The organism is Paenibacillus sp. PL2-23 (assembly GCF_040834005.1).
Classification (GTDB): Bacteria; Bacillota; Bacilli; order Paenibacillales; family Paenibacillaceae; genus Pristimantibacillus.
The window spans coordinates 960,514-1,018,184 of sequence record NZ_CP162129.1; the positions used below are offsets into that span (position 1 = coordinate 960,514).

The window sequence follows — 57,671 nt, forward strand, 5'->3', positions numbered from 1 at the left end:
TGTATATGAGCCTGCGTCACGCAGCGGCGGAGCGAGAGCTCGCCTTGTCCTACGACCTGCAGCGAAGACTGCTGCCAGCGGGCGCTCAACGGCTGGGGCATTACGACATCGCAGCCGAGTGCCGCCAGACGCGGGAGGTCGGCGGCGACCTGTACGATATCGTCCCGCTCCGGAACGGCGAGTTCGCCGTCATTGTTGGCGATGTTGCCGGCAAGGGGATGCAGGCTGCCCTGCTTATGTCGGGCATTATGGCATTGTTCCGGAGGGAGGTCCGGCGGGGCGGATCGGCCGCAGAGGTGCTCGGCAGGCTTAACGGCCTTGCTTATCAGGCGCTGCGGGGCAAATCGTTTGTGTCGATGGGACTCGCGATTGTCAGGCAGGAGCATGACGCCATTCAATACGCGAGCGCTGGCCATATGCCGCCATATTTGCTTCAAGACGGAATGATACAGGAGCTTGAGGTCGCGTCGCTTCCGCTGGGCGCGGTGGAATCCGCCATGTATCGCAATAGCGAGCTGATCCTTCCTCCCGGCTCCAGGCTTGTCCTGTTCACGGACGGCTTGGTGGAATGCGAGCTGCCCGGCGGCGAGATGCTGGGATTCCAGCGGTTCGAGAAGCTGCTGCTGGATACAGATGCTTCCCTGTCGCTGGACGCTCAGGTTGCTCATGTGATGAGTAGAACGAATCCTGCCGAAGGCGAGGAAAGCGGAGACGATCGGACGATGGTTATGCTGCGCAGGCCTGGCCGCGTTGTAATGGATTTGTAATGGGGTTTCGGCTATGGTGAAGGAAGGAAGATTTCGGGAGGAGGGCCGCGGATGGACAAGGGACCGGAGCTGCGAAGGCGCTGGATCATAACGAGCGAGCTGGGACAGGAGAAGCGTCTTGTTAGGGATATTGAGCAGGCGCTTCTGAACGAGCAGGTGCCTCTGCCGCGTCTCGAAGAGATGAAGACAGCCATAGCCGAGGCTTGCCTGAACGCGATCGAGCATGGCAATCGGCTGAATAAAGCGCTGAACGTCACTGTGGCGATGCTGGTGCAAGCGAGCGGCCTCACGTTCCAGGTATGCGATCAGGGAGAGGGCTTCGACATAGGCAGTGTCAAGGGCGGCCTGTCCGTCAGGGACAAAATAGACTGGGAGCAGCCCAGGGGCTGGGGACTCCCGTTCATGCGGCAATTCGCCGATCGGGTGACGGCATCCAAGACGGCAGGCATGTTCTGCGTGGAGCTGCAGTTCGGCAGAACGGAGCAAGAAGGAGTGGAGCAAGGATGATCAACGAGCTGACAATCAAGGAGAGGCCGTTCGGCCGGGGCATCGTCTTCGATCTGCAAGGGGATTTGACGAAGCAGTCGGAGTCAGTGCTGCTAGGCTGCCGGGATTGGGCGGCGGGCATGGGGGACGGACAAGCCGCGGTTCTGAATTTGAGCAGCGTATCCATAATTAACAGTGCGGGAATCGCCCTGTTGATTCGCCTCTCGCAGATGGCGCTGAAGGCGGATTATCGCCTCTATGCGTACGGGGTTAGTCCCCATTACCAGAAGATGTTCCGTTTAATCGGCTTGACGGATTACATCATGATCTACCCCGATGAATATTCGCTGATGCAGCGGCTCGAATCATGAGCCTTTGCTTGTAGACCGCTGCGGCTTGGGCTGCGGCGGTTTTTGACATTTTCGGATGCCACGACCCTAACGGTCAAAAAATGCGCTTAGAGCTCGAATGTGGATCTGTCCAGCATGTAACGGGCAATTTGATGCTTAGCCCTCCTAAACGCACTGACTTTACCTCCCTTGTCTTTCTAACATTCGAAAATGACCGTTACAGCTCTGGATGGCCGATCCGATTCGTGTAAAGGTTTTTAACGACCGTTAGAAGCTCGGCTGAGACGATGACGAAGTCGATCCCATATGGATATGGATGGAGTAGCATTTTGTTTTTTAGATGATGACCTGCCACATGAGAGTGTTCAGCGCTCCATGTGGTTTTTTTAGATAGCCGCGCCCTTTGTAAGGTGTTTGTAAGACGGCCCCTCTTATAATGCTCATGTAGCAAGAGTGAGAACGAGAGAGGGAGGAACAAGCGTGAAGAGAGGTATGGCGAGATTGTCGGCGCTATTGGCCGCCGCGTTAACGATGCAGCTTCTGCTGCCGGCAGGGCAGGCGGCGAGAGCGGTTGCGGCGGAAGCGGCAGCTGATGCTTCTTGGACAATCAGCGAGAAGGTGGATCTGTCTACGGACGGGAGTAAGGTGTACCCCTCGGCCAGCGCGGTCGATATAACGCCGGATGGCCGTTATATGGTGTTCGAGGCGACCGGCACCGATATGGATGCGCGGCTTAATGACGGAGGGATGTACCGATTATCGCACATCTATTGGCATGACCGGCTGACCGGGAGAACCGAGCTGATCGACGCGGTTGGCTCGGAACCGGAGGGAGTGGCGAACGAATCCAGCGAGAGGCCGAGCATCAGCGATGACGGACAGCGAATTGCGTTTCAGTCCATTGCCACGAATTTGATCGAGGAGGAAGGCATCAGCGGGCTCGATCCCCTGTCACCCGATAACTTCAGACGCGTCTATGTCTATGACAGAGGCTCGAAGTCTATGACGCTCGTCAGTGTCAATTCGGTGGGCGAGCCTGCGGATTATTTCAGCCAAAATGCGGCCATAAGCGGCGACGGCGAGACGATCGTCTTCGAATCGGAGGCGGGCAATCTTGCGGGGGAGCAGGATCAGTACAAGTACAACTGGCAAATCTACGCGCATGAGCTGAGCAGCCGGACGACGGTTATGATCAGCGATCCGGAGGACGGTCAGGCCTCGCAGCCCGCGATCAGCGCGGACGGGAGCTATGCGGTCTACGTCAGCGAACGGTACGATTATGAGCGGGACCAGTTGGGAGCGGATGTGTACCGGATTGGAGCGGACGGCACAGGGAAGGTCAAGCTGACGGATACAGCTTATTCGGATAGCTGGGGCGCTTACGGGAATCCCTCAATCAGCGCGGACGGAACCCGCATCGTGTTAGAGTCTTCGACGGATGTTATCCCATCCGACATGAATGAGCGGAAGGATATTTACCTCATACAGCTGGGTGAAGACGGGCTGGACCAGCTTGATCTGGTGAGTCTCGGGGATAGCGGTCAGTCCGGTAACGATGACAGCTACACGCCGGATATAAGTCCCGACGGACGTTATATCAGCTTTGTGTCCAAGGCGACGAATTTGCGGGCGGGGATGGCATTTGAATCGCAATATAACGTGCAAGTGCCTTACATCTATGATATTCAGCAGCATCAGCTGACGAATCTGGGCGGTCTGGAGCATGCCGCCTACGGTCTGTCGCCAAAGCTTGGCGGCGGCGGCTTCGCTTACGTCGATTCCATGTATCCTTACGTTGCGATCCGGGGCGGGGATGAGCTCCCTGTATGGCCGAACGACAAGGAATTGATAATCCAGGAAGGACAGCATAGTGGCATTGTGCTGTCTTGGGCGGAGAACACTTCGCCTGGGGTGCTGGGCTACAAGGTATACGAGAAGATGCCGCATCCGGAGCTGGGTGACTATTATGCCGTGGAGAAGCTTCTAGGCTACGTTACAGGCACAACCTATGAAGTAGCGGCTCCGCCAGACGACCCCTCCGGTGTGTATTATCGGGTTGAAGCGGTGAACAGCCTGTACCATACGAGTCAAGATGGTCCGGAGTCGTCTCTGGAGCCGAAGGAAGACGTGGAGGAGCCTTATTGGGAGGAGAATGCCGTAATCGAGAAGCGGCAGATTACGTCCTCCAGCGTGACGCTTACATGGCCGGCCGCGCGGGATGACGTGGCGGTGACGGGGTATAAGCTGTATCGAGCAGCGCCCGGCGCTCCTGAGACTCGCACGCTTGTAAAGGAAACGACGGTGCCCACTGCGACGGATACCGAGCTGCAGCCGGATACGGAATACCTCTATGAGGTTGTTGCTTTAGACGCTGCACAGCGGGAGAGCCTGCCGCTGTCCATCGTGCTTCGCACGCTGGCGGCAACCGATCCGGAGGGCGGACTTTTGACGGCGGAAGCCCTGCCGAATGGGGATGTCCGGCTGAGCTGGACGGAGGGGGATGCGGCTGCTCGATACGAGATATGGGGTGGAGCCACTTCGGAGCCGTCAGCCTTGGCTGCCGAGACAAACGAAGGGGAAACCGAGTTTGTTGTAGCCGGTCTTGAGCCGTCCCGCGATTATACGTATAGGGTCCAAGGCTACGATGGCGCGGATGAGCTGGTATATGAGACGCAGCCAGCAGAGGTCCGCACGGCGGCGCTTGAGATCGGCGGCGTAACAGTCTCCCGTGCCTCCGTGTACGGAGGCGTTGCAGCTATCGGCAGCAGCGAGACCATTACGGTAACGGGACAGCCCGGCAGAACGGTGGTTGTGAAGGCTGTATATTCCACATGGCTGGATGAGAACGGGCAAGAGATTCAGACCCCGAGACAGGCGGAGCTTCTTGTGCCGATGACAGAGAGCGGCACCACGCCCGGACAGTATACGGGTACGTTCACTTTCGCGGAAGGCGTAGAGAAGCTGATACAGGTCGAGGCGAAGCTGACTGCGCAGTCGGGGCATGAGTCTAGCCGTGTATCGGCGCAAGGCTTGCCGATTATGAATGCGGCGAAGCTGCTCCTTCATTTGCAATCGGAAGGAAGCCTGTTGAATTATAAGGCAAGCGTGTACAGCGCAGCGTCGCTTTCGTCCCAGTCGCAGAGAATTGACAGCGATGTGACGGCTGCAACGCTGGTATACGATCGGCTGAAGTCCGGCGCCGGCGGAGGAATCCGACTATTCAGCCATACGGGCAAGCTTCTGGATCAGGTTGCGGCTCAAGCCTTGAAGTCGGGCTTGACCGTCGAGCAGACGATTGAGGTTGTGCCTTACAAGAAGCTGGAGCTGACGGTCCGAGACGATAACGGGCCTGTGGCAGACCGTCTCATCTCCTTAACGGGGGACAACGGCAATTACTTAACGCTCAAGACTGGGCCGGACGGCAGATTGCCGGTGATGGATTGGGATTGGGAGGTTCAGGAAGTAACGGTCGAGGCGCTTCAGCTGCCGTTCAAGTATGAGTCTCATGAAGCTGTAAGGATAGTGCTGGATCAAGCGGTAAATCAGAAGTTGCTGGAGCTCCCTCTACGGGCGGTCGCGACCATTACCGGGACGGTGCGGAACGAAAACAGCCAAGGTCTTTCAGGAGTGGACGTTGTATTAAAGCAGACGGTGGATGGCGAGCTGCTGTCTCGCGCAGCGGTAACGGACAGCCAGGGCCATTATTCCATTCCGGCTTATTTAGGGGAAACAGAACTTTTTTTCCAAGCTAATCAGTACGAAACCGGCAAAAAAACAATCACGGTAAACGGGCCGAGTGTAGTGGATCATCAGTTTACACCCAATGTCCGCCACAAGCTGAAAATTAACCTGTATACCAAATATGAAGGCGGGCAATGGCAGGGCCCGCTGCCGATTGACTGGACGACCGCCATCCATCTGCGTGTGAACGTAGACGGAAGGGGAGTAACCTCAGATTTGGTCGATCTGATTGCCCCGACTGGATCGTCGATTACGGTCACGGCAAATGGAGTAGAGGGCGGCCTTGGGCGAGCGTCGGCGACCGCCGTGCTTGAGGCGGATGGCTATACGGAGATCGAGCTCCGTCTGGAGCAGAATGCTTACAAGGTAAGCGGCAAGCTTAAGCCTCCGGCGAAGTGGGAGGACCACCAGATCGGCTATTGGTGGGGAGAGCTGCTGAAGCAGAATCAGTCCGGAGCCTGGGAGCATGCCAGGTATATTAGCAAAAACCACAGCAGCTTCACCTTCCTGATGGAGGAAGCCGGAACATTCAAGCTTGTTGTGGAAGCCAATGCCGGAAAGGCAGAACGAGTCTTCCAAGCCCAGGGTATGGGAGATATTCAGTTGGGCGACCTGCAGCTTCGAGAGGAGGCTTCGGTGTTCGAAGGCAAGGCAGGCAATCTGCTGACCGCTTACCCGACGGAGCTGTCGGCGGGTCAGACAACTAAGATCCGTCTGTCTTACGAGGCGACGGCGCAAGCCGATAATGCCCGATTCCTGCTTGGCGTTCCGGAAGGCACGGAGCTTGTCGCCGGCTCGGTTTCGCTGGATGGCGAACCGGCTGCCTATGAGACGGAGGGCAGCGGTCTCATTGTCGAGGCTGGCCATCTGAACAGTGGACAGAAGGGGACGATTACGTATGTCTTGAAGGTGCTGGATTCGGCTGCAGCCCGTCTGTCTGTCAGCGGCAAGGTGGTTCATGGCGCTGACAAGTCGGAGCTCATCGGGGTCGTTACGCTTGTTCATGAGCCCGTGACGCTTGAGGCGCCCGATGCCGTAGACACGCTGGAGTGGTCTCTTAGCGGGAAGGCGCCAGCGGGAGCAGAGGTTTCCGTCTATGCGTCGGGCGCGCTGCTCGGCCATGCGAAAGCGTCTCAAGGTGGATTCTGGAAGCTGCAGGTTCATGTTCCGAATCCTCAAGGGGAGAAGGTGTACATCGTCCATGCGGAAATGGAGCAGAACGGCACGAAGCTGAGGTCGCCAGCCGCCCGTGTGCATTATGATCCAGATCGCCCCGTCATCGAAGGCTTGACGATTGAACAGACGGACGGCAGGCGAATCAGTCTCGATGTGTCACAGGGCCCTGTTCGTTTCCCTTACGTCGTTGTGCCAAGCAGTATGTTCGGCTTCGAGGTAGCATTCAACCATCCAGACAAGGTGCGGAACGTGCAGGTTCATATTCGCGACGGCGAGAGGCTGCTTTCTGCGACAGGCGAGCTGCGTGAAGGCATCTATTACGCGAGCATGCAATCCGGCTGGAACATGACGGAGTCCGTCTACGTCACGTTTGACCGGGTGGATGAGGGCTTGCAGGATATCAACAGCCTGGAGGCGCTGCAATCCGAGCTGCCCCCAGCGATGAGGGATTACGAAATCGTCTCTCAGGAGGAATTCGCGGAGACATCGCCAGGGACGCTTGCAGGCTCGATCGAGCTGAGATTGCCGCAGGCGAATGACCTGACTTACGAGATTGAGATGGAGCTGCAGCGGAACAGCGGGTATACGCCGACGGCCGCAGAGATTGCAGAAGCGGAGAAGCTGGGCATTCAAGCTTATGGCACAACCTATGAGCTCATACAAGACGGCAGCGAATATCGAATGATCGTTACTTCGTATGTGCCAGAGAGCCAGATTACGAATATGGCGGGGGTATTCGCGTCGATCGTCGGCCAGCCTTCGCTGCAGCGCAAGGGCTTGGTGCGCGTGGCCAACGCCAATGCGATTGGAAGCCTGGTGAAGGCGACGACCAATATATTGTGGAACGAAAAAAGTGTGGTCGGCCAGATCGGCAAGGGTGGCGTACAAATCTTTGACACCAAAAACGCGGTGGATGGCCGTGGACAAGTGGCGGATAAAATGTCACAGCTCGGCAATCTGGCAGATCGTATTGCCGAATGCAATCCTTCCATGGCCGGTTATTACGGCGGCCAGATCGAGGAGCTTGCGACTCACGCAATCAGCATAGAGGGCGCCAAGTGGGGCATGATGATTGCGGGCGCCGTGCTTGCTCCCGCCACGTTCGGCGGATCGTTAGCGCTGCTGGGACTTACCATGGGCATCGGCGCTGCGCTGGACGCCAATGTCGACCAACGTATGAACCGGCTCAAGGACCGCGTGAACAAGTCCGCCGAAGCGAATTGCGATCCGGACGGGGAAGGGGATGTATCGGAGATCAATCTGGGCAATCCCACCGCGCTGCCGGTCTGGATCTACGATCCAAGCGGCTACGTCTACGAGACTTTCCCTGACAATCGTATCGAAGGGGCGACCGCAACGGTCTACTACTGGGATACGGAGCTGAGCCGCTATGTCCCTTGGGACGCGGAATGGTATGGCCAACACAATCCGCAGACAACGGACGCGCTTGGCAAATACGGCTGGGACGTCCCGCCAGGCAAGTGGCAGGTTGTCTACGAGAAGAACGGCTACGAGACGGCCCGCAGCGCGGAGCTGCCCGTGCCGCCGCCGCACTTCGACGTCAATATTCCGATGGTTTCGTATGAGGCTCCTGTCGTCGCGCAAGTCCGAGCGGTGTCGGACAACGAAGGGGCGGAGACAACAATCATCTTCAGCAAATATGTGTCGGTTCAAGCGCTGGCGGAAGAAGGCGTGTCCATTAGTCTGGATGGAACGGCCTTGAGCGGAACCCTGAGGGCTGTTGATGCTCAGTTGGACGAAGAGGGCGTGCTGCTGGCTCGTGAATTCCGGTTCACCAGCGGGAATGCCGTTACGCCGGGCGAGCAGCTGACGGTTCGCGTGCGCGAAGACTATGTCCTCAGCTATGCGGGCGTCATGATGGAAGCGGACTATGCAGGGGACGTCACGGTGGAGTCCGCGGATTCGGCAAGCCCGGTTCTGCTGTCGGCTGAAGCGGAAGCAGGCGGCAGTACAATTAAGCTGCAATTTGACGAGTCGCTGAATAGGAACAGCCGCCTGTCTCATTCGGATTTCACGCTGACGGGAACACCGCGCGGCGTCGAGCTGGTGCAATACGGCACGGACGGCCGCAGTGTCATTCTAAGCTTGAACGGCAAGCTGCCGTCGTACAGCCTGCCTGCTATGCAGGTTCAGATTGCTGCGAACCGAGTTGTCGACGGAAGCGGCAACTTCTTCTCAGGAGGCAGCGTGTCTGTTGCAGAACGTGAGGGGGCATCCGATGCCTATCTGTCCTCGTTGCAAGTTCAAGGGTATGCGCTGTCCTCTTCCTTCCAGCCGAATCGATCCGAATATCAGCTGACGGTGCCTGAGGGCGTCGACGAGCTGCGAATAACGGCATCGGCCAGAGCTTCGCTGGCGACGATTCGAGTCAATGGATCTGCTGTGCAGCAAGGCTCGGCGAGTACCGTTCCGATTGTCGAGGAGACGGTGCTGATCGTGGTCACCTCCGAGGATGGTTTGGCCAAGAGGTATTATGAGCTGGCTGTTGTGCGGGGCAACTCAGGAGCGGGTCCAGGTCCGGGACCAGGCCCTGTCGTGCCGGGTCATTCGGCAGACGGCGAGGGCAAGCAATCGAGAGACGGCAAGCTTGAGCTTGGAGCGGGCGAGGGCGGCACCGTATCGGATGCAATGGGACGCGCTGAGGTGATTGTGCCGCAAGGCGCCATGAACGTTCCTTTCACCGTCTGGATCGAGCAGCTGAGCGATTGGGCGAATCATGCGGGTGCAGCTGAAGGAATGACGCTGGCCAGCGCGGTGTACGAGATAAATAAGACGGTGGAAGGGCGCTTTGCCAAGGCTGTTACGATTACGCTGCGCCTCACGCAAGCGCCAAAAGCGGGGCAGTCCGCAGCCATCTATTATTATGATGAAGAGAAGGGCGTGTGGATCAGCATAGGCGGGAAGGTGAATGGAGATGCCATTACCGCGACCGTCGATCATTTCACGAAATTTGCGGCCTTCATTCAGGACGAAGAGGCTGAATTGGAAGAGATCGTATTGACAGATATTCAAGGTCACTGGGCTTATGATTATATTCGAGAAGCGATAAGCTTAGGGTTCGTGAAGGGTTACCCGAATGGCAGCTTCAAACCGAACGCGAATGTCACGCGTGCGCAGTTCGCCGCGATGCTGGCCCAAGCGCTTGGATTACAAGCGGGAACGGGAGCAAGCACAGGTGCGGATGCGGATGCAGGTGCAGGAATTCTTGCGTTCCGGGACGCCGCCTCCATTCCGGATTGGGCGAAAGCGTCTATCGCGGCTGTCTTGAAGGCAGGTCTGATTACGGGTTATGAGAATGGGGAATTCCGACCGAATCAGCCCATCTCGCGAGCTGAGATTGTCGTCATCCTGATGAGGACTTTGGAGCTTCCGGATACAGGCGCATTGCAGACGGGCTTCGTCGACAATGGAGATATTCCGGAGTGGGCGAGGACGGCAGCGGCTGTTGCCTTCCGCGAAGGATTGGTTCAGGGCCGATCCGGCAATCGGTTCGTACCGAACGGCTTAGCCACGCGCGCCGAAGCGGCGAAGCTGGTCGTTCTCCTGCTGGAGCGTCTGGAGCAATCAAACGAATAAGTAACGGATAGAGCCGCCAAGACTTAGGTCTTGGCGGCTTGTTTGATGTAGAGGCAGGTTGTGCCCAGCTTGCAACTTTGGCCTGCGTAATGGCGTCTTATACCTAACAGGGAGGTTGGGGTGCTAAAGTAATGACAAAGTGAAAAGGGAGGTGTTGCATAATGGCAGTCAAGATATGCAGCAACTGCTCGGAATCAAACACCGAAGGCTCGTTAATATGTGTGGTGTGCGGCAGCTCTCTGAAAGCGGCAGCCATTGAAGGTACGCCAGACGCAGCTAAGCATTATTCCAAAAAAGCAACTCCGTCCATTTGCCGACATTGTCATGAGCGCTTGCCGGATGGCGCAAGGTCATGCAGATATTGTGGAACCGTTGTATCAAAAACAGTAACAGATGCTCGTGCCTACTATGCTCCTGGAGCCTCAGGAGAAGCTGGAGGCTCCACACCGATGGAGACCTTCGGAAGAGGGTGCCTGTGGCTCATTATTGGCTCCTTAGGATTGTTAGTTATAGCGTTTCTAACGAAGAGTACCATTCATGTTCCATGGTTCATTTTTATCCCGATTGTTGTTCTCGTTTTCTGGATCGCTTCAAGGACTGGGAAATGACCAGCATCGAAACAGCAAAAAAAGAGCGGCAGTGTTGGACGTGTTAAATAACGTCCTTTGCTGCCGCTCCTTTTGCCTATAACAACAGGTCTTCATTTCTGAATCCGATCAATTCTCCACTGCTCAGCAGGCGACAGCCTTCGCATGTGGAATACGCTCTTGGCCTGATCTCGGCAGGCGCCGCCGCGGATGAGGCAGGTTTCCACCGGGATATCCACCGCCACCATATTCTCGAGAGGAGCTTCACTCTCTGTGAAGCGATGTCGGACCGTTCCGCGCTCCGCGCCGAAATGCTGCATGGAAGCTTGCTCATGGCCGGCGTTCGAGAAGAGCTCCTCCATCAGCTGGCTGTCGCCGTATTCGTTCGCGAGGAAAAACGCGTTAATCATATCATACGGATCCATCCTTCGCTTGAACGCGTCAAGTGTGCCGGCTGCCTTGGCCACCATGAACTGATGCCCCAGGTCGATATTTCCCTTCCCATGTGTCGCGCTCCCTTGAAAATGTATGCAGAAATGTCCGCTGAAGCCATTGTCCGGTATGCCGTCGCCGCCATGGGGCATGCCGTGCATGGAGGCTGCCAGCTTCCGGCCGTTCGCTTCCACTATGATCGCTCTGCGGTGCCAGCTCCATTCGCCATTATAGATTTGCTTCATAATCTCCGTATCGCTTTTGGTCAGGGGCTGCACGTCGGCGTGGCTGCTTCCTGCTCTTCGCTGTGCGTTGAAGACGAGACCGCTCTCCAGATCAATAACCTTAAGCTTTGCTTTCCGTGGAATAATATGGCTCGCTTCCTCCCAAGAGAGCAGCTCCCCGTAATGCCTCGAGCGAAGCTCTTGCGAAGCGGCCAGCAGCTTCAATCTAGCCTCTGGCTTCAGCACCAGCTCCTTGCCGTCCTCTTGATGCAGGTTGCCGTCAGGATCGACGCGGTACATCGTTTGTTCCTCAGACTTGCTGGTTATCGTCAAATAGGTATCCGTCGACGGCAGCGATGAATCGTAGACCTCCACTGCGCCCGTCAGCAGTGACGCCGAGGAGAGTGTCTGCTTGCTTGCGTATGTGGCATGCGGCGACGCTTTGACGGCGAGCTCCGCAACGGAATCGGCGCGTGTCTTGGCTTGCCAGGCACTCGCGTAGTCGTCGTCGGCCAGCCCCAGAAGCAGCAGCAGCGCCGCCAAGCCCGTCCATAGCTTTACCATTTGCATAGTAGCACCTCGCTCCTTTCTTCCTTTTTTTAGCATGACAAGAAAGCGGCAGTTCATACATCGGTCGAAGAAAAAAGTGCTGCCCGAACGGACTTTTTTTCACCTTAGACTGCTCAGTAGGCTGGAATTACGTATTAACGGGCTGTGTTGCAGGGTTAGTGATTCTGCACATTGTATTTCGAAACGTTTGGTCGGATTGCCTATAAAGTTGCGAAACGCTTCAAAAGCAGCGGGAAACACGATAAGATAATAAAAATAATGTTAGATTACATGACATGAGATCGCGGCTGCATATGGTGTAAGAATAACCTTTAACGGGAGAGGGCTGGTTCGCATGAGTATAGAGGCGCTGAACGAGCGAGTGGCAACGGATTTGTTGTATTTGGCCTACGGGGGGCCGAACTGGGTGCGCGAGCTGAAGCATGAAGAGGGGCATGTGTACGACGTGGTAGTGGTGGGCGGGGGACAGAGCGGTCTTGGCCTCGCCTTTGGTCTGCTGCGGGATCGCATCCCGAACATTCTCGTTATCGACGACAATCCCGAAGGGCAGGAGGGACCGTGGGAAACCTATGCTCGCATGATGACCCTCCGCACGCCGAAGCATCTGACATCCATTGATCTGGGTATTCCTTCCTTGACCTTTCGGGCATGGTGGGTGGCGCAGAGGGGCGAGGAGGGCTGGAATCAGCTGGACAAAATACCGCGTGGCGACTGGATGGACTACCTGCGCTGGTACCGAAGCGTCCTGAAGCTTCCCGTTCAGAACGAAACACGGCTGAAGCTGATCGAGCCGGTGAGGGAAGGACTGCACCGTCTTCACTTGGAAGGAGCTGGTGCTCCGGCTAGGAGTATCCTCGCCCGCAAGGTGGTGCTCGCCACGGGCATTCAGGGAGGGGGCGAGTGGCATGTGCCGGAGCTGATTAAGAGGAATGTGCCCCGTCATCTGTACGCTCACACCTCTGAGCCAATTGATTTCGGGCGGCTGAAGGGCAAGCGGGTCGCCGTGCTGGGCGGAGGCGCATCGGCATTCGACAACGCCCAGTTCGCTCTCTCTGAGGGTGTGGCGGAAGCCCATGTGTTCGTCCGGCGCAAGGAGCTTCCCCGGATTAATCCCATCCGCCAAATGGAGAGCTCCGGTATGATCGAGCGTTTTCCTGCACTGGCAGACGCGGACAAATATGCGGTTATGGCGCATTTCTACCAGCACAACCAGCCGCCGACGAATGACACGTTCGGCAGAGCCGCTGCTTTCCCAGGCTTCCGGCTGCATCTGGGAGCGCCTTGGCTGGATGCCGGTATAGCGGAGGATGGTGTTGTCGTCACGACACCGCAGGGGAAGTTCACGTTCGACTTCCTCATAATCAGCACGGGCCTGGTATCGGACCCCGCGCTTCGTCCCGAGCTGAGTCTCCTCGAAGCCGACATCGCGCGCTGGGGGGACCGCTATGAAGCGCCGGCCGACATGGCTAGCCCGATGCTGGATGCTCATCCCTATCTGTCCCCTGGCTTCGGCTTTACGGGGCGTACAGAGGAGGGGGAGCGCAGGCTGCGCGGCCTGTTCGCGTTCAACTACTCGGTTATGGTCAGCTGCGGTTTATCCGCCTCCGCGATCTCCGGCATGCGCTTCGCCATTCCCAGACTGGTATCCGCCATTGCCGACCAGCTGTTCATGGACGACAGGGAAGCCATTCTGCACAGCTTCTACGCTTATGAGGAGCGGGAGTTTACGGGGCAATGGCCGCCCCAATTGCCCCTTCAAGAAGGCGATTTAGAATCATCGGCTTCATGAGAGCCGGGATGAGGACTCTCCTGCTTCGGATAACCAAGCAGCGACATCCCGTGTCGCTGTTGCACCAACTAGCCCCTTTTGCGCGGCAATAACGATCCCTCGTATCGCTGCCGCCCGCACAGTGGCGCCCAGCCGCCATTATCTGCCTGTGTCTAACACCAAGCCGACGTTGCCGTTGGCTTGGTGTTTTTGGCAAGCGGCGCTGGGTTGTGCAACATTTTGAAGCTGGCATGCGTTACCACTACAGCTGATTCTTTTTTGGGGGGGAGCGCATGTTTTTTGTGCTGGGTTGTTTGCTTATTGTATTAACTGCAATGATCGCCATTAGGAAAGCTGGCTCTAAGCATCCCTACTCGTTAGGGGCAGCTATGTCTGCCGGTTTTTCGCTGCTGGCGCTTGTATGTCTCTCACAGAACTATACACAAAGCTTAATTCCTTTGGTGAATGATGGAATCGGCGTGAGCAACAGGGTAGCATATTGGATTTTGGGTGAGGATGGCTGGTCGCAGGCAATGTTCAGGCGTGCATTTGAGTGGGCGGGCTTCATCGCGATATTTTTCCTAATGCTATCTCCCGCTGCATACCTTGCAGAGTCAAGACATAGTCAGATTCATAATTGATTGGGCAAGAGGAGGAAAATGAATGAGATGGAAGCTTGGACTTGGGGTTGTGCTTGCAGGGAGAATGTTGACCATGCTGTGGCTGTACCACAATCGAAGCGAGGCGGTGTATGACCGCATTATTAACCAGCAGGGCTATTCGCTTGCCCTGGTGAAGGAAGGGATTTCGGCAGAGTTTTTCCTGAGACCGGAATGGATCCCAGAGCAGAATGGCGAGGAGACGGTGTTGAATCGAGTTATTCTGGATCAATTCGATACCGAGGTGGTTCTGGAGAAAGTACAGAGGCGCGAAAGGGATTTTTTCATCAATATCGCCCAGGATACTCCCGTCTTCTATAAGCGGGGGAGGAATGGGCGTCCGGCATTAGCCGGAATGATATTTGGTGTGTTCTTGTTCTCCCTACTATGCTAAAATTAGTATAGCGAGGAGGCGAACGTATGATCGTTACCGTGACGGCGAAAATCAAAATCAAACCGTCAGAAAGTCAAATGATAGCCCTGCAACAAACGATGATCGCTTATCGTCAAGGCTGTAATTTTGTCTCTGCCCTTGTGTTTGAGACGAGCGAGCGCCGGCAGTCTGCCCTGCACCGAATGACGTATCGAACCCTGCGCAGCGCGATGGGCCTGCGTTCTCAAATGGCGCAGTCGGTATTGAAAACGGTACGGGCTAAATACAAGACCATCTTGAGCAGTGGGCATGCTTGGACTCTCGTACAATTTAAGAAGCCGGAATACGATCTCGTCTGGAGACGGGATTACTCGCTAAGCGCAAAGCTATTCTCCGTCAATACGCTGCAAGGCCGCATTAAGATCCCCTTCGAAGCCAAAGGAATGGAGACCTATTTCGACGGCACATGGACATTCGGTACAGCCAAGCTGGTATGCAAAAAACAGAAGTGGTTTTTGCATATTCCAGTGTCTAAGGAAATGGCCTCTCCTGAGCTTAAGGAGATTGAACACGTTGCAGGGATTGATCTGGGCATCAACTTTGTAGCTACGGTGTATGACACCGAGGGGAGAACGCTGTTTTTTCGGGGAAGGGGACTGAAACACAAACGAGCCAACTACCAACGATTGCGTTCCGAGCTGCAACGCAAACAAACGGCTTCGTCCCGCCGCAGGCTGAAGCAAATCGGAGAACGAGAAAACCGCTGGATGACCGATGTGAACCATCAGGTAAGTAAGGCACTCGTTACCCGATATGGGGCGAATACGCTGTTTGTGCTGGAGGATCTGACAGGGATCCGCCGCAGGGCGGAAAAGTCAAAGCTGAAGTATCGGTATGTGACGGTATCGTGGGCTTTCTATCAGCTGCGTCAGATGGTGACGTATAAGGCGAAGCTTGCAGGATCGATGGCGATAGCCGTGGATCCGAAGCACACTTCGCAAGCGTGTCCCCTATGCCGCCACACGGCCAAAGAAAACCGGGATAAACGCAGGCATCGCTTTCGTTGCCAGGCATGCGGATATGCAAGCAATGATGACCGGATCGGCGCCATGAATCTCTGTCTGAAGGGAAGAGAGTACCTTCTTGAAGGTGCAGGCTTAGCATGACTAGGTTTGCAGGGCAGCTGTCAATCTGCCCATCGGTAGGCGAAGGCTTACTCGAGGATGTAACACCACGTTCTTCGGAACGCCAAAAGATCGGAGTCGCAAGACGTTCGTACGATCGGGTCGTTACAAGCTCCCACTTCAAACGTTAGTTAAGTGGGGGTCATTGACAGCTGCATTGAACCTGGATGGGAAGCGTGCTGAGCTGAAGGAAATATCAGCCGATGAATTAGGCCATGAGGGATTATGGAGAATGATTGCAGCGCAGACGTTGCTAAGCCAGCAAGCCAAGGTGGATCAATACGAAGCGGTTGTAGCCAATGACGGCCAACTGCGCACTCAGAAGCTTCACCTGGTTGATCGGGATCAGGAAGGACGTTACGTTCACGTTGAGGCATTTTATGAGGCTGTAGATCAGACCGTACTAGTGAAGCGCTATACAACGGAGAGTTGGGTGCAGCATTCGCGATCTATCGCGGCTTCATATTTTTTCGAGAGAGTAGAAAGTCTCGGTCTGACTCGGTTGAAGCCTGACGAAGGTGAATACAATCTGGTGGGGCTTGAGCTTATGGGTTATGGAGCCCAAGTGCATTATGGCATTGTGAACGGGCACACCTTTGGAGTTGACGAGGACGGCGCTTATGCGATTGAGGTGAACGTCAATCAGCCGGTTCAGGGGATATGGCTGTATGCGTGCGGAATTCGGGACAACAGAGATCCTTTCAGTTTCAGCACCTGTGACAACCAAACGGACTACTTGTTCGATATTGAAGGTGGTCGTTCCGGCTAACAGGATCGAGGCCCAAGATCAGCTCGAAATGTGACTCCAGTCAATATTCGCCCCTCACATTCTCTGATAAAATAAAGCCATTGAACCAAGCTTAGGAGGAGCGTTGTGGGAGTCTTATATGTGGTTATGTGTTTGTCCTTATGGACGATGGGGATCGTCTTCCTGGTCTACGGCGTCCGAAGGAACTTCTGGATCGCGATGACCCTCCTGACAGGGGGCATGGCGAGCTTTGTGTTTTGGATTCATTTGACGATAATGCCGCGTATTCTTTCGATGGATATACTGTCTCCGTTCTGGAGCGGCTGGCTGTATGACATTACGGTTGCTGCCATGACCATCTATTTCTATGCGTTTCCGTTCGCAGCGGCCATGGGCGGGCTGTGGCTGGGTGCCCTTCGTTCGAGGAAGGCCAGACTGCTGGCTACAGCGGCGATGGCGCTGCCGTCTGCGGGGTTGTTCTTCCTCCACCTCCAGCAGGGGGCCTGGAACAGCTTCACTGTCAGCGATTTTCGCTGGTGGAGCGGCATCTGCTTCCTGTTCGGAGCCGTGATGTATGCGGTGTCCGTCATGCGGGAAGCCGACAGCTATGAGAAGCGCAGCAAGCGGAGAGTGGCTGTCTTGTTCACGATCGGCACGTTATGGGCGTTTGTCAGCGATTTTATCGGCTTCCGTGAGCTTACGCTTAGGGAATGGAGCTTCGAGCTGGAGAGCAACGGCACCTGGCAGCTGAATGTCATCGTCATAATGGCGCTTGTATCGGCCATTATTTATTCCACAGCCAAATATGGCTTCCTCGGGGTTAAGCTCCGGCTGGAGAGGGAAAGGCTGGATTCCTCCATGCGGGCGCTTACGATGGGGGTGTCCATTCTTAATCATTCCATTAAGAATGAAATTCAGAAGATTAATTATTTGACGGAAAAAACACAGGATTATATTGCAGCGGGACAGCTGGAGAGGTCCCAGCAGACGATCGAGCAGGTCCATGCCGTGACGGCGCATCTGCTGAGCATGGTGGGGCGTATCAAGGACAAAGCGGACGATATGGTGCTGAAGGAGGAGGCTGTGTCTGTGGACACGCTGCTGGCCGGCGTTCTGAGGTCTATGGCGCCGATTATGGAGCAGCGCTCCGTTCGGGTGGAGCTGAATATGGAGGAGGGCGGCGAGCTGCTGTGCGATGCCATGCATCTGGCGGAAACCTTGTCCAATCTCATTCATAATGCGGTGGATGCCATGGCGGAGACGGGCGGTGCCCTTCGTATCCGATCGTTCCGGCTCAAGAAGCATTACATCCTGGAAGTGAAGGACAGCGGCAGCGGCATTCCGAAGGAGCACTTGGCGAGAATATTCGAGCCCTTCTATACGACAAAAAAAAATACGGCCAATCATGGCCTGGGCTTGTCGTATTGCCTGTCCGTTATGAGGAAGCATGGAGGCGATCTTCGTATCGAGGAGTCGGAGCTCGGCAAAGGCACCACAATCTGGCTTATGCTGCCCGCCAAGCGTTATGCTGCCCATCGGGGCGTAAGCGTGCACCCGGCGGCGTCCTTGCTTCAGGTCGATATCTCGGAGGCCTGAAGCAGGGCTGCCAATCCAAGCTAATCTCCCTTGAAGGAGGTTAGCTTGTTTTTGATGCTTTTGAGCTGCGACTTGATGGTGTTCGTCGATTTGTGCAGTTTCTCGGAAATTTGCGACTTGCTAAGCCCTTCCTTGCGCAGCTCGAACACCTCTCGTTCCATCGGCGTCAGCTCCATCAGCTGAATTTCGTTGCGCATGATGCGGGCGGCGTCCGCATGAATCGTCGAGCGGTCCTCATAGGCTTCCCGAATCGCTCTGACGATGTCCTTGCAGCTCTGCTTGGTTATATAGTTGAGCGCTCCCAGCTGGAACGACTTCATAATGATTTCCCGCTCCGTCAGCGACGTCAGCATAATGACCTTCACGCCATCGTCGAACAGCCTGGGAACAAGCTCCTTCAGCGCCTCCAGCCCGTCGAGATTGTTGGCGGTTAAATTAATGTCCATCAGGATGACGTCAATGGGATGGCTTGCGGCGGCCAGAACGGCCTCTTCCTTCGTGCCGGCTACGGCAACGACCTCAATATCCGGCTCATCGGCCAGATCGGTGCTCAAGTGCTGCTGCCAGAAGGGATCATCCTCAACCAGCATGACGCGAATGCGATTCATCTGTACCCCTCCATTCCAACACAACATGCAAGCTAGGCATAGTATAGCAAATTCATCCTGCCGTCAGGTAGGGTGAATTTTTTTCACCTAGAAGAGGCTGTGGTCATCAGGCTATGGAGGTTTGAACACGAACTAGAAAAAAACGTTTCATACTGTAAATGATCAATGCCATTAACTTTTGTTAATTGTGGGACGCGCCCCGACTTGGTATTCTTCTGTTGCGCTAGAAGAACGAAGGAGGTATCGAATAACATGTTAACGATGCAAAAAATAAGCAGGCTGCTCGTTGTCGCCCTGGTGCTGCAGCTGCTGCTGCCGGCGACGATGCGTGCGGAGATTGAGGTGGCTCCCGCAGAGGATCATCCCTATTCGTTCGACGTCATGGACAATGAATACGGAGAGGGGCATTATTTGCGCGTAGCCTCCTATCGGGAGGAGGAGCGCTTGCATATGGATGAGAGCGCCGGCGATGCGGATGAGCCGTTCCGAATCGAGGTGGATCCCAGCGTGTGGATGCCCTATTACGATATGGAGAACCCTTATCCCGTCACATTCCGGGTTGAAACGGTGAGGCGAATCGACGACGCCGTCGTGCAGACGCGGGACTACGAGTGGCGTATGGTCTCCATTGTAAAAGGCGAGCTTGCTGTCGCTCCCCATGAGCTCGGCGCCATTGGACTAAGGCTCATTACAGCGGATGAATCCGTAATCGACGTCATGGAGGAGCCGGGCGTTGTGTATAACGAAGCCAGCGGCGTGCTTGCATTTGCCGTTGAGACAGAGAAAACGGGACCGTTCCTGCTGGAGGCTCGCATGGACGGAGAGACGGTGGGATCTACGAAGATCAGACCGGTGACCGGCCTGAATCGGCTGCCGGTGAGGACGGAGGTTGAGGAAGGCGAGAGCCGGAATGCCGTCATGACGTATTTCGACGTACATGCGGGAGAGGTGCCTCGCTATACATACAACAACAAATCCGCTTTTGTGGAGTTGAATGCTGAGGACGGCGGCGAAGCGCTGGATATGGAGGTTTTTTGGGATGATGATGACGCTAACGTGCTGACTCCGCTTCCATTCGAGTTCCACTATTTCGGAGAAACGTATACGGAGGCGTATATTGGCGCCAACGGCACCATTTCGTTCAGAGAAGAGTATACCGAGACGACCTTTAACGCGTATCCGGACCTCAGCGCTCCGCCGTCGCTCCATGTGTATGCGGCCGACCTGGAAGCGGGTGAAGGCGATAACGGCCCAGCCTCCAGCATCTACATGAAGGTGGCGGGAGAAGCGGGCGATCGGCAGTGGATTGTGCAGTGGAACGATATGTATTTCCTCAGCGTGGATGAATACGTGACCTTCCAGGCTGTGCTGTATGAGAAAAGCGGGGATATCCGATTCCAATATCCTTCAGTTGAGCTGGTTGGAGGATGGCGGAGTCACGGCGCGGAAGCGACCGTGGGGATTCAAGGCGCAAGCGAATACGCGGGGTATCCAGCCGTTCTCTATTCCTTGAAGGAGGAGAAGCTGTCGAACGGGCTGGCTCTCTGCTTCGGCGTTCAGCCTCGCTGCGGCGAAGGGGGGCCCGTCGTGACGGAGGCGTATACGAACGAGGCGGGGGACCAGGTGTCTATCACGTTCGACAGACCTCTGGATTCCACTGCGGGTCTGTATGCGCCTATTGCTTGGAATGGGACGGCTGCTATTCATGACATCGCCTACGATCCAGCGGATGAGACGGGTTCAACGTTAATCGCGAGCTTGTCCGAAGTCGTGGAGGTGGGCAGCGAGGTATCCATTGATCTGCGCGATGGCGCTGTGCGAGCTGCGGATAACGGTGTTCGCTCGGAAGCGGCGAACGCAATCCCGGTGGAGGTGCGAACCGTATTGGAGGAGGAACCGCCGATTACGGGTCCAGTTGGCGCTTTGCCGGCGCCAACGGCGAACGAGGTCGTCCAAATCGGGGGCAAAAGCTATCCCGGCATGTTCCGCAGCACCAAGTCGCAAGGGGATGGGGGATCGGTTCTAAGCGTGGAGCCTGCCGCAACGAATTGGGGCACGCTTGCCGAAGGGCTTCGGCAAGGGGATGTCCTTACGATTCCCTTGTCGACGGCTGCGGACGAGACGACGCTGTCGTTGAACGGCTCTTTGCTGCAGCTGCTTGCGGACAAGGGAGCTGGAATGGAGCTGCGAACGCCGCAGGGGAGCTATCGTTTGCCAGCCTCCGAGCTTGCAGTAGAGCGGCTATCCGCTGAACTTGGCCGTGAGATCAGCCTGGCAGAGGCGAAGCTGCAGATTGTTATTGCCACAGGCAAGGCTCAAGCTGTCGACGCGTTGAGCGCCGCTGCGCTCAGGGAGGGCTGGACCACGCTGACGGGTCCCGTTGCCTTCGAGGTCATCCTGACCGTCCACGGAGAGTCCTATACCGTGGAGAACTTCGGCTCCTTCGTGAAGCGGGAGCTTCCCATTACAACGGGCACAACCATTCCTGGCACGCCTACTGTTATCGTGCTGCTGGAGGACGGCCGTTATTATGCGGTTCCGACCCGTATCGAGAGACGTGAAGAAGGCTTGTACGCTGTCGCGAGCAGCCTCACGAATAGCGTGTATGCGGTTGTGTCCAAGGCCGCAAGCTTCACGGATATGGGGGAGCATTGGGCAAGAGGAGCGGCCGAAGAACTGGCCTCCCGATTCGTAATAGAGGGAGTGGGCGAGGGGAGCTTCGCTCCGGAGGACGAGGTTACCCGAGCCGAATTCGCGGCAATGCTGGTACGGGCGCTTGGTATAAAACCATCCGCTGCGGAAGCATTATTTGGGGATGTGCCCGCGGACAGCTGGTTTGCCGGAGCGGCAGCGCAGGTGCAGGCTTATGGATTGATGGAAGGCTACGAGGATGGAGTCTTCCATCCGGAGGCAACGATGACACGCCAGCAGGCAATGGTCATTCTGGGCCGTGCACTGGCATTAACGGGTCTGCATGTGGATGCTGATGACAGCTCTAGCGCGCTGTTGCCGTTCGCCGACCGATCCCAGCTGGCGGCTTGGGCGGAGCAGGCGGCTGCGACTGCCATTGCGGCGGGCGTGGTGCAGGGCTACAATGGCAAGCTGCTGCCGGGAGAAGCTGTTAGCCGCGCTGAAGCGGCGGTTATGCTGCTTTCGTTTGCTGGAGCGGAGCGGACTAATCGATTAATGGATTGATGATGGATTGAAACAGAGTGTAGAGCAAGCCAACAAGCCTGCGGTGGTTGATGCCGCAGGCTTGCTGCGCTGTTCAGCGAATTTCTTGTTTTTTCTAAACCGGGCTAATACTTCAACGCGAGACGTATGCTGCTCCGCCACAGGACGGCGACAACCGTTTCACCTTTACGCCACAACGCTAACGGACAAAAAATGTGCTTAGAGCTCGGATTTAGCGCTTTCCAGCCTGTAACGGGCAAACTTGACGCTTAGCCCTCCTAAATGCACCGACTTTACCTCAATTTTCGTTCTAACATTCGAAAATGTCCGTTACATATCGGGGCGACCCATTAGAAGGGTGTAAATGCATTTTTTGTGCGTTAGAAGCCTCAATGGTACGGTTGGCGTTGTCGAGACGATGGCATGCGCGAAAAAGTTGGTCAAGGACGCCGTCAGGCGTCTACGCTTGGTTATTTATTTTGTGTAGATGCCAGGCAAGTTATCCCGTTGACAACGAGAGCAGCATGGATTACTATAATACCCATAGGGGTATAAGGAGATGCGAGCCCCGATATTTTTTGGTCAAAATAATACCTCTATGGGTATTATTTTGATGAGGAGGTTATACAATGGATCAGCAGCATGTGCACATTCATGCCGATGTTCGCCTGGACTGTAAGGGCTTAGCATGCCCTATGCCCATTGTGCGAACGCGAAAGGCCATAGCCGATATGGACGGCGGCCAAGTCCTTGAAGTCTTGGCGACCGACAAAGGGTCGCTTGCCGATCTGAAAGCATGGTCGAGCCGTGCGGGCCATCAATACCTGGGTACATTGACAGTGGACGAGGTGTATCGTCACTATATTCGGAAGCAATCGACTGCAGAAGCCGCTCATCCCGGAGGTTCTCCAATACCCGTAGTGTCCAATGCGGAGCTGCAGGCCAGACGACTCGCTGATCCTGAGATGGTGATCATTGATGTGCGCGAGGAAGCGGAATTTGCGTTCGGCCATGTCAGAGGCGCAATCAGCATACCGCTGGGACAGCTGGAGGATCGGTTAGGTGAGCTTGACCGCGAGCGGGAGCTAATGCTCCTGTGTCGTACCGGAACGCGAAGTGAAATGGCATGCAGGCTGCTCGTGGACAAGGGCTTCAAGCGGGTTCACAATGTCGTGCCGGGCATGTCGGAGTGGGATGGCGATACGGATGCGCTGACAGAAGGACAAGGAGGCTTGAAGGCATGAGCACTATAGCTGGAGGAATAAAGCCGAGCGAGCTGGCGCGCTTCGTGCTGGATCGGCGAGAGCTTGTCATATTGGATGTCCGGAATGAGCCGGACTACAACGCTTGGAGAATCGAAGGAGCTTCCATTCAGAGCGTCAATATCCCGTACTTTGAGCTGCTGGACGGCGTGGAGGAGGCTGTCAAGCAACTGCCTGTTGACCGCGAGGTTGTTGTTGTCTGCGCCAAGGAGGGCTCCTCGGTATTCGTCGCAGAGCAGCTGGTGGAGGAAGGCTTAAGCGCTGTCCGTTATTTGGAGGGCGGAATGAGGGCGTGGAGCGAGCATCTGGAGCCGGTTAGCATCGGCGGGCTTTCCGGCGGCGGAGAGCTGTATCAGTTTAATCGGCTGGGCAAGGGATGCTTGTCGTATATGGCGATCGCCGGAGGCGAAGCGCTGGTGGTGGATGCCCAGCGGTTGACGGACGTCTACGAGCGAATCGCCGCTGAACGCGGCGCGGCGATTCGGTATGTGCTGGATACGCACCTGCATGCGGATCATATATCCGGTGGACGCTCTCTTGCGGAACGGACAGGAGCTCGGTATTATTTGCCGCCAAGGGATGCTGAGGAAGCAGAGTTCTCCTACGAAAGCTTGACGGATGCAAGCGTGCTCCGCCTGGGCTCAGACGGTGTCCCGGTAGCTGCCTTCTATTCGCCCGGTCATACAATCGGGAGCACATCGTTAATTGTGGACGATCATTATTTGTTATCCGGGGACATCTTGTTCGTCTCCTCGATCGGCCGGCCGGATCTTGCCGGACACGCGGAGCAATGGGCGGAGGAGCTGCGCCGGACGTTGTATGGCTCATACAGCGAGCTGCCCAAGGAGCTGCTGGTGCTGCCCGCCCACTTTGGCCATCCAGGGGAGCTTGATGAACACGGCAGAGTAGCTGCAAGCTTAGGGGACCTATTCCAAGGCAATCCAGGGCTCGATTTGCCGGAAAGCCAATTTTGCCGGATCGTCACAACGAACCTTCCTGAGCAGCCTAATGCCTTCCAACAGATTCGGCTGACCAATCTGGGCAAGCTGAACCCAAGCGAGGAGGAGCGCAGCGACATGGAGATCGGGCCGAATCGCTGTGCGGTGCATGATCACTAATACGATAGAAAAGGGGATATGAGGATGAATCCAACTGTTATTGTGGATACCAAAGGAATGGCATGCCCAATGCCGATTGTCAAAGCGAAGAAGGCTCTGGATGGGCTGAGCCCAGGCGATCTGATGCTGGTCTTGTCTACGGACAAGGGCTCGCTGCAGGATTTTCGGGCGTGGGTGAAGGGCACGAAGCATGAGCTGGTGAAGCATGAGGAGGAAGGCGGCGTATTCTCCTTCTACGTGCAGAAGCGGTAACGGCGGCCAGCGGTTGCCAATCCGCGACGTACAGGCTATATTACCTCTAGGGGTATCAAGACAGGAGGGCTTGTCATGGAGCTGTATGATGATAGCGTCATTCGTCGCTTGAAGCGGATGGAAGGCCAGGTCCGCGGCGTGATGCGCATGATGGAAGAAGGCAAATCATGCAAGGATGTTGTAGCCCAATTATCTGCCGTAAGAAGCGCGGCCGACAAGGCTATGGCCTATATTGTCGCACATCATCTCGAGCAGTGCATTATGGAAGAGAAGGAACGCGGCGGGGATACGAGCAAGCTCGTGCAGGAAGCCGTGGAGCTGCTCGTCAAAAGCCGATAGAGGGCTGAGGCTCCCATAGCGGCGCCCCCAGATCATGATGGTCAGAATGGGTTTGGGGGCCGGGGAAGCTTGACTATTTTTATACCCATGGGGGTATTGGAGATTGCCATAGATAGGACTGGATAAGAAAGGGTGAAGCTGCCATGACAACAGCAATGGCGTCAGAGGAACGCGAGAAGACAACAATCGTTCTGTTCAGCGGGGATTTGGATAAGGCGATTGCCGCATTTATTATTGCGAATGGAGCTGCGGCATACGATCATGACGTCACGATCTTCTTCACATTCTGGGGACTTAACACGATGCGCAAGGACGAGGCTGTGCGAACGGACAAAGGCTTTCTGGAGCGCATGTTTGGCTGGATGATGCCGCGGGGCGCGAGGAGGCTTGGGCTGTCCAAGATGCATATGGCGGGGATGGGTCCCTCGATGATCAAGCACGTGATGAAGAAGCACAATGCGCTGACTCTGCCGCAGCTGATCGAGCTGGCGCAGGAGCAGGGGGTCAAGCTGGTGGCGTGCACGATGACGATGGACCTGTTGGGGCTGAAGCAGGAGGAGCTGCTGGATGGGATGGAGCTTGCTGGAGTAGCCGCTTATTTGGGCGATGCCACAGAGGCGAAGGTGAATTTGTTTATTTGACCATCAAGTATAGGTTTGGAAGGAGCGGGCCGCTTCGGTCCGCTCCTTGCCCTTTATAGCCCGGAGCCCCACTCGCGGTCTCCGTTCAAATATTTTTCGGTCAGCACAGACAGCAGCTGGATGCCGACCTGGTTATGTCCGCCTTCGGGAATGATCAGGTCGGCATATTTTTTGGAGGGCTCGATAAACGCTTCATGCATCGGCTTGACCGTCGTCATATATTGATCGTGGATCGACTGGATCGTCCGGCCGCGCTCCTCAATGTCGCGAAGCACTCTTCGCAGAATTCGGACATCGGGATCGGTGTCGACAAACACCTTAATATCGAGCAGCTCGCGCACGCGCTCGTCCGACAGGACATGCAGCCCCTCCAGAATGATAATCCGGTTTGGCTTCAGCTCCACCTGCTGGTCAGTGAACCGCGCGTGCAGGGTGAAGTCATAGACAGGCGCATAAGCGGTCTCGCCTTGCTTCAGCCGAAGCAAATCCTGGATCAGCAGCTCGTTGTCGAACGCCAGCGGATGGTCGTAGTTGACGACCTCGCGTTCGCTCATGCTGAGCTGGGACTGCTCCTTGTAATAGTTGTCTTGGGAGATGAACGTGACCTTGTCCGAGCCGAGTCTGTCGATGACGGAGCGGGCCACTGTTGTTTTGCCTGAGCCGGTACCGCCGGCGATTCCTATAATAAGCATGCGCGAAGTAGCCTCCTGAGCGATAGTGCGTGGTACATGTACAAACAGCAATTGCAACCCTCGTATTGTAGCATAGCCGGCGCCTAATTTCACCACGAGCCCGTCGGTCAAAGGGGCTATAGCATTCAACCCCCAATCATGATATAGTCGTTACAGCTAATTTCATAAGGGTTAGAGACCTAGAGAAAAACCACGATGCCCCGCCTTGTTGATCCGTATGCCGGATGAACGGGGCCTTCGTGGTTTTATTGCGCATAGAGAGGGGTTGAATGACGGCAATGACAGAAGGAAAGGTCAAGCCCCCGTTCAGCGCGCATCATCGGGAGGGCCTGCTTCAAGCCATGTCGCAGCGCAAGCTGGACACGCTTATTATTGGGGGAGGCATTACGGGGGCGGGCATATTGCTGGATGCTGCGACCCGCGGTCTGAGAGCCGGGCTGGTAGAGATGCAGGACTTTGCTTCCGGCACCTCCAGCCGATCGACCAAGCTTGTGCATGGCGGGCTCCGATATTTGAAGGGGCTGGAGCTCGGCGTTGTGGCAGAGGCGGGCAAGGAGCGAGCGATTGTCTACGAGAACGGACCGCATGTGACCTCGCCGGAGTGGATGCTGCTCCCGCTGTACAAGGGCGGATCGTTCGGCAAGCTGTCCACCTCTTGGGGGCTCAGGCTGTACGATTGGCTGGCTGGCGTGAAGAAGGCTGAGCGCAGAGCTATGCTGAATCAGGCTGAGGTTATTGACAAGGAGCCTCTCTTGAAGCGCGCGGGACTGAAGGGCGGAGGCTATTATGTCGAATATCGCACGGATGATGCCAGGCTGACGATCGAGGTGCTGAAGAAGGCGGTGGAATGCGGCGGCAGTGCCGTGAACTATGCCAAGGCGGAGCAGCTGCTGAAGGATGAGACGGGACGGCTGATCGGCGTGCTCGTTAGAGATCGGGTGACGGATCAGACATACCGGATTGAGGCGGCGAAGGTGATTAACGCTTCGGGGCCATGGGTCGATGAGCTGCGGGAGCTGGATGGCTCCAAGGCAGGCAAGACCCTTCGCTTGACGAAGGGCGTTCACCTCGTATTCGACGGGGCGCGGTTTCCGCTCCGGCAGGCGTGTTATTTCGACACTCCTGATGGCCGAATGGCGTTCGCGATCCCTCGGGAGGGCAAGACATATTTCGGCACGACGGATACGGACTACAGGGAGGACCCCGTGCATCCCGTCATGACGGCCAGCGACCGGGCCTACCTGCTGTCTGCCGCTAACTTCATATTCCCCGAGCTGGCTCTGAGAGAAGAGGATGTGGAGTCGAGCTGGGCGGGGGTGCGTCCACTCCTTCAGCAGGAGGGGAAGGCTCCATCCGAAGTATCGCGGCGCGACGAAATATTCGTCTCGCCGTCGGGCCTTATTTCTATTGCGGGCGGGAAGCTGACAGGTTATCGCAGAATGGCGCAGGCCGTCGTGGATCGCGTGATTAAGCTTCTGCAGGAGGAGGGGGACGTGCGCTCATTCCAGCCCTGCGTCACGAAGCTGCTTCCGATTTCGGGGGGAGAGACGGGAGGCTCGGATCGATTTGAGGCGTACGCCGCCGCGAAAACAGCGGAAGGGATGGCGCATGGACTCAGCGAGCAAGCCGCTGCCAAGCTCGCCCGGCGCTACGGCTCCAATATCGATCATGTCTATGTATACCGCAGGGAGGCCGACCGATGGGCGCATCGCTTCTGCATGCCAACGGGGCTGGCGCTGGGACTCATCTATGCGATAAGGGAGGAGATGGCTGTGCGGCCATCCGACTTCTTCGTGCGGCGTACGGGCGACCTGCTGTTCCAGATCGACTATGTTCGAAAATGGAGCAGACCGGTCATGTTCGCGATGTCGAAGGAGCTGAACTGGGACGGAGAGCAGCGCGAGGCATACGCCGAGGAGCTGGAGCGTCTGCTGATGGAAGCGGTCATTCCTGTCGGATAAGGGCGATTGCTCTAGCTTGCAGGCTTCAAATTGCCGACAACAACCGACAAATATGATAGAATAAGAGGAATAACTCTTGCGAATAGGCTTGTCCTATAGCAGCCGGAAGAGGTGATTCCTGCCATGACATGGAAAGCTGCCAGACGGTTTGCGATTGCTCTCTTATTAGTATATGTGTTCCCGCTTGCCCCATTGACTGCGGATGCGGGTATGCTCGATCGGATTAAGGATATTTATGAAGCGCCGGAGCGGCTGGAGGATTTGCGCTCGCAGTATGAAGAGACGACAGCGCAGATGGCGAGCCAGCTGCAGGAGCAGCAGGAGCAGCTGGAGGAGGCGCGCAGGCAGGCCGACGCGCTGCTGGCGCGGCAGGAGCTGCTGCAGCAGAGCAACGACAGCTACCGGCAGCAGAACGAGGAGCTGGCAGCGGAGAAGGAAGCGCTGCTGGCTCAGATGGAGCAGGCCGAGGAGCAGCGCAAGGCGCTGTATGCCAAAGCAGGCGCTGTTGCGGGAGGGTTGCTCGCCGCGATTGTGCTATATGCGTTGTCTGTGCGCGTCTGGCGTTACATGGTGTGGCGGAGGCAGGGAAGAGACAATAGCGGAGCGATAGAGCTATGAAGCTGACGACGCCGCCCCCTGCGGGATACGTGCAGGTAGAGCTGGAAGGCGAGGATGTTCTTCATGTGCTGCATCCCAAAGCCATTACGGCCTTCCAGGGTGCTCCGCGAAGCCGGGAGGACCGGTTCATGGACCTTGGCGGCGTGCTGCGCAAGAAGCGGTGGATTCGCTCCAGGCTGCAGGGCCCCTCGCGGTTTCTGATGGGGCTGCCCGCTGGTTATACGCTGGAGGCGATTGATATTCCGGAGGACAGCCAGCTGCTGTTCGACTTCCGTCATGTTGCGATGTTCACGGATGGCATGACCTACAAAGCGAAAATTGTGAAGTGGAAAACAGCGTGGATTACGAGGGAGCTTGTTCGTATTCAATTCACGGGACCGGGCATGTTGGGCGTGCTGAGCGCCGGCGATCTGGCGACGATCCAGCTGCACCCGGAGCAGCCGCTGTTCGTCGACAAAAACGCGCTGATCGCTTATCCCGAGCAGGCTGAAATTCGGTTGTCCGTCTACGGCAACACGATCGCGAGCCAGCATATGAACGTCCAGTGGGAGCTGAAGGGCCGGGGGCCGGTGCTCCTTCAGACCGGGTCGCGGGACACCGGTCTGGAGGACAAGCTAACCAACGACGGCTGGCTCAAGCGGCTGCTGCGCGAGGTGCTTCCGTTCGGCAGCGTCTATATTAAGTAAGTTCCTTGTCCTGCGTCAGCTCCAGCTGAATGACGGTAGCTCGTGGATCTGGCAGCGGGTAGGAATTATGCTCCGGGCTTGCGAAGTTGACGAAGGCATCGGAGGTGTATTCCGTCGCGTTCCACGGCCGGCTTGTCATAAGCTCAGACCCGTCAGCCAGCAGTCTGGCCGACTTGATGCGGCCATTCAGACCAACAAGCGGAATGGGGCCGACGCTTGGCTCGTGAACATGCGCGTACAGCGTGGCGCCGTTCCAGGTGTAGCGGCCCCACTCCGGCTTGGGCAGCGGAGCCGCCTTGCAGCCGTAGATGCTGTCGCCGTTATCCCGCATCCATTCGCCGACCTCCGCGAGAATATCCAGCGACTCCTTCGGGATGCGGCCCTTGGCGTCCGGTCCGACGTTCAGCAGCAGATTGCCGTTCTTGCTGACGCACTCTGTCAGCTTCCGAATGATCGTTGTTGCGCTCTTGTAGTTCCGGTCTGCGGCTGCGTACCCCCAGTTGTTGTTCAACGTAATGCAAGCCTCCCATGGAATGGGATTGCCGCTGTCGCCGGTCACGCCGGTCGGTGGAATAATCTGCTCCGGTGAGGCGAAGTCCCCTGCATAGGTTGTCGGGTTGTCTGTATAAATGCTCCCGGAATGCGAGCCGCTGCCCTCCAGACGATTGTCCATGATGATATGAGGCTGAAGGGAGCGCATCATCTCCATCAGCTCCGCTGCCTTCCATTTCTCTCCATTCATATCGTCGTAGGAGAAGTCGAACCACACAATATCCAATTTGCCGTAGTTCGTTAGCAGCTCCCGGATCTGGCCGTGCATGTAGGACACGTAGCCGCCGAACGACTCCGGATTCCGCTTGTACGCTTCATTGTCCCTCATGGGGTGCACGCGATCGCCGTAAGCAGGGTAGTCCTCATGATGCCAATCCAGCAGCGAATAATAGAGCCCCACCTTCAAGCCCTCCGCCCGGAAGGCGTCCAGAAATTCCGCGACGAGATCCCGTCCCGCTGGGGTTCGAGTGGATTTGTACTCCGTCAGCCCGCTGTCGAACAAGCAGAAGCCGTCGTGATGCTTCGCCGTCAGCACGGCGTATTTCATACCTGCCTCCTTGGCAGCCTTCGCCCAAGCTTTAGGGTCGTACTCTACGGGATCAAATGCGTGGAAATACGGCTCATAATCCTCCACGCTCATCCGCTCGGTGCTTCGCACCCATTCTCCTCTGGCGGGTATGGCGTACAGCCCCCAATGAATAAACATTCCGAATCTTGCGTCCTGGAACCACTCCGTGCGCTCTGTTCTCTCGCGAATCAGCTCTTGCCCGGTTTTCATACCGCTAGCCTCCCCTTCATTTCCAAAATTTCAGCTTCAGTCTAGCAGGATTATGGTAGAATAAACAGATAATCGCGTAACCAGCGCGGGTACAAAATTAACTTTTTCGGGAGCTGTTCCGACGCCATGATCCGAAACGATACCCATACAGCCCTGCAGGATATGCTGATGAACATGCAGGTGCAGATTGACGAGGCGCAGCTGACGCAGTGCTGGCACGATTGGCGCGATATCGACTATTGTCCGGCGTATAACAAGCTTTATTTTATTATGGATGGAGAGGGCTGGATTAAGATTGGCGAGCTGGAGCTCTATCCCAAGCCAGGTCAGCTGATCCTGATGCCGGCGCATGTTATGCAATCGTATTCAGCGCTTGAAGGCAGGCCATTCCTGAAGTATTGGTGCCACTTCCGAGCGGTCGCCGCCGGCGGGGACGTGTTCCAGTGGCTCGATGTGCCCTACTGCTATGAAGGGTTGTCCCGTTCCGAGGTGGAGAGGTTGTTCAGCGAGCTGGTGGAAGCGCACCGGAGTCCAGCGTTTGCCGCCAGGCTGAAGGAGCAGTCTCTGCTGCTGCACTTGCTGTCAGATATGCTGGAGGGACTGCCGCTGCAGGTGCAGAAGGGCCAGTCGCACGAGATGGAGCGTCTGACCTTGATCCAGCAATACATAGACCGCCACCTGCACAAGGAGCTGACGCTGGAGGAGATGGCGGAATTCGCGCATTTGCACCCGAACTATTTCAGCAAATATTTCAAGAGACACTTCGGGATGCCTCCGCTTAAATATGTCAGCCGCAAGAAGATGGAGCGGGCCAAGCTGCTGCTCAAAACAACGGGCTCCAGCGTTAAGGAAATCGCCTTGGCTACGGGCTTCGAGGATGCCAACTACTTCTCCAAGACCTTCAGGCGTGAGGTCGGGTACAGCCCGACGGAATACCGTCTCAGTCTGTGATGGGGACATTTCCATCCAGGCTCCAGAGGTATATAATGAGTGGCAGGCAGCACATTACCGGATAGGAAGGTGAGCAGGCTATGAAATATAGAAGATTGGGCAGCACAGGATTAGATGTATCCGTCGTTGGTATCGGCACCTGGCAGTTCGGCGGCGAGTGGGGAAGGGAATATACCCAGGCGGAAGCCGACGCGATTCTCGATAAGGGCTATGAGCTTGGCATGAATCTGATCGATACGGCGGAATGTTATGGCGATCATCTGTCCGAGAGGCTGATCGGCGATTATCTAAGCCGCAGAAATCGCGAGGATTGGGTCGTCGCCACCAAATTCGGCCATCGCTTCCACGACTTGTTCTCGCGCACGGACGCGTTCGATGCCGCAGCTGTTCTTGCTCAGCTCGATGCTTCCTTGAAGGCGCTGCAAACGGATTATATTGATCTATATCAATTCCATTCGGGTCCCGATGCCGCGTTCGATAACGACGAGCTTTGGACAACGCTCGATAAGCAGATAGAAGCAGGGAAGATCAGGTATCTTGGCACATCCATCGGCAGCAACGACAATCTGCATCAGACGCAGGCGTCCACGAAGGTAGGCTCGCGCGCGATTCAGGTGGTCTACAATCGGCTGGAGCGCCAGCCGGAGGAGCGGGTATTCCCTTCCTGCGAGGAGCAGAATTTGGGTGTGCTTGCGCGAGTGCCGCTCGCCAGCGGCTACCTGAGCGGCAAATACAAGCCCGGCGCGGTATTCGCGGGCAATGATGTACGGCATCGGCACGATGCTGAAGCGACCCGGCGGAAGCTGGAGGAAGTGGAGCGCATCGGCCGCGAGGAGGTGCCGGACGGCGTGGATATGGCGAGCTGGGCGCTCGCCTGGTGCTTGAAGCATCCAGCCGTTACGACGGTTATTCCGGGGTGCAAGGATCCCGCTCAGGTCGAAGCCAACGCGAAGGCGGCGGAGCTTGTGGTGGAGCCGCATCCGCAGGATGTGTAAGGTGCAGTAGCAGGGGGTTGAGTCAGGCACGGCATGAGATGGCCGCAGCTTCCATTGACCCTCGAAATCGACTATAATACAGGTCAAATGTATAGTTTCGACAACAGTCGACAAAGTGCGGCTTTAGGGGGCTTGCGGCTATTAAATTACGAACCTTTTTTTCGTTATCATTTGCCGGATTAATTATTATTGTCATTACGATTATGTGCGTGCTGATCAGCCAGCGGACAAGCCAGGAGCTGAGGAAGGAGATCGGCGGCAACCTGTCGGGCCTTGCCTTCCAGATGTCCGACAAGCTGGATCATTACATGTGGTCCCGTTACAACGAAATATTGATGCTCAGCACGCTTAATGTGCTGCGGGATTATGAACAGGTGGATGAAGCGCAGCATCTTCTGGATGAGCTCAGCCATGATATTCCATCGTTCTCCTGGGTTGGTCTGACGGATGCGGCGGGCAACGTAATGGCGTCTACAGGTGAAATTTTGGTCGGAGCCAGCATAGCCGCTCGCCCGGTCTATTTGGAAGCGCTCGAAAAGCCGTTTATCGGGGATGTGCACGACGCGGTGCTGCTTGCCAAGCTGCTTCCCAATCCTACTGGAGAGCCGCTCAAATTCGTGGACGTGAGCGCGCCTTTATTTAATGATGCGGGTGAATTTACAGGGGTGCTGGCCGCGCATCTCAGCTGGCGCTGGTCGATGGAAATACGGGACTCTGTATTCCGATCGCTGCAGGGTGATGGCTCGCACGCTATTGAGGCGTTTGTTCTTAGCGCGCATGATGACGTTGTGCTGCTTGGACCGGAGGCGTGGATTGGCAAGGAGCTGCCTCTTGATGGCCTGCATGAGCGAAGCGAGATCGGCGATTGGGAGGTTCAGAAGTGGCCGGATGGCAAGTCCTACCTAACCGGCTTTGCGGTAGGCAAGGGATATCAGAATTATCCAGGCTTGGGCTGGAGAGTTGTGGTGCGGCAGCCAGTCGATGTGGCGTTCGCTGCTGTGAATAAGCTTGTGGTCGATATCGCGCTGACAGGTGTCTTGCTGACCGTCATCTTCGCCGGGCTTGGCTGGCTTCTTGCGGGCAGAGTAGCGGGACCGTTGTCCCGGATTTCTGCGGCTGCCGATCGCTTGCGCTTCGGCGAGAAGGCGGAGATTCCGATATCCAGAGGCATCAAGGATATTGAGGTGCTCTCCAGCTCGCTTCGCGGCCTTGTGGTGGCGCTGACGGAGACGGAATCGCAGCTGGTTCGGATGGAGGATCGAGCTCACCGCGACAAGCTGACGGGGCTTCTCAACCGCTCCGCGTTGGATACGAATATAGCAGCTTCGATTCATCGGGCGGAGGAATTGGACGGAGGACTGGCTTTCCTCTATCTTGATCTGGACGGCTTCAAGGGCGTTAATGACACGCTGGGACACGCCGCCGGGGATGAGCTGCTCCGCCAGGTGGGGCAGCGGCTAACAGCCGCGGTTCGAGGACAGGATCTGGTATTCCGGATGGGCGGCGACGAATTTGTGGTCATTCTCGCGCTGCCTGAGCGAGGCTCGCTGCTGGAGGCCAAGGAGATTGCCCACCGGCTTCTCGTTAATCTGCGCAAGCCGTACTATATGGCAGAGGGAGGCGCGAGCATCGGCTGCAGCATCGGAGGCGCTCTATGGCCTGAACATGGAAGAGACGCAGAGCTGCTGCTGAGGCTAGCCGATGAAGCCTTGTATGAGTCGAAGAGCAACGGCAAAAACACATTGACCTTTGCCACCCCCGTCCCTGCAAAAGGGAAATAGGAAAAGCGCCTGCGGGCGCTTTTTTTTGTTGGAGGCGTGCCTAACCTATGTCCTGCCTTCGCTGTTATCGTCTGTTGACAACGTTAACTGTAACTTATATAATTACAGTAATGAATGACAAGTAACTTTCTTATTTTAATTGATGTGTACACAGAAAAGTTACAGTTAGTCGCATTCAACGATATGAACGATGGGCGGTGCATGGAGATGAGATTCAATGTTAGTGATTGGGTTCATGCGAAAACGGTCGAAGGCGAGATGGTATTCGGTTTTGTCGAGGCGGTGGATTCCGTGCAAGGCATCGTCACGATACATGTCGTCCACTCTGATCATGAGGAACGAGTCGGATTGGCGGCGACTGTCCGAGCCAGCACAGTGAAGAAAGTGCCGGATACGAATCTAGATGATGTTCGGGTTCCGGAGCTTATCGACCTTGCTTTGGCAACTTGGGACGAAGTTTGGTTCAGAGAGCTGACGGGAGGAGCGGTTGGTAATACGCCGAACGCATTCTGCTACGAAGGCGGAACGGCGCTTAAGATCATTCCGTCGAACCGGGTAAGCAAGTATTTGAGCTAAGAAGATGGGAGAAGCGGGCCTAGAGGCTCGCTTCTTTTCGTTCCCGGCATGCGATAGCCACACGAGAGATCGCTATGGTGGTGAAACAGCAGCTAGTTTGCCCAGTAACCACACGGGATGTGGCTATTACGCCAAATGAGGGTTCTCGGCACGCGATAGCCACACGAGAGATCGCTATGGTGGTGAAATAGCAGCAAGTTTGCCCAGTAACCACACGGGATGTGGCTATTGCATCAAATGAGGGTTCCCGGCATTCGATAGCCACACGAGAGATCGCTATGGTGGTGAAATAGCAGCAAGTTTGCCCAGTAACCACACGGGATGTGGCTATTACGCCAAATGAGGGTTCTCGGCACGCGATAGCCACACGAGAGATCGCTATGGTGGTGAAATAGCAGCAAGTTTGCCCAGTAACCACACGGGATGTGGCTATTGCATCAAATGAGGGTTCCCGGCATTCGATAGCCACACGAGAGATCGCTATGGTGGTGAAATAGCAGCAAGTTTGCCCAGTAACCACACGGGATGTGGATATCGTACCGCAAACTTCCAGCTGGCTTGCTCTTCATAGCAAGAAATACACGAATAATTCTAATGATTCGATATTATTTCACGTATACGCGTGCCATTTATGCTATATTGTTCATGTTATGCTTGGAAACCGGCTCTGCTGGCATGGAGGGAATAAGGTGCAGATCGTTAAAGATTTTCTGCTGAATGTACTCATCGTATCGCTGCCGCTCATTCTGTACCCTTTCATGTATCGCTTCTTCAGAGGGAAAAGGATTGCTTTTCAAACGATGCTGTGTGCGTTGTTTGGCGTGTCCATTCTGCTGACGATGTGTTTTCCGGTGGTGATGAATGGCCTTAATTATGATATGCGATCGATCCCGCTGACAATCGGAGCCTTGTATGGCGGAGGCTGGGTTGCGCTCGCGCTGTATGGCACGGTAACGCTGGGGCGAGAAATGCTGGGTTCAAGCGATTTGGGCTGGTATATACTTGCGTTCATACCCAGCTTCTTCTTTGTTCTAGTAGCTATACGGTGGTTCGAGAGAGCGAGATTGCGCCAAAAGCTGGGCATTGCGGTAGTGGTGTGCACGCTGGTTAAAGGGATTACGATCGTTTTGTTTCTTCAATTTACCGGCAGGCAGGATCGATTTTGGTCCCACTTGGAGGACACGCTGATCCTGTACGCGATCCAAGGCTTAATGGCGGCAGCGTTCGTATACGCGATTGAATTGGTGCACAGGCATTACCAGATGCAGGAAGAGGTCGTCAGAAGCGAGAAGATGAGGCTGGTCAGCGAGATGGCCGCTTCGGTAGCTCACGAGATTCGCAATCCGTTAACATCGGTGAAAGGCTTCATTCACTTGATGGGCGGGGCTGAGGTCAGCCCGGAGAAGAGAGCATTCTACAAGGATATTTGCTTCACGGAGCTGGAACGTGCGGAGAACATCATTTCGGATTATTTGTCCCTCGCTCGCACAGAGCCAGAGACGGTTGAGACGATAGACCTTAATGAGGAAGCCAGCTACCTGTCCAATATATTGCTGAATTACACGAACCTGAACAATATCAAATTGTATATTGCGTTGCAGGATTCCGTTCCGCTGCAGACGCGAGGAGACCGCTCCAAGCTCAGACAGGCGCTTATTAATATTGGCAAAAATGCAGTAGAAGCGATGCCCGATGGGGGCTCTCTGGAGCTTCGGACAGAGGTTCGCCTGGACAAAGCGACGCTGAGCATATCGGATACGGGCGTCGGGATGACGCCTGAAGGGATCGCGCGGCTGGGTACGCCGTTCTATTCGACGAAGGAGAAGGGTACAGGGCTTGGCACGATGATTTCGTTCAGTATTATTAAGAAGATGGACGGCAAAATTGAAGTGGACAGCGAGCCAGGGAAGGGCTCCAAGTTTACGATTATTTTGCCCAAGAGTGAGTATGCTTCAAAAAAACATTGACGGAATTATCTAAATCCGATAGGATTACTTGTATTAATGTAAATTTACATAAGCACAGTCAGAAGGGGAGAGAAATCATGAAGAGCAAGAAGCTTAGCGCAATGCTGGTATTGATGCTCGCGATTGTCATCGCGGCTACCGGCTGCGGTGTGGACAAAAGCAATACAGGCAATGGAGGCAGTGCAGCGGCAGAAATTGAAAATTTGCCGGCAGCGTTGAAGGAGAAGGGCGACATCAACATTAAGGTCATCCGTAAGATCGGCGGAGACGATCATACAGCGCAATTCCTGGCGGGAGCGAAGCAAGAGGGCGAGGCGCTTGGCTTTAAAGTGGACACGTTCTCCGCTAATGGCGACTCCGTAAAGTTCCTTGACGCCATCGATCAGGCTGCCGAAGGGGATGTGGACGCGGTTGTGCTCTCGCATGCCGACGTGGAGGCTTCGGTCGCAGCGGTCCAGAAGCTGCGTGACAAAGGCATTGAGGTCGTGGCGTTCGATTCCACGCCTGCAATTGGCGAGATTGAAGGCGTAACGCTCACGTCCCAGAAGGACGAGGCGCTTGCACAGCTCGCGTTGGACGAGCTTGTGAAGCAGCACGGCAACGAAGCGAAGATTGTATATCTATGGGTGGACGGCTTCCCGCCGATGGTTCGCCGCAATGCGGTGTACCAGGACGTGCTGGCCAAAAATCCTGGCATTCAAGAGCTGGCCCGCTTCGGCGTTGCATCCCAAAACACATCGGTCGAAACGCAAAACGCGGTAGCCGCGATGCTGGCCAAATATCCGAAGGGCGAGCTTGATGCGATCTTCGCGACATGGGACGCATTCGCGCAAGGCGCGCAGCGCGCTCTGGTGGAAGCGAACCGTACGGAAGTGAAGATTTATGGCATCGACGTGTCGAACCAGGATCTTCAGATGATGCAGGAAGAGAACAGCCCATGGGCGGCTACGGCTGCAGTCGACGCCAAGATGGTGGGCTCGGTTAACGTAAGAATCGCTGCCAAGAAGCTGGCAGGCGAAGAGACGCCAGCGACGTTCGATCTGGACGCTGCATTAATTACGCAGGAAGCGCTTGGCCAAGCCAGCGAGACGGTTAACGTTGCTACGCTTGCGGACATTATTCCGGGCTGGGGCACGACGGACGCCTTCGAAGAGGATTGGATCAAGGCTTTGAAGGAAGCTAACGGTAAATAATTAGCGTACCTGCAAGAGCAACATTTCATAGATTTGATGGTATAATAGGTTCAATCATGCTGGCGCCCTCGTCTATCGGATGAGGGCGCTGGACCTTGTCTGGGGAGGAAGGTGCGCCTCTTGGCGACTCACAATAGCAGCAGGCTTGCAATGAAAGGCATCTCGATCGCTTTTCCCGGCGTTCAGGCGCTTACCGAGGTGGATTTCCATACGGAGAGCGGGAGAGCGCACGCGCTGATCGGAGCCAATGGAGCCGGCAAATCGACGCTTATGAAAGTGCTCTCGGGCGCTTATGACCATTATACGGGTGAAATCACTATAGATGGCCAGCCTGTGCATATTCGCAGCCCGAAGGATGCGAAGGCTCACGGCATACAGATTGTGTATCAGGAAGTGGATACGGCTCTTATTCCTCATCTGACTGCTTCGGAGAACATTATGATGGAGCATACGATTCATGGCATGAAGGGCAAGCAATTCGTGAACTGGAGATCCATTCATCGCGGCGCGCAGGACGTGCTGGACCGGCTTAAGATGAAGGTGCCAACGAAGAAGCTCGTGCAGGAGCTTACACTCGCCGAGAAGCAGATGGTGCTGATCGCAAGATCGGTTTCCATGGACTGCCGCTTTCTGGTGCTGGACGAACCGACAGCACCGCTAAGCCGAGCCGAGACGGACTCATTGTTCGAGCTTGTTCGGCTGTTGAAGTCCCAAGGTGTAGGCGTTATCTTTATTTCTCATCGGCTGCCGGAGCTCTACGAGATTTGTGACGACATTACGATCATGCGAGACGGCAGGCTGGTCATTCGCGAGGAGCTTGCGGCAATGCCGCAGCAGGCAGTTGTGGAACATATGCTGGGCGCCAAGCTGGAGGGCCAGTTCCCCGCAAGGGCAAGCCGAGTCGGCGACATTGGCTTCGAGGCGAAGCATGTCCGTGACGACGGCAAGGTAAACGACGTGTCGCTGAATATTCGCAAGGGAGAGATCGTGGGCTTGGCGGGGCTTGTAGGCGCCGGCAAGACGGAGCTGTGCCGGGCGCTGTTCGGCGCTTCGGAGACGGCGAGCAGCGAGCTTGTACTGAATGGGAAGCGCATCAGCGCGAGCAATCCGCACGCAGCGGCGCGCGCCGGCATGGCGCTTATACCGGAGGAGAGACGCCGCGAGGGCATCTTCGTAGAGGAATCCGTTACGCTTAATATGACGGCTGCAAGCCTCAGCAAGTTCACGGGAGGGGGCTCCTGGATCAAGCGGAAGCAAGAGAAGCTTGCTACAGAGCGGGTGATTCGCGACCTCGGGGTGAAGACCCCGAATGCCGACGCCATGGTTCGGAATCTATCGGGCGGCAATCAGCAGAAGATTGCCATTGGCAAGTGGCTGCTGGCCGACGCGGATGTATACATCTTCGACGAGCCGACCAAAGGCGTCGACGTTGGAGCGAAGCGCGACATCTATAATCTGATTGCGGAGCTTGCTTCGCGGGGCAAATGTATACTGTACGCGTCCAGCGAGCTGTCGGAGATGTTAGGCATTACAGACCGCATCTATGTGATGTACGACGGCTCCATCCAGCGAGAGCTGGAGACGGCGGCAACTAGCGAGGAAGAGATTATGTTATACAGCACGGGAGGCGTGAAGTCATGAGTGGTGCCGGATCGACGCGGCGGGGCATAAGCGGGGGCGCAGTGCAATTTCTTTATAAGTATGGCACGTTAATTACGATTCTGCTGTTGATTGTGTTCTTCGGAACAATGACAGACAACTTCTTGAACTACAACAATATTATTCAAATATTACGGTTAAGCTCAATCGTTACCATTATCGCGATTGGATTGACGGTGTCGCTGGCGGTGGGGGGCTTCGATCTCTCGGTAGGCTCCACCGCTTCCATCGCGAACGCGCTGGTGATCTCCTTGTTCGTCTGGCATGGGCAGAGTATTGGGATTGGACTGCTGGTTACGGTTCTATTCTGCTTGATTATTGGTCTCGTGAACGCCTTCCTGGTTATTAACTTCAAAATTCAGGACATGCTGATGACGCTTGCGACGATGTTCGTATTCCAGGGCATCGCTCTGACCTACACAAGAGGCGCAACCATCTCGCAAAATATGATTATGCCAAGCGGCGACTTCGCAACCGGCGTTATTCCAGCCTCGTTCGGCGCGCTGGGCAAAGCGCCTTGGATTATTGTGATTATGCTGGTCGTTGTGGCCGTCGTACACGTGTTCCTGAATTATACGAAGCATGGGCGCTACATGTATATGATCGGCGGCAACGCCGAAGCGGCCAAGCTGTCCGGCATTGCCGTCAGCAAGTACAGGCTTGCCGCTTATTTGATCTCCGCCTTGTTCGCCGGGATCGGCGGCATCATTCTGGGAGCGCGCGTCATGACCGCCGAGGTAAACGCTGGCGCCCCTTATTTGATGGATGCGGTAGCTGCGGTGTTCATCGGGTATTCCGTGCTTGGCGTCGGCAAGCCGAACGCGCTGGGCACGTTTGTTGGCGCCTTGCTGATCAGCATTTTGTCCAACGGATTAATCATGCTGTCTGTCCCGTATTATGCGATGGATATTGTGAAGGGCTCCGTACTGGCCTTGGCGCTGGCGATCACCTACATCAAGACTCGAAGATAAGAGGAAATAGAGCAAGGGCAGCCCCGTCGCGCGATGCGTCGGCCAGGCTGCCCTTGCTGTATTAATGGAGCCCTTCGCCAGAGCGACAGCGCGCTCCGCTTATTGCTCCAGCTCCGTGAAATGGCCGCGATGCCGCTCGTAATTGGCCAGGCTGCACTCCAGCCTCATGCGGGTGCCGCCTTCCTCGTATTCGGTCGACAGCACATTGGCGTGCTCGTTGAAATACGAGACGAGGCGGCCTTGATCGTACGGAATCAGGATGTCGCGTGTGACGTAATCGTCAAATACCCGGCCGCGAATCAAATCGACGAGCTCCGCGATGCCCTGGCGCTCCTTGACCGACATGTAGACGCTGGACTCCGTGGAGGTTGGATAAGAATGATCGGTCAGATCGCATTTGTTGTAGGCATATACCATCGGGATGCTCTCTGTGCCAAGGGCGGCCAGCGTTTCGTTCGTTACATCCACAAGCTGCTCGTAATCGTCGTGCGCATAGTCCACTACATGGATCAGCAGGTCCGCTTCGGTCACTTCCTCCAGCGTGGAGCGGAACGCCTTGATCAGATGATGGGGAAGCTGGCTCACAAAGCCGACCGTGTCCGTCAGCAGGAACGATTTGTTATCGGGGAGGTCGATGCTCCGAACCGAGGTTTCCAGCGTCGCGAACAGCATGTTCTCCGCGAATACCTGCTTTGTTGTGTCCGGATCGTACGTCTCCAGCATGGCGTTCATGAGACTGGATTTGCCGGTATTCGTGTAGCCGACTAAACAGACAACGGGCATTTCGTTTTTCTTCCGCTTCCGGCGCTGCTGCTGTCTGGTGGCGACCAGCTTCTCCAGCTCCGCTTGCAGGGCGGTAATCCGCTCCTCGATCCGTCTGCGATCAAGCTCCAGCTTCGTCTCGCCGGCGCCTCTGTTCCGCAGTCCGGCGCCACCGCCGCCGCCTTGCCTGCCCAGCGACGCGCGAAGCCCGACGAGGCGAGGGAGGGAGTAGTGCAGGCGCGCCACCTCCACCTGCAGCTGCGCTTCGCGCGTCTTGGCGCGCTCTGCGAATATATCCAGAATAAGCATGGTGCGGTCCATAACCACACATTCGAGCTCCGCCTCCAGATTGCGGATTTGGGAAGGGGACAGCTCATCGTTGAAAATAGCGAGATCGGTTTCGAGACCTTCCAGCAAAGCGCGAAGCTCCTGGATTTTGCCCGTGCCGATGTAATGGGTGGCATTCACCTTCTCCGCCTTCTGGCTCAGCTCGCCAACGACCTCGATGTACCGTGCCGCCGCGAGGTTGCGCAGCTCCATCATGGAATAGGCGAAGTCCTTGTCCTTCTGCAGCTCCACGCCGACAATAACGGCTTTCTGCACGCGTTGTTCAATAATTTCTTGCATATAGGGATCGCCTCCTGGGCATATAAAGTGAGTTGTGGCAAAAAAACACAGGCATACGCCTGTGTTCGCAGCTGCAGCTTCTCATGGCTGCGGTTATTGCCATTGCCATGGAATGACATCAGTGTAGCATATGCCCTAGACGGGTTCAACACGGGGAAGCCTCCTGAGCGCTGTACATTTTGGTTATATGTATTCTTTCCCCCGCTGTCCGATAACCCTCCAATTCTCGGTCAGTCGAGCATGCCATTCCGGTTTGGCGTACAAGGCTTCAGCCAGCAGCTCGATCACCTCTCTATGAATGTGCTTGACGACGGGAGCGCCGATGAACATGTCATAGCCGCCTCCGCCATTCGCGCGGTAATGATTCATGACGACATCCAGCTCCTGTTCGAGCGAGAGGGGCTGGCCGCGGTACAGCAGCTCTGTCACACGCTCGCCCAGGGGGCGAGATATATCCAGCGTATACGTGATGCCCTCCCACATATCGTAATTGTAAGGCTGCGGCTTCGGTGACTGAAATTCGTCGCTGACTGCCAGCTCGCCCTTATTGTTAATGGTGAAATAACAAGCGCTCCGCTCCAGCGCTTCCTTCACTTGCCGGCCGTTCAGCCTGAGTACGGCAAGCGTGTTGGGATAGGGGTAATTGGCGGCAATATCTCGATCTGTGACGACGGGCCCAAAGCCTGGAGCGTGGTCGTCCATTAATGCCGTTAACGACACATCTACGCCTGCGGCCTCCATCTGTGCCTCGTTCAGCCATTGCACGAAGGGGTGCTTCACGCGCCTTGCTTCCTTGGGGTTGCGAATACGCATGTCGCCAATGATGCGGCCCAGCGGTCTGTTCAGACGGCTGGTAATGTCGGCTTCATAAGGGCGCAGCCATTCCGGTGCTGAAGCGGGCTCCGTGCTGTCTACAGGAATCAGGCGAGTGGATACCGAGGCGACAGTCCAACGGCCGCTGTCTGCCTGCTGCAGCAGAAGCTTGGCCTCGGCGACATTAGAGCCATGGGAACCTGGCTGCAGCACCGGTGTATGGCCGATACGCACTCCTTCGATCTGCCTGTGCTGATGACCCGTAAGCAGGACGTCAATGCCGTTAAGCTCCGTGCAGAGCCGGTAGCCTTCGTTCTCGCCGGTGAACGGCTCGGTGGCGGTGCCGCTGTCGGGATCGGCTTCGAACCCGCCGTGATAGGAGACAATGACAACGTCCGCCTTCTGCTCCTCACGCAGGAGCGGGATATACCGCTTGGCCGTCTCGACGGCGGACAGGAAGCGAAGCCCTTCGATATGCGCGGGTTGCTCCCATGCCGGAATGTATGAGGTGGTGAGGCCAAGCAGCGCGATGCGCGCGCCTTCCTCCGTCGTCCAGATGCGATAAGGTGTGCCGAACAACGGCTCGTTGGTGTCCTCCAGCACGATGTTGGCGGACAGCCACGGCGCGGGGAATTGCTCAGCGAGCCGAAGCGCGGTATGCTGGCCATAGTTGAATTCATGGTTCCCGGGGACAAAGGCGTCGCAGCCCGATTGGCGGAACCATTCTGTCATAGGGTGCAGCCGCGCCTCACCGTTCCTAAGATCGCTCATGATATAGTCGGCAAGGGGAGCGCCTTGATAGGCATCGCCATTGTCGAACCAGAAGAAGGAGCGGCCGAGCTCCCTTCTCCTTGCCTCGATCATACGAGCAAGCGCGTGCATACGGTTCAAATCCGACATGAGGGGATGGTGGCCCGGCGTGCAGCGGAATCCGTGCAGATCGCTTGTGGACCAGATGGTAATCGGTATATGGGAATGTGTAGACATATAGGCTTCTCGCTCCTTTGCAGACGGGTGCAGGCGCCACAGCCGGCAGCCCGCGGAATACATCGCAATTCGACAAGAAGCCCGCCAATCCTTGTTCTCAGCATGCTTTTACGAAAATTCAATACAAATGCGAAACAATTAAACATCAGTTGCCGTCTATAGAATAAAGCGTGATGCTAATTCTTCGGGGGAGTGGACAATATGCGCTGGATACCGGAAAAGGGCAGCGGTAAATGGTGGGGCTACGCGGTAATCTCAACGATAGTGGTAGGAGCGTTATTATGGCTGATTCGGTTCGGTCTGGCGGACCAGACGTTTACAGGCACACATGCCTTGCGTATGGTGCTGCTTGCGGCCGCATTGTCGCTGGTGTTTCATCTGGCAGGCTGGTTGGGGGCGCGCTGGCTCTGGGGCTTCTCGTCCGCGGGCTTATTGGCTGGGCTTGCTGCTATGACTGTATACGCCGGAGGAGACACAGGCTGGGAGGATCTCGCCAGCATGCTGGCTTTTTTCTTTCTGGTGGGGATCGGCATAGCGGCGGGTATTGTGGCGGAAATAGCGGCAGCTATTGTTCGCTATCGGCGCAAACGCTAGTGACAGGCCGTTAGCATGGTACCAAAGTGGTATGCCAATGTACTACCAATAGACAATATTCTGTAGTCCCGAAGTAGAAGGGGACGGATGAAGAGCTACCCGGCGGTGGCTCTTTTTTCTGTGTCCAAAACTATACTTCATAGTGATTTCGTGCTTTGGCTAATTTCGTATACTGGATATAGTAAAGTTGGCGGAATATGAATGGATCCAGACTGAAGCGCGGGGAGGGCGACAATATGCTGAAGAGAAGGGCAGCGGCAGGTTTAGCGAGCTTAGCCGCGGCGGCTGTCATTGGCATGAGTGCCGCGTATGCGTCCCTGGATGCGGGGAAGCAGCTGGAGGGCTGGTACAAAGGTGCGCTTCAACAGAGCAAGTCGACTGTAGAGAGCGTCATTGAAGGAGATCGGGAGGCGGCATTGGCTCATGTGGGGAGGCTGTCCCAGTCCCATATGGAAGCGGCTGAGAGGGCGATAGAAGCTGCGGCTTCATCGGCAGAGCGTCATGCTGCAGCCAAGCTGTCGGAACGGGAGCAAGCATACATGAAGCAGCTGGAAGCGGCTTCGGAGGAATGGCTGGGCCGCAGCGGTGAGCCGGGACAAGCAGCAACGCAATTGGAGCAAGCAGAGGAAGCTTTAAAGCAAGCGGCGGAGCTGGAGCTGGAGCAAGCGGCCGCAGATGCCATAGATGCATTATTGGAGCGCTAGATGATATACAGAAGCAATGAGGAGGTCCAACGAATAGTGGAACGGAATCGCCGAGCATCGAGAAGCAATGCAAGACGTCCTAAGGTTTGGGTCGCTATGGCCGTCGCGTTCGTTATGGCTGCTGCGCCGCTTGGCGTAGCGTATGCCGATCTTCATCTGGAGGGCAAGATGGACGCTTGGGCGCAGCGTCAAGTGGATACAGCGGTAAGCGCTTTGAGCGAGACTGTGATGTCGGAAACCGAAATACAGAAGCAGTATCTTCAGCAGCAGCTGCATGCGATGCTGGATCAGAAGTCCAACGAGCTGGCCGCGTATACCGAGGAGCAGCAGCGGCTTGCGGTTGAAGCGCTGCAAGCGCATGCCAATGGGCTGATTGCACATGCAAGCTTCGCCAATGACAACGACAAAGCGGCATACAGCCAGCAGCTATCGGCGATCCTCGCCAATGCGATGGCGGCCATGGATCAAGTAGGGCATTCTCCTGCGAGCATACAACCGGAAGAGGAAGCTCTCGAGCTTCTCCCCCAGGGACAGCAGCCAACTGTGGAGCTGGAAGAGGATGAAGCAATTGAAGAGGATACGGAGACGGAAGAGTTGCAGCAAGCGGAGGATCAGCCAACAGAGAGTCAGGGAGTGGAGGAGCAGCTGGAGCTAGAGGCGGAGCTGCACCTGGATGAACATAAATAAGAGATGACTGAGGGGGATCTCAATCATCTCTTCCTGTTAGTGAAAATAGCAAGCCGCTTCACTTCTAAGCCAGAGCGCCCAGCTTGTTGGAATGGAAGTAGAGAGCGGCTTTTGTGCGGTCAGACAAGTTAAGCTTGGCCAGCACCTGGCTCACATGCTTCTTGACGGTGTATTCCGTAATGTACAGCCGGTTCGCGATTTCCTTGTTGGATAAGCCTTCGCTCAAGCATTGCAGCACCTCATGCTCCTTCGACGTAAGCTGATGCTCGTTGTCCGGCTGCGCATCCTGAAGTCTGGGCTGCAGCAATTCGAAATCGTAATACTTCTTGCCCCGATGCACCGTATGTACGGCGAACAGCAGCTCTTCCGGATGAGAGTCCTTCAGAATTACGCCTTGCACGCCTATATTTAGCGACTGATCCAGCTCCGAGGGTGTCATAACGGAGGTCAAGTATACAAATTTGCATGTGGTGCCCGTCTTCATCAGCTTCTGGATGACGTCCAGTCCGCTCTGCTGATGGATGCGGTTGTTCATAATGCAAATGTCCGGGTGTTCTTTCTCAACAATTTCGAGCGCTTCCCTGACGTTCTCTGCTTCTCCGCATATGGAAATCGCAGAATCGCTGGATAGTATGGAAGTAATTCCGCGCCGAACTAACTGGAAGGGTTCTACTACTAGCACTTTCAGATTCATTGCCTTCCTGAGGCTCCTTTCAAGGGTTGGAGTAAGCCGTATATAGAGCTAAATACCTAAGAATAAAGTACTAGTACAAGTATACAGCCTCTTCCAATATATTTCAATGATTGGAAGCCTGTGAATGCATGAAGTGTGCCTAAAATGTTTTTAGCAAGGCTTCAGCCTTTCCGATAATGGCTCCGATCTGACCTTCATATTCATAAGCTTTCACTCTCTGAGCCAGAATCTGGCGCTGGTAGAGGAGCATGCGGGAGAGGGATAAGCTCGTGGCGGGGGCGTCCAGCTTGCGCACGTTCTGCAGCAATATCTTAGACTCCGTCACAAATAGCTTCTTGGTGCTGCTTGCGGAGCTTTTGGCTGCCTTGATCCTCGTTTCGGGCGTCTCTGCCGCGCTCAGCAGGTCGCGGACCGCCTTCATCTTGGCGGCAGCCTCCGATTTCGCTTTTTTCAAGGCGGCTTCCTTGGCGTCGATGCTTGCATTAGCGGCCTTAACGGCCGCTTTGGTTATCTCGGCCTGCGCGCTGGCGAACGCGATAAGCTCCTTATTCTTCGACACTTTGGCGATGCTCAGCTGGGATTTGTGGGTGCTGTAGAGCTCGAATAACGGCTCGTATCGGCGCTCGGTCTGCTCCAGCGAGAGCTCCAGTGACCGGAGCTTCGCGGAATCAATGGACTTGATCTCCTTGCGGAGGGAGGCGGAGCGCTCTTCATTCTTATAATGCAGAGCGCTGATCTTCTGGTCGAGGCTGATCTCCTGCCCCTGGAGAGCCTGGAGCTCCGAATAGCTTCGCTTCAATTCAGCGGCGGCTTTGGCGTCCGCGCCAGCGACCATTCGGTCGAAGGACGACTTCGCGGTGGGGGAGAGCTCGAACGGAGCGGCGAAGGCATAGCTGGCTAAGGATAAGAGGATAACAGCGGACAAGCAGACGGCACGGACAACAAGCGAACGATACATAATAGGGAAAACCTCCTTTTGGCATAGTACGGACAACACAAAAAGCACCCGCAAGGGAGACGGAGAACGTCTCGCCCTGCGGGTGCTTCCCGCTTGTCCGAACATCAGTTTCCATCACTATACCGCATCGGTTGTTGATGGTCAAGCAAATATAAAGAATTCTTATTTAAGCCTTTACGTTATAGGCGCGAAGCGTTTTTTTAACTATACTTAAGTGAAAAACGGATAGGGGATTGAGCCATGAAGTATAAAATCGTATTTTTTGATATCGATGGTACGTTAGTCAATGAGAACAAAGAAATTCCGGCGGATACGATTGAGGCGATTCAGGAGCTGAAGGAAAGCGGCGTAGAGCCGGTCATCGCGACTGGCAGGGCTCCTTATTTCATCAAGCCGCTGGCGGAGAAGCTGGGGATCGAGTCCTTCGTATGCTTGAACGGCGGCTATGTTGTCTACAAGGGGCAGCCTCTGTACCGCAAGACGATTGAGAAGAAGGCGCTGGAATCGCTTGTTGCGCTGGCGGCGCAGCATGAGCATGGGCTTGTATTCGAGGGCGAGCATCAATTCTATTGCGACCGGGAGAATCATCCCTTTATTACGGAGGCTGTGCAGTCGCTGAAGGTTGATCTGCCGGGCTACAATCCCGACTTCTGGCGCACAGATGATATTTTCCAGGTATTCCTGCATTGCGAAAGCCATGACGAGCCTCTCTACGAGGCGTTGAAATCCGACTTTACCCTAATTCGCTGGCACCCGCAGGCGATGGACGTGCTGCCGGCCGGCGGCTCCAAAGCCGAGGGTATCGCGGCTCTGCTGGATAAGCTGGGCTACACTGAGGCGGATGCCGTTGCGTTCGGCGACGGGCTGAACGACAAGGAAATGCTGGCTTACGTCGGCTTCGGCGTAGCCATGGGCAACTCCAATCCTGAGCTGCTGCCGTACGCGGATTTCGTGACGACTCATGTTGATGAAGGGGGCATCCGCAACGGCCTCATCGAAGCGGGTTTGCTGCCGGTTCGTTCGGCGTAAGCGAGGCTGCTTTTTTTCGCTCTCACCAAACGATGATTGCCCACGTACAATAACCTAGACATTTGACGATGCTTGGGGGAAGAGGCGTGATTGTAATCTCGGATGGCAGCCCCGTTCAGTTTCCGCCGCGAATGCTGACGGAGCTGGAGAAGAAGACGCTGCGGAGGAAGATGAATAGTCCCGTGATGTACCGTTATCCCAGCCTGGAATCGCTGTTGTTCGAGCTGAAGATGCGGACCAATATTGTGGAGGCGGCCAAGTCGATGTATGCCAGCGGAGTCAGCTTCGCCACCTTCACTAATTCCCGGGCGAACGACAGGTATTGGACGCGAACCCCGAACGGCGGGTTTCTCCTGAAGCCGGGCGTTCCGCCGGCCGTGGCTGTCAGCGATATTTTTGAGAATGGGCAGCTGTACGCCTTCGAGTGCGCTACCGCTATCATTATCATGCTGTACAAGGCGGTTCTTGAGACGATAGGGGAGGACGCCTTCAACCGGCATTTCCAGAGGCTGTTCCTGCGGGACTGGCAAACGGACAGAGATTTGCCGTTAATTACACATCACAATTTAGGGGAAACCTACGCGGGCGACGTGCTCTACTTCAAAAATCCTGATCATCATCCCGACACGCCGGAATGGCAAGGGGAGAATGTCATTATGCTGGACGATAATCTGTTCTTCGGACACGGCATTGGGATTGGATCGGGATCGGACATAATCGCCCAGCTGAATAAGGCGAGAAGGCCGGGAAGCTTCATATCGGCTTATCTGCAGGACTTGATTCTGCTGCCGGACTATGAGGCGGTGCGGCTGCTGTCCATGCGCGAGGACGAAGCGGAAGCGGTGCCCGCAGGTTAATGAAAGCTTAACGGCCAGGAAAGGAAACAGCGACAGTCGAGAAGGCGCAGGTGCGAGTCCTGTGCGCTCGATGTCGCTGTTTTTGTGTGCGCCCTAGGACGCGTGCTGCGGCTCCTCGAAGGTCATGCCCTTCTTGTCCACGGTTACCTTCTTCATAAGGATTGGCTGCAGCGGCATATCGTTGCCGTCACGGTCTTGATTCACAACGACATCAGCAGCCTCCATGCCTTCCACAACCGCTCCGAACGCGGCGTATTGCTTGTCCAGGAATATGGAATCCTCTACGACGATAAAAAACTGTGAGCCCGCGGAATCCGGAGCGTTGGACCGGGCCATGGAGATTACGCCGCGCTTGTGGCTCAGCTTGTTCTCGAAGCCGTTATTCGTGAACTCGCCCGGTATGGAGTAGCCAGGGCCGCCGGTGCCATTGCCGTCGGGATCGCCGCCCTGAATCATGAACCCCGGAATGACGCGATGGAACATCAGACCATCATAGAAGCCCTTCTCCACGAGCGATATAAAGTTGTTGACGGTGTTGGGAGCAACCTCCGGATACAGCTCCACCTTAATGACCTGATCGTTGCTCAGCTCTATGGTGACAAGCGGATGCTTGTCCGAGCCAAGCAGCTCAGGCTCGTTGGACGCGGTTTCCGTCGGAGCGGGTGACGGCGAAGCGGCGCCGCCGCCTTGCTCCTGTCCCGCGTTGTTCGTTGTCCCGCTGCCCTGGTTCACACCGCAGCCGGATGCCGCCAGCACGAGTGCCAGCAGCACAATGGCATATAAGCCAAATGAAGTTTTGAAACGTTTCATGACCAAATTCCCTCCTGATGGATGTCAATTGCCGCCGAGCTCGGCATGATTTTCTAGCATCCATCTTATCATAATCGCGGGAGGAAAATCTAACCTTCACAGGCGTCGGCAAGCTCAGCTCTCATCCTCTGTCATGGCCGGAGCCTTCACCCTATGCAGCAGCTCGCGCATAAGCGCGAGCAGCTCCACGCCTTCCTCCTTAGTCGCGTTCAGGCCAGCGACAAGCTTCTCTGGAATGCAGACGGCTTTCTCCCGCAGCTGGCGTCCTTGCTCTGTCAAGGTGACGATAACGCTGCGCTCGTCGTGCTTGTCGCGCATCCGCGTCAGAAGCCCTGCGGCCTCCAGCTTCTTCAGGAGAGGGGTCAGCGTGCCAGAATCCAGATAGAGCCTGGCGCCAAGCGCGCTTACCGACACCTCGTCCTGCTCCCACAGGGCAAGCATCGTGACATATTGGGTATACGTCAGGCCGAGCTCCTGCAGGAGCGGGCGATATAGCTTCGTAATTTCGCGGGACGCCGCATAGATCGAGAAGCAAATCTGATTGTCCAGCTTCAGCGTGTCATCCGTATGCATGTAATCCTCCATCGTTCAATTCAATTGTATTAAATTTAATATACGGGATGGCGGATTGCGCTGTCAACGAATCGGGATCACGTCCTTATTCCAGCGTGACCCCGATGCCGAGCTCCATGCTTCTGCGCACTAACCAGTCGGCGACGGCAACGTCGAATGCCGCCATGCCCATGGGACAGAAGAGGACGGACCTGGAGGCTGTATGCAAGTCCCGAAGCCTCCCGCGCAGCGCCACATCGCCAAGCGTAATGGCGGCTTCCTGGCTCAGCCCCGCCTCGCGGTGAAGGAGCTCGATATCGGTATTCTCCCTGCACACCTCCTGCCAGTCGTCCACAACGACGATTGGAACAGCAGCGATTGCAGCCAGCGTATAGTCTCGCAGAGAAATATCGAGCAGAAGCGTGCCGGGCGCGGGCGCGGCATGAATATATCGGTTGTCGCTTACCGTACACGTGATCACGACATCGCATGCCGCATACAGCGGCTCCCAGTCTGACGTCACGCGTACGCGGCCGACCTCCCAGCCGGACAGCGTTCGTTCGCTGGCGAGCTGCCAGTCGACGCCGCGAATATCGTACAGATAGAGCAGCTCCATATAAGGCTTGAAAAGCTGCACGAGCATATCGGCATGAAATCTGCCGATAGGTCCCCACCCGATAATGCCTACGCGGAGCGACTGAGGAGCCGTCTCGCCGCGGCTTGCGATCCAATGCTTCAGCATGAGACCGCTGACGGCCGCCGTTCTTGCGGCGCTGACGGAGGGCGCATTTAGAACGGCCGCCGGAACGCCTGTGTCGGCATCGTTCAGCAGCGTGATGCTGTGAGCTCTCGGCAAGCCTATGCCGGGATTGCCGGGGAAGCTCGCAATCCACTTCAGTCCGGCGGCCCGAATGCCGCCGCCGATATAGGCGGGCATGGCAATGATGCGATTGCGGGGATCGCCGTACCTTAGATAAGGCTTCAGAGGCTGGGCGTAAGCGCCCTGCTCCATCGTCTCCAGCGTCCTTCGAAGCACGCCGGTCAGCTCGTTCCATCCGAATCCGACGGCATGAATATGCGATTCATTCAAATAGAGCAAGGTGAGCCCCCTCCTGCTGGCGGAAGCGAATGCCCGAACTGCTGGAGCATCCACTTGTCGTTGAATACGGTGTCCATGTAACGCTCGCCGCGGTCATGCAGCATCACGACGCATACCGAACCGTCCGGTATGCGGTCCATAAGCGAATGAAGAGCGGCGATACATGCTCCGGAGGATGGACCGGCAAGGAGGGATTCCGCCTTAGCAAGCGCTCGGCAGGCCATCGCCATATCCCGATCCTTTACAGTGACCGCCAGATCCATGAAGCGCTCCTGTCCGAACGGCGGCACAATGCCTGCTCCAAGCCCGGGAAAGCGGCGAGGGCCTTTGTCTCCGCCTAGTATGACGCTGCCCGCCGCATCCACGGCAACAACCTTGGTGCCGAGCCCGTGATTCCTAATATAAGTGGAGCAGCCGAGCATCGTCCCGCAGGTGCTGACGCCGCCAATCACATAATCGACGCGAGGCAGCGCATGTGCGATCTCTGCCATCGTGCCGTTGGCATGCGCCTGCCAGTTATGGGGATTCCCGTACTGGTTAGGCCAATAGCTGTGGGGCCATTCACGCAGCAGCTGCTCCACGCGCGCCAGCCGGGCGGGAAGATATTCGCCCGTCACGGGATCGGGCTCTGCCACGTACGACACTTCGGCTCCGAAGGCTTTCATTATCGCGATGTTCTGCGCTGTCGTTCTGGGATCAATCACGCTGATGAATCGTATCCCCAGATAGGAGCAGATGGCGGACAAGCTAATGGCCATATTGCCGGAGCTGGACTCGACGACTACAGCCCCCGGAGCCAGCTCTCCGCTCTCAAGCGCGGCACTTATCATACGCCGCGCAGTCCGATCTTTGGCGCTTCCGGTGGGATTCATGAGCTCCAGCTTGCCATACACGGTTATGCCGCGATCATTCGGGAACAGCCGATCGAGGGGGAGCAGCGGCGTGCTGCCGATTCGATCCAGCCAGCCTGTCGCCATGGCCGCATCAACGCCTTTCATTGATATAATTTTTTGGCTTTGACACCGCCCGCAGGCAGCCGATTCATAGAGCCGACAGCTAGAACCTGGATTCCCCCCAGCAGGCCGTTGCGGATCATCAAGCCGATATCATCTATGCTGTTCTCCACCTCGGAGCGGATGGCGAGCAGCTTGGTTTCGTCCAAATGCTCACCCGCCAGATAAAGCGTCAGCTTGTTGTCGGCCATGCCGACCCGCAGCGATACGTCAGTGGCATGACGGTAGACCGCTTCTTCAATATCGTACAAGCTGATCTTCTCCCCATGCTTGAACTCGCGGCCGATACGCTTTGTAATGCCGCGAAAGGTATAAAGCAGCCGTCCATCGCGCTCAATAGTCCGAAAATCGCGTACGACGTCATACGTCACGTAACGGATGACGGGGAAGAGAGAGCGCTGTGTCGAGGTTATGACGAGAACGCCTTCGTCAAGGCTGAGAGGCTCAAGCTGGTCATCAACCAGCTCGGCGGGGAGCGACTCGCCGATCATGCCTTCGGCCAGAACATAACGGCCGAGCCCGTGGTCATAAGCGGCGATTGCTCCCGCTTCAATGGAGCCGTATGTGTCCAGCACGTCCCCTGGCTGAAGGCCAAACCGCGCAGCTATGCGGGACTGCCACTCCGGCGAGGCGAGCTCCCCGACCAGAATGAGCTTCCGTATCCCCAGTTCGCGCGGATGGGGAGCCGCTTCGGCAATCGCCTCCAGAATGGAGGGCATCGTGTACAGCAGCTGCGGCTGGAACGCGGCCAGGCGAACGACGTGCTCCTGGATGGGAGCGGTGAACGGAATGGCCTCTCCCAGGCAGCCCATGCTCTCGAAGATGGCGAGCGCCGTACTGGCCGCGTGACCGGTTCCCAGATCGGCCATCGCCCTCCGGATGCCATGGTTCACGCCAAGCCATGCGGCGTAGCTGGAGCGCTTCGCGGCCATGTAGCGTCCCTCGTCCTCCTCGGAGTAATAGATTGATTTCCGTGTGCCCGTTGATGTGCCGGAGGTGCGGTAGACGGACAGTCCCGCTTCATGCCGCGGCGGCTGTGAATAATAATGCTTCTCTAGCAGCGCAGATCCCAGGAGCGGCAGCCGCTTCAAGTCAACAGACTCCCGCAGCCCGAGCCTGATACCGGCCTCGCCGAGCAGCTGGCCGTACCAGGGATGGAGCGCGGCTATTCGGCGCAAATGGTTCTGAAGCTCACTCAGCAAATCGGTCATCGCTCCAGTTCTCTCCTTCGAGCATCTCAATATGGTTACTACAAGCATATGTGCCGCCGTGGAGTTGGTTCGGCGATGACGACAGCGGCCTAAAGCGCTTTTCCACTTTTTTCGTATAGTATGAATAAGTACGGTTATTTGTTAGAGCAATCGCTAGATATGCAATACGCCTGGATCCCGCGGGCGAGAAGGGAGTTCGGTGGAGGACAATGCCTAAGCTTGAAGGGAAAGCTAGCAGGAGAGGTTATCGAATTTCTGATAAATGGGCCAAAACAGTTGTTCTATTAAGAGACGCGGGCTTGCGCCCGCATATTCCGGAGACGAGAAGGCTGAGCCGTGCGACGCTGAGCAGAATGCTGGACAGCTACCAGATGGTATACGTGAAGCCTACCCACGGCTCGCTGGGCAAGGGTGTTATGCGAGTAGAGAAGGCAGACGGCGGAGAATACGTCTATCAGCTGGCGGGGGTGAGACACTCCTTCCGCAGCTTCGACGGCCTATACCATTCCATCAGGAGGGATGCGGGCGGCAGAAGCTATCTCGTACAGCGAGGCATTCACGCGCTCAAATACGAGGGAAGAACGTTCGATCTGCGCCTTGTGGTGCAGAAGTCGCCGTCCGGCGGCTTCGAGGCGACGGGCACGGTGGGACGTGTGGCGCATCCGGGCAAAATCGTAACAAACGGCAGCCAGGGAGGCACGATTCTGACGGCGGAGCAGGTGCTCTCTCCGTATACGAGTCCCATGCAGAGAGCCCGGCTGAAGAAGCAACTGGACGGGTTGGGGCTCTCGACAATCAAGTCGCTTCGCCGCCGCTATCCGAAAATGCTGGAGATAGGTCTCGATATTGCCTTGGACCGCAATCTGAAGCCTTGGATTCTGGAGGTCAATACGACGCCTGACCATTGCCCGTTCGCCATCCTGCCAGATCAGACGATGATTCGCAGAATTATCCATTATGGGAGAAGCTATGGCCGCACGTACCCGCTCCAATGCAACAAAGCGAAGACAATTCTGTAAGGTCCAATACAAACGAACGGAGCGCCATGCGTGGGCATGCGCTCCGTTCGTTTTGCCGGCTATGACGACTTGGCGGCTATGGAGAAGATAACCTGCTTCTGCTTGCTGTCGATCAGAATGCTGATGGAATCCGTGCCAATTACCGCATGGGTCTGGATGATACTCTCACCCTTCTCCACCTTGGCGCACACCTCGCTGAACAGCTGCTTGAACGCGATCGCGTTATAGCCGAACAAGCCGTTGGCGAATTGCTCCACCACCTCCATATTGCGGGCAAGCGAGCCCTCGCGGAGCCGCATGGTTACGCCATAGGTGTTGTACTGCGGATCGAGCCAGATTGACGCTTCTTCGTTAATGGCCGACGAGACACTTGCTCCCGCCGTCCCGCCGCGCACACTGTCCTTCTCCGCTTGATCCTTGTAGAGCCTAAGCGTGGTGCCGAACAGATCCTGATTGGTTCCGCGCAGGCCCGCCGCGACCAGCAGCGATTCATAGGCGTCCCACATCCGCTTATCCGGGAAAATGATGATTTTGGTGCCGCCTCCCTCCGTGGGGACGATTCGCTCCAGCTTGTCCGGCGACACCTTAACGGTCTTGCGCTTGGATTTGTCGGTGAGCCGCTCCAGCAGGATCAGCGCTTGCGCGCGAGTGACCTTCTGGCCAACGCCAAAAAATCCGTTGGGATAGCCCTCCATAATGCCTTTGACCAGAGCTTCGGCGATGAAACGCTGCTCCCGATCGGTGGCGCTGGTGATGTCGCCGTAAGACTGAGCCATCTTCTGTCCGAAGCTGCTGTCCTCCAGAAATTCCGTTTCCTGCAGCGTATAATAAATAACCTCGGCTACGTTCTCGCGGGTCATATCCGCCTGAAAGTCGACGTAACGATCCTTGTTCAGGAAATGCAGGTCGCTTGCGATGCTGATGAACTCCTTGGCCCAGTAGCCCGACGTGCTTGGTTTGAAGGTAAAGTAGCGGTAATCCTGCTTCAGTATGGCCTGGTTCTCAAGGCTCAGCGAGCCCACGAAATCCGCATCCCAGCTGCGGGAGCCGTTCGGGTGCAGATCGCTGTACGATAGAATAAGCATTTTGACGAATTGGTCGACCTTCACCGGCTCTTCCGGGCGGAAAGTCCCATCCGCATACCCCTCCAGAATGCCTCGGCTGACCATTTCGTTAATCGTAGGCTCCGCCCAATGCCCTCTGGTATCGCTGAAGATGGATGCTGAGACTGCCGCGCTGGCCCGATCGTTCGCCGTAGGCGGCTGAAGGGCCGCGAGAACGAGCGCGAAGCCTGTTGCAAGTAACGCCAAACGTTTCATTAGTATAGAATCCTCCCGGGTACGATATTTTCCGACATTCTTTAGATAACCATATATGGCCAGAATTGAGAATGGGCTGTACGGCACAACCTGCGGCAAGCATAAAGCACTAAGGAGGGGCGGGAAGGGAATGGATTTGGCGCAGGGCAACCGGGATGTATTTCCTAACGCCGTCAGCGGCAGAGGGCCTGCACTCATACTATGGGCGCAAAGCAAAAAGCCCCGGCAGCATGTCGCTGTCCGAGGCTTCCGTCCTGCTTCGCGTTAGTCCAGAACCGCGCTGATATGCGCCTTCGTCACCGACCAGTGGGAGGCGGTCCATACCTTCGCTTTGTTGTCTATATACATAATTTGCGGCGATTCGTGTTTCACGCCTGTATCCTCGGCAATCTTGTTCGAGACTGGACGCGATTCGATGACCTTCACGAGCAGATAATCAACGCCGTCCTTGGGGCTGTCGCTCAAATAACGATTAAATTCCTCATGCGCGTTGGCGCTGACCGGGCAGGTCGTGCTGTGCTTGAACAGAACAACGGGACGCTCATCCGATTGCCGGAACGCTTCTTCCCATTGCTCAATTGTCGTAATTTCTTTGTATGTCATGTGTGGTCACTCTCCTTGGGAATGGGTTTGTATTATTATAACCCTTGTCTGCTTGCAAGTCATCTTGAGCGGCTTAGCGCTGGTTTCTATATAATTAATGAATCAACAGTTTTCACTTGCCCTTTGGAATGAATGCTGTATAATCACTATGATTTCTTTAATTGTGACGGAGGAGGAATGCCGGATGCGCGACCATACCATCATTCGATTCGAGCAAGTAACGAAGCGTTACGACGGCGGCGGGACTGCTGTTCTGAAGAACGTCAGCTTCGAAATCGAGCGGGGGAAGTTCTATACGCTG

The 57,671-nt window shown here is 56.0% G+C and carries 50 protein-coding genes and 1 pseudogene (2 of these 51 only partly in view); 36 read left to right on the forward strand and 15 right to left on the reverse strand.

Features of this window, described 5'->3' with window-relative positions; all coding sequences use genetic code 11:
• The 5 genes and pseudogenes from AB1S56_RS04120 to AB1S56_RS04140 form a co-directional block, all read left to right on the forward strand.
• Window positions 1-767, forward strand: the 3' portion of a protein-coding gene (locus tag AB1S56_RS04120) for a PP2C family protein-serine/threonine phosphatase (protein WP_340873430.1). 340 nt of this gene lie to the left of the window's left edge; the window shows 767 of its 1,107 coding nt (coding positions 341-1,107); its start codon lies off the left edge, out of view; it ends in the stop codon at window positions 765-767.
• 51 nt (window positions 768-818) lie between these two features.
• A complete protein-coding gene (locus AB1S56_RS04125) occupies window positions 819-1,274 on the forward strand; it encodes an ATP-binding protein (protein ID WP_340873432.1) in 456 nt (151 codons plus the stop codon).
• A complete protein-coding gene (locus tag AB1S56_RS04130; RefSeq protein WP_340873433.1) occupies window positions 1,271-1,624 on the forward strand; it encodes an STAS domain-containing protein in 354 nt (117 codons plus the stop codon). The genes AB1S56_RS04125 and AB1S56_RS04130 overlap by 4 nt, the downstream gene beginning before the upstream one ends.
• Window positions 1,625-2,083: 459 nt before the next feature.
• Window positions 2,084-10,117: an S-layer homology domain-containing protein gene (locus AB1S56_RS04135; protein ID WP_340873435.1), complete on the forward strand. Its 8,034-nt coding sequence runs from the start codon at window positions 2,084-2,086 to the stop codon at window positions 10,115-10,117.
• A gap of 161 nt (window positions 10,118-10,278) precedes the next feature.
• Window positions 10,279-10,488: pseudogene (locus AB1S56_RS04140) on the forward strand (zinc-ribbon domain-containing protein); the annotation flags it as partial.
• 329 nt (window positions 10,489-10,817) lie between these two features.
• Here the strand turns inward: AB1S56_RS04140 and AB1S56_RS04145 are convergent.
• Complete coding sequence (locus AB1S56_RS04145) at window positions 10,818-11,930, reverse strand: hypothetical protein (protein ID WP_340873437.1); 1,113 nt, start codon at window positions 11,928-11,930, stop codon at window positions 10,818-10,820.
• Between the two features lie 334 nt (window positions 11,931-12,264).
• Between AB1S56_RS04145 and AB1S56_RS04150 the strand changes: the two genes are divergently transcribed.
• The 6 genes from AB1S56_RS04150 to AB1S56_RS04175 all read left to right on the forward strand — a co-directional run bounded on the left by AB1S56_RS04150 (window position 12,265) and on the right by AB1S56_RS04175 (window position 18,258).
• Window positions 12,265-13,719 (forward strand): FAD/NAD(P)-binding protein, encoded by a 1,455-nt coding sequence (locus AB1S56_RS04150; protein ID WP_340873438.1) that lies wholly within the window; start codon window positions 12,265-12,267, stop codon window positions 13,717-13,719.
• Between the two features lie 272 nt (window positions 13,720-13,991).
• Window positions 13,992-14,339: a hypothetical protein gene (locus AB1S56_RS04155; protein WP_340873439.1), complete on the forward strand. Its 348-nt coding sequence runs from the start codon at window positions 13,992-13,994 to the stop codon at window positions 14,337-14,339.
• A gap of 22 nt (window positions 14,340-14,361) precedes the next feature.
• Window positions 14,362-14,751, forward strand: coding sequence for a hypothetical protein (locus tag AB1S56_RS04160; protein ID WP_367903426.1), 390 nt, complete (start codon window positions 14,362-14,364; stop codon window positions 14,749-14,751).
• A 26-nt stretch (window positions 14,752-14,777) separates the two neighbouring features.
• A complete protein-coding gene (locus tag AB1S56_RS04165) occupies window positions 14,778-15,896 on the forward strand; it encodes an RNA-guided endonuclease InsQ/TnpB family protein (RefSeq protein ID WP_367903427.1) in 1,119 nt (372 codons plus the stop codon).
• 163 nt (window positions 15,897-16,059) lie between these two features.
• Window positions 16,060-16,683, forward strand: coding sequence for a hypothetical protein (locus tag AB1S56_RS04170; RefSeq protein WP_367903428.1), 624 nt, complete (start codon window positions 16,060-16,062; stop codon window positions 16,681-16,683).
• A gap of 105 nt (window positions 16,684-16,788) precedes the next feature.
• Entirely contained in the window at window positions 16,789-18,258 is a 1,470-nt protein-coding gene (locus AB1S56_RS04175) for a HAMP domain-containing sensor histidine kinase (protein WP_340870618.1), read from the forward strand.
• A gap of 20 nt (window positions 18,259-18,278) precedes the next feature.
• On the opposite strand, the gene AB1S56_RS04180 is transcribed toward AB1S56_RS04175, so the two are convergent.
• The gene (locus tag AB1S56_RS04180) at window positions 18,279-18,866 is read right to left on the reverse strand and encodes a response regulator transcription factor (RefSeq protein WP_340870617.1); all 588 of its coding nucleotides are present in this window, start codon (window positions 18,864-18,866) and stop codon (window positions 18,279-18,281) included.
• A gap of 252 nt (window positions 18,867-19,118) precedes the next feature.
• On the opposite strand from AB1S56_RS04180, the gene AB1S56_RS04185 reads away from it, so the two are divergent.
• From AB1S56_RS04185 to AB1S56_RS04210, 6 genes are all read left to right on the forward strand, one after another.
• Window positions 19,119-22,061, forward strand: coding sequence for an S-layer homology domain-containing protein (locus AB1S56_RS04185; protein ID WP_340870616.1), 2,943 nt, complete (start codon window positions 19,119-19,121; stop codon window positions 22,059-22,061).
• A 608-nt stretch (window positions 22,062-22,669) separates the two neighbouring features.
• Entirely contained in the window at window positions 22,670-23,284 is a 615-nt protein-coding gene (locus tag AB1S56_RS04190) for a sulfurtransferase TusA family protein (protein ID WP_340870615.1), read from the forward strand.
• Window positions 23,281-24,420, forward strand: a complete 1,140-nt coding sequence (locus AB1S56_RS04195; RefSeq protein ID WP_340870614.1) for an MBL fold metallo-hydrolase — start codon at window positions 23,281-23,283, stop codon at window positions 24,418-24,420. Before AB1S56_RS04190 ends, AB1S56_RS04195 begins: the two co-directional genes overlap by 4 nt.
• A 24-nt stretch (window positions 24,421-24,444) precedes the next feature.
• Window positions 24,445-24,672: a sulfurtransferase TusA family protein gene (locus AB1S56_RS04200; RefSeq protein ID WP_340870613.1), complete on the forward strand. Its 228-nt coding sequence runs from the start codon at window positions 24,445-24,447 to the stop codon at window positions 24,670-24,672.
• 75 nt (window positions 24,673-24,747) lie between these two features.
• Window positions 24,748-25,011, forward strand: coding sequence for a metal-sensitive transcriptional regulator (locus AB1S56_RS04205; protein ID WP_340870612.1), 264 nt, complete (start codon window positions 24,748-24,750; stop codon window positions 25,009-25,011).
• A gap of 143 nt (window positions 25,012-25,154) precedes the next feature.
• Window positions 25,155-25,652, forward strand: coding sequence for a DsrE/DsrF/DrsH-like family protein (locus AB1S56_RS04210; protein WP_340870611.1), 498 nt, complete (start codon window positions 25,155-25,157; stop codon window positions 25,650-25,652).
• 53 nt (window positions 25,653-25,705) lie between these two features.
• Here AB1S56_RS04210 and udk read toward each other — a convergent pair whose 3' ends face one another.
• Window positions 25,706-26,344: a uridine kinase gene (gene udk / locus AB1S56_RS04215; protein WP_340870610.1), complete on the reverse strand. Its 639-nt coding sequence runs from the start codon at window positions 26,342-26,344 to the stop codon at window positions 25,706-25,708.
• 269 nt (window positions 26,345-26,613) lie between these two features.
• On the opposite strand from udk, the gene AB1S56_RS04220 reads away from it, so the two are divergent.
• The 3 genes from AB1S56_RS04220 (at window position 26,614) to AB1S56_RS04230 (ending at window position 29,609) form a co-directional block, all read left to right on the forward strand.
• Entirely contained in the window at window positions 26,614-28,305 is a 1,692-nt protein-coding gene (locus AB1S56_RS04220; RefSeq protein WP_340870609.1) for an FAD-dependent oxidoreductase, read from the forward strand.
• A gap of 123 nt (window positions 28,306-28,428) precedes the next feature.
• On the forward strand, window positions 28,429-28,923 hold the full coding sequence (locus tag AB1S56_RS04225; protein WP_340870608.1) for a hypothetical protein: 495 nt from the start codon (window positions 28,429-28,431) through the stop codon (window positions 28,921-28,923).
• A complete protein-coding gene (locus tag AB1S56_RS04230) occupies window positions 28,920-29,609 on the forward strand; it encodes an AIM24 family protein (protein WP_340870607.1) in 690 nt (229 codons plus the stop codon). The genes AB1S56_RS04225 and AB1S56_RS04230 overlap by 4 nt, the downstream gene beginning before the upstream one ends.
• Here AB1S56_RS04230 and AB1S56_RS04235 read toward each other — a convergent pair.
• Window positions 29,602-30,939, reverse strand: a complete 1,338-nt coding sequence (locus tag AB1S56_RS04235; RefSeq protein ID WP_340870606.1) for an alpha-L-fucosidase — start codon at window positions 30,937-30,939, stop codon at window positions 29,602-29,604. The two genes, AB1S56_RS04230 and AB1S56_RS04235, sit on opposite strands and share 8 nt — an antisense overlap.
• Before the next feature lie 126 nt (window positions 30,940-31,065).
• Between AB1S56_RS04235 and AB1S56_RS04240 the strand changes: the two genes are divergently transcribed.
• The 8 genes from AB1S56_RS04240 (at window position 31,066) to AB1S56_RS04275 (ending at window position 41,032) form a co-directional block, all read left to right on the forward strand.
• A complete protein-coding gene (locus AB1S56_RS04240; RefSeq protein WP_340870605.1) occupies window positions 31,066-31,890 on the forward strand; it encodes an AraC family transcriptional regulator in 825 nt (274 codons plus the stop codon).
• An 80-nt stretch (window positions 31,891-31,970) separates the two neighbouring features.
• Window positions 31,971-32,885, forward strand: coding sequence for an aldo/keto reductase (locus AB1S56_RS04245; RefSeq protein WP_340870604.1), 915 nt, complete (start codon window positions 31,971-31,973; stop codon window positions 32,883-32,885).
• Between the two features lie 209 nt (window positions 32,886-33,094).
• Entirely contained in the window at window positions 33,095-34,666 is a 1,572-nt protein-coding gene (locus tag AB1S56_RS04250) for a sensor domain-containing diguanylate cyclase (RefSeq protein ID WP_340870603.1), read from the forward strand.
• A 207-nt stretch (window positions 34,667-34,873) separates the two neighbouring features.
• Window positions 34,874-35,242 carry a hypothetical protein gene (locus AB1S56_RS04255; protein ID WP_340870602.1) on the forward strand — a complete coding sequence of 123 codons (369 nt, stop codon included), beginning with the start codon at window positions 34,874-34,876 and terminating at the stop codon, window positions 35,240-35,242.
• 689 nt (window positions 35,243-35,931) lie between these two features.
• Complete coding sequence (locus tag AB1S56_RS04260) at window positions 35,932-37,209, forward strand: ATP-binding protein (RefSeq protein ID WP_340870601.1); 1,278 nt, start codon at window positions 35,932-35,934, stop codon at window positions 37,207-37,209.
• A 77-nt stretch (window positions 37,210-37,286) separates the two neighbouring features.
• Window positions 37,287-38,402, forward strand: coding sequence for a sugar ABC transporter substrate-binding protein (locus tag AB1S56_RS04265; protein ID WP_340870600.1), 1,116 nt, complete (start codon window positions 37,287-37,289; stop codon window positions 38,400-38,402).
• A gap of 150 nt (window positions 38,403-38,552) precedes the next feature.
• Window positions 38,553-40,043: a sugar ABC transporter ATP-binding protein gene (locus AB1S56_RS04270; protein ID WP_340870624.1), complete on the forward strand. Its 1,491-nt coding sequence runs from the start codon at window positions 38,553-38,555 to the stop codon at window positions 40,041-40,043.
• Window positions 40,040-41,032: an ABC transporter permease gene (locus AB1S56_RS04275; protein WP_340870599.1), complete on the forward strand. Its 993-nt coding sequence runs from the start codon at window positions 40,040-40,042 to the stop codon at window positions 41,030-41,032. The genes AB1S56_RS04270 and AB1S56_RS04275 overlap by 4 nt, the downstream gene beginning before the upstream one ends.
• 99 nt (window positions 41,033-41,131) lie before the next feature.
• Here AB1S56_RS04275 and hflX read toward each other — a convergent pair whose 3' ends face one another.
• Window positions 41,132-42,409: a GTPase HflX gene (gene hflX / locus AB1S56_RS04280; protein WP_340870623.1), complete on the reverse strand. Its 1,278-nt coding sequence runs from the start codon at window positions 42,407-42,409 to the stop codon at window positions 41,132-41,134.
• A gap of 195 nt (window positions 42,410-42,604) precedes the next feature.
• Window positions 42,605-44,221, reverse strand: a complete 1,617-nt coding sequence (locus AB1S56_RS04285) for a bifunctional UDP-sugar hydrolase/5'-nucleotidase (RefSeq protein WP_340870598.1) — start codon at window positions 44,219-44,221, stop codon at window positions 42,605-42,607.
• A 201-nt stretch (window positions 44,222-44,422) separates the two neighbouring features.
• Here AB1S56_RS04285 and AB1S56_RS04290 point away from each other — a divergent pair, with 201 nt between their 5' ends.
• The 3 genes from AB1S56_RS04290 (at window position 44,423) to AB1S56_RS04300 (ending at window position 46,206) form a co-directional block, all read left to right on the forward strand.
• Entirely contained in the window at window positions 44,423-44,815 is a 393-nt protein-coding gene (locus AB1S56_RS04290) for a hypothetical protein (protein WP_340870597.1), read from the forward strand.
• 236 nt (window positions 44,816-45,051) lie between these two features.
• Window positions 45,052-45,519 carry a hypothetical protein gene (locus tag AB1S56_RS04295; RefSeq protein ID WP_340870596.1) on the forward strand — a complete coding sequence of 156 codons (468 nt, stop codon included), beginning with the start codon at window positions 45,052-45,054 and terminating at the stop codon, window positions 45,517-45,519.
• A gap of 36 nt (window positions 45,520-45,555) precedes the next feature.
• The gene (locus AB1S56_RS04300; protein ID WP_340870595.1) at window positions 45,556-46,206 is read left to right on the forward strand and encodes a hypothetical protein; all 651 of its coding nucleotides are present in this window, start codon (window positions 45,556-45,558) and stop codon (window positions 46,204-46,206) included.
• Between the two features lie 64 nt (window positions 46,207-46,270).
• Here AB1S56_RS04300 and AB1S56_RS04305 read toward each other — a convergent pair whose 3' ends face one another.
• Both AB1S56_RS04305 and AB1S56_RS04310 read right to left on the reverse strand, forming a co-directional pair.
• Window positions 46,271-46,900 carry a response regulator transcription factor gene (locus AB1S56_RS04305; protein WP_340870594.1) on the reverse strand — a complete coding sequence of 210 codons (630 nt, stop codon included), beginning with the start codon at window positions 46,898-46,900 and terminating at the stop codon, window positions 46,271-46,273.
• Between the two features lie 139 nt (window positions 46,901-47,039).
• Window positions 47,040-47,858: a hypothetical protein gene (locus AB1S56_RS04310; RefSeq protein WP_340870593.1), complete on the reverse strand. Its 819-nt coding sequence runs from the start codon at window positions 47,856-47,858 to the stop codon at window positions 47,040-47,042.
• A gap of 240 nt (window positions 47,859-48,098) precedes the next feature.
• Here AB1S56_RS04310 and AB1S56_RS04315 point away from each other — a divergent pair, with 240 nt between their 5' ends.
• Window positions 48,099-48,887: a Cof-type HAD-IIB family hydrolase gene (locus tag AB1S56_RS04315; RefSeq protein WP_340870592.1), complete on the forward strand. Its 789-nt coding sequence runs from the start codon at window positions 48,099-48,101 to the stop codon at window positions 48,885-48,887.
• Window positions 48,888-48,973: 86 nt separating this feature from the next.
• Entirely contained in the window at window positions 48,974-49,744 is a 771-nt protein-coding gene (locus AB1S56_RS04320; protein ID WP_340870591.1) for a protein-glutamine gamma-glutamyltransferase, read from the forward strand.
• A 93-nt stretch (window positions 49,745-49,837) separates the two neighbouring features.
• Here the strand turns inward: AB1S56_RS04320 and AB1S56_RS04325 are convergent, their stop codons facing one another.
• The 5 genes from AB1S56_RS04325 to AB1S56_RS04345 form a co-directional block, all read right to left on the reverse strand.
• Window positions 49,838-50,554, reverse strand: a complete 717-nt coding sequence (locus tag AB1S56_RS04325) for a peptidylprolyl isomerase (RefSeq protein WP_340870590.1) — start codon at window positions 50,552-50,554, stop codon at window positions 49,838-49,840.
• Window positions 50,555-50,668: 114 nt separating this feature from the next.
• A complete protein-coding gene (locus tag AB1S56_RS04330) occupies window positions 50,669-51,127 on the reverse strand; it encodes a MarR family transcriptional regulator (RefSeq protein ID WP_340870589.1) in 459 nt (152 codons plus the stop codon).
• Window positions 51,128-51,212: 85 nt separating this feature from the next.
• Window positions 51,213-52,205 (reverse strand): 2,3-diaminopropionate biosynthesis protein SbnB, encoded by a 993-nt coding sequence (locus AB1S56_RS04335; RefSeq protein ID WP_340870588.1) that lies wholly within the window; start codon window positions 52,203-52,205, stop codon window positions 51,213-51,215.
• Entirely contained in the window at window positions 52,193-53,182 is a 990-nt protein-coding gene (gene sbnA / locus AB1S56_RS04340; protein WP_340870587.1) for a 2,3-diaminopropionate biosynthesis protein SbnA, read from the reverse strand. Before sbnA ends, AB1S56_RS04335 begins: the two co-directional genes overlap by 13 nt.
• Window positions 53,183-53,199: 17 nt before the next feature.
• The gene (locus AB1S56_RS04345) at window positions 53,200-54,429 is read right to left on the reverse strand and encodes an AMP-binding protein (RefSeq protein ID WP_340870586.1); all 1,230 of its coding nucleotides are present in this window, start codon (window positions 54,427-54,429) and stop codon (window positions 53,200-53,202) included.
• A 209-nt stretch (window positions 54,430-54,638) separates the two neighbouring features.
• Here AB1S56_RS04345 and AB1S56_RS04350 point away from each other — a divergent pair, with 209 nt between their 5' ends.
• On the forward strand, window positions 54,639-55,448 hold the full coding sequence (locus AB1S56_RS04350) for a YheC/YheD family protein (RefSeq protein WP_340870585.1): 810 nt from the start codon (window positions 54,639-54,641) through the stop codon (window positions 55,446-55,448).
• A 59-nt stretch (window positions 55,449-55,507) separates the two neighbouring features.
• Here AB1S56_RS04350 and AB1S56_RS04355 read toward each other — a convergent pair whose 3' ends face one another.
• Window positions 55,508-56,767 (reverse strand): S-layer homology domain-containing protein, encoded by a 1,260-nt coding sequence (locus AB1S56_RS04355; protein ID WP_340870584.1) that lies wholly within the window; start codon window positions 56,765-56,767, stop codon window positions 55,508-55,510.
• A 130-nt stretch (window positions 56,768-56,897) separates the two neighbouring features.
• Here AB1S56_RS04355 and AB1S56_RS04360 point away from each other — a divergent pair, with 130 nt between their 5' ends.
• A complete protein-coding gene (locus tag AB1S56_RS04360) occupies window positions 56,898-57,035 on the forward strand; it encodes a hypothetical protein (RefSeq protein WP_340870583.1) in 138 nt (45 codons plus the stop codon).
• Here the strand turns inward: AB1S56_RS04360 and ytxJ are convergent.
• Window positions 57,032-57,370, reverse strand: coding sequence for a bacillithiol system redox-active protein YtxJ (gene ytxJ / locus AB1S56_RS04365; RefSeq protein WP_340870582.1), 339 nt, complete (start codon window positions 57,368-57,370; stop codon window positions 57,032-57,034). The genes AB1S56_RS04360 and ytxJ overlap by 4 nt on opposite strands.
• A gap of 184 nt (window positions 57,371-57,554) precedes the next feature.
• Between ytxJ and AB1S56_RS04370 the strand changes: the two genes are divergently transcribed.
• A protein-coding gene (locus AB1S56_RS04370; protein WP_340870581.1) for an ABC transporter ATP-binding protein crosses the window boundary here: on the forward strand, window positions 57,555-57,671 show its 5' end (the start). 1,002 nt of this gene lie beyond the right edge of the window; the window shows 117 of its 1,119 coding nt (coding positions 1-117); it begins with the start codon at window positions 57,555-57,557; its stop codon lies off the right edge, out of view.

Coding starts and splice junctions, on each gene's coding strand:
- AB1S56_RS04160 (WP_367903426.1), top strand. CDS start 14,362: ATGAGATGGAAGCTTGGACTTGGGGTTGTGCTTGCAGGGAGAATGTTG.
- AB1S56_RS04190 (WP_340870615.1), top strand. CDS start 22,670: ATGGATCAGCAGCATGTGCACATTCATGCCGATGTTCGCCTGGACTGT.
- AB1S56_RS04275 (WP_340870599.1), top strand. CDS start 40,040: ATGAGTGGTGCCGGATCGACGCGGCGGGGCATAAGCGGGGGCGCAGTG.
- AB1S56_RS04230 (WP_340870607.1), top strand. CDS start 28,920: ATGAAGCTGACGACGCCGCCCCCTGCGGGATACGTGCAGGTAGAGCTG.
- AB1S56_RS04345 (WP_340870586.1), bottom strand. CDS start 54,429: ATGACCGATTTGCTGAGTGAGCTTCAGAACCATTTGCGCCGAATAGCC.
- AB1S56_RS04210 (WP_340870611.1), top strand. CDS start 25,155: ATGACAACAGCAATGGCGTCAGAGGAACGCGAGAAGACAACAATCGTT.
- AB1S56_RS04270 (WP_340870624.1), top strand. CDS start 38,553: ATGAAAGGCATCTCGATCGCTTTTCCCGGCGTTCAGGCGCTTACCGAG.
- sbnA (WP_340870587.1), bottom strand. CDS start 53,182: ATGGCGACAGGCTGGCTGGATCGAATCGGCAGCACGCCGCTGCTCCCC.
- AB1S56_RS04290 (WP_340870597.1), top strand. CDS start 44,423: ATGCGCTGGATACCGGAAAAGGGCAGCGGTAAATGGTGGGGCTACGCG.
- AB1S56_RS04145 (WP_340873437.1), bottom strand. CDS start 11,930: ATGCAAATGGTAAAGCTATGGACGGGCTTGGCGGCGCTGCTGCTGCTT.
- AB1S56_RS04255 (WP_340870602.1), top strand. CDS start 34,874: ATGAGATTCAATGTTAGTGATTGGGTTCATGCGAAAACGGTCGAAGGC.
- AB1S56_RS04245 (WP_340870604.1), top strand. CDS start 31,971: ATGAAATATAGAAGATTGGGCAGCACAGGATTAGATGTATCCGTCGTT.
- AB1S56_RS04195 (WP_340870614.1), top strand. CDS start 23,281: ATGAGCACTATAGCTGGAGGAATAAAGCCGAGCGAGCTGGCGCGCTTC.
- AB1S56_RS04220 (WP_340870609.1), top strand. CDS start 26,614: ATGACGGCAATGACAGAAGGAAAGGTCAAGCCCCCGTTCAGCGCGCAT.
- AB1S56_RS04315 (WP_340870592.1), top strand. CDS start 48,099: ATGAAGTATAAAATCGTATTTTTTGATATCGATGGTACGTTAGTCAAT.
- AB1S56_RS04150 (WP_340873438.1), top strand. CDS start 12,265: ATGAGTATAGAGGCGCTGAACGAGCGAGTGGCAACGGATTTGTTGTAT.
- AB1S56_RS04355 (WP_340870584.1), bottom strand. CDS start 56,767: ATGAAACGTTTGGCGTTACTTGCAACAGGCTTCGCGCTCGTTCTCGCG.
- AB1S56_RS04310 (WP_340870593.1), bottom strand. CDS start 47,858: ATGTATCGTTCGCTTGTTGTCCGTGCCGTCTGCTTGTCCGCTGTTATC.
- AB1S56_RS04225 (WP_340870608.1), top strand. CDS start 28,429: ATGACATGGAAAGCTGCCAGACGGTTTGCGATTGCTCTCTTATTAGTA.
- AB1S56_RS04200 (WP_340870613.1), top strand. CDS start 24,445: ATGAATCCAACTGTTATTGTGGATACCAAAGGAATGGCATGCCCAATG.
- AB1S56_RS04125 (WP_340873432.1), top strand. CDS start 819: ATGGACAAGGGACCGGAGCTGCGAAGGCGCTGGATCATAACGAGCGAG.
- AB1S56_RS04330 (WP_340870589.1), bottom strand. CDS start 51,127: ATGCATACGGATGACACGCTGAAGCTGGACAATCAGATTTGCTTCTCG.
- AB1S56_RS04265 (WP_340870600.1), top strand. CDS start 37,287: ATGAAGAGCAAGAAGCTTAGCGCAATGCTGGTATTGATGCTCGCGATT.
- AB1S56_RS04235 (WP_340870606.1), bottom strand. CDS start 30,939: ATGAAAACCGGGCAAGAGCTGATTCGCGAGAGAACAGAGCGCACGGAG.
- AB1S56_RS04130 (WP_340873433.1), top strand. CDS start 1,271: ATGATCAACGAGCTGACAATCAAGGAGAGGCCGTTCGGCCGGGGCATC.
- AB1S56_RS04240 (WP_340870605.1), top strand. CDS start 31,066: ATGATCCGAAACGATACCCATACAGCCCTGCAGGATATGCTGATGAAC.
- udk (WP_340870610.1), bottom strand. CDS start 26,344: ATGCTTATTATAGGAATCGCCGGCGGTACCGGCTCAGGCAAAACAACA.
- AB1S56_RS04325 (WP_340870590.1), bottom strand. CDS start 50,554: ATGAAACGTTTCAAAACTTCATTTGGCTTATATGCCATTGTGCTGCTG.
- ytxJ (WP_340870582.1), bottom strand. CDS start 57,370: ATGACATACAAAGAAATTACGACAATTGAGCAATGGGAAGAAGCGTTC.
- AB1S56_RS04305 (WP_340870594.1), bottom strand. CDS start 46,900: ATGAATCTGAAAGTGCTAGTAGTAGAACCCTTCCAGTTAGTTCGGCGC.
- AB1S56_RS04360 (WP_340870583.1), top strand. CDS start 56,898: ATGGATTTGGCGCAGGGCAACCGGGATGTATTTCCTAACGCCGTCAGC.
- AB1S56_RS04180 (WP_340870617.1), bottom strand. CDS start 18,866: ATGAATCGCATTCGCGTCATGCTGGTTGAGGATGATCCCTTCTGGCAG.
- AB1S56_RS04205 (WP_340870612.1), top strand. CDS start 24,748: ATGGAGCTGTATGATGATAGCGTCATTCGTCGCTTGAAGCGGATGGAA.
- AB1S56_RS04165 (WP_367903427.1), top strand. CDS start 14,778: ATGATCGTTACCGTGACGGCGAAAATCAAAATCAAACCGTCAGAAAGT.
- AB1S56_RS04295 (WP_340870596.1), top strand. CDS start 45,052: ATGCTGAAGAGAAGGGCAGCGGCAGGTTTAGCGAGCTTAGCCGCGGCG.
- AB1S56_RS04155 (WP_340873439.1), top strand. CDS start 13,992: ATGTTTTTTGTGCTGGGTTGTTTGCTTATTGTATTAACTGCAATGATC.
- AB1S56_RS04285 (WP_340870598.1), bottom strand. CDS start 44,221: ATGTCTACACATTCCCATATACCGATTACCATCTGGTCCACAAGCGAT.
- AB1S56_RS04350 (WP_340870585.1), top strand. CDS start 54,639: ATGCCTAAGCTTGAAGGGAAAGCTAGCAGGAGAGGTTATCGAATTTCT.
- AB1S56_RS04185 (WP_340870616.1), top strand. CDS start 19,119: ATGTTAACGATGCAAAAAATAAGCAGGCTGCTCGTTGTCGCCCTGGTG.